General features: G+C 71.6%; 40 protein-coding genes and 2 tRNA genes. 33 read left to right on the plus strand and 9 right to left on the minus strand.

The window, feature by feature from the left end; genetic code table 11:
* The coding region (locus GWI24_RS06055; protein WP_210944873.1) for a M48 family metallopeptidase at positions 1-1,062 on the minus strand (1,062 nt) is incomplete at its 3' end.
* Positions 1,063-1,165: 103 nt separating this feature from the next.
* Here GWI24_RS06055 and GWI24_RS06060 point away from each other — a divergent pair.
* The 7 genes from GWI24_RS06060 (at position 1,166) to GWI24_RS06090 (ending at position 5,470) form a co-directional block, all read left to right on the plus strand.
* The gene (locus GWI24_RS06060; RefSeq protein WP_044575378.1) at positions 1,166-1,318 is read left to right on the plus strand and encodes a hypothetical protein; all 153 of its coding nucleotides are present in this window, start codon (positions 1,166-1,168) and stop codon (positions 1,316-1,318) included.
* 167 nt (positions 1,319-1,485) lie between these two features.
* Positions 1,486-1,653 (plus strand): hypothetical protein, encoded by a 168-nt coding sequence (locus GWI24_RS06065; protein WP_037945979.1) that lies wholly within the window; start codon positions 1,486-1,488, stop codon positions 1,651-1,653.
* Positions 1,654-1,712: 59 nt separating this feature from the next.
* The gene (nadD, locus tag GWI24_RS06070) at positions 1,713-2,324 is read left to right on the plus strand and encodes a nicotinate-nucleotide adenylyltransferase (RefSeq protein ID WP_060944022.1); all 612 of its coding nucleotides are present in this window, start codon (positions 1,713-1,715) and stop codon (positions 2,322-2,324) included.
* 10 nt (positions 2,325-2,334) lie between these two features.
* A complete protein-coding gene (locus GWI24_RS06075; RefSeq protein ID WP_210944874.1) occupies positions 2,335-4,140 on the plus strand; it encodes an LCP family protein in 1,806 nt (601 codons plus the stop codon).
* A gap of 94 nt (positions 4,141-4,234) precedes the next feature.
* Positions 4,235-4,675: a ribosome silencing factor gene (gene rsfS / locus GWI24_RS06080; protein WP_210944875.1), complete on the plus strand. Its 441-nt coding sequence runs from the start codon at positions 4,235-4,237 to the stop codon at positions 4,673-4,675.
* Entirely contained in the window at positions 4,672-5,325 is a 654-nt protein-coding gene (locus GWI24_RS06085) for a histidine phosphatase family protein (RefSeq protein WP_210944903.1), read from the plus strand. The genes rsfS and GWI24_RS06085 overlap by 4 nt, the downstream gene beginning before the upstream one ends.
* A 72-nt stretch (positions 5,326-5,397) precedes the next feature.
* Positions 5,398-5,470 (plus strand) — tRNA-Ala (locus GWI24_RS06090).
* 22 nt (positions 5,471-5,492) lie between these two features.
* Here the strand turns inward: GWI24_RS06090 and GWI24_RS06095 are convergent.
* Complete coding sequence (locus GWI24_RS06095; RefSeq protein WP_210944876.1) at positions 5,493-6,446, minus strand: helix-turn-helix transcriptional regulator; 954 nt, start codon at positions 6,444-6,446, stop codon at positions 5,493-5,495.
* 414 nt (positions 6,447-6,860) lie between these two features.
* Here GWI24_RS06095 and GWI24_RS06100 point away from each other — a divergent pair, with 414 nt between their 5' ends.
* From GWI24_RS06100 to GWI24_RS06135, 8 genes are all read left to right on the plus strand, one after another.
* Positions 6,861-8,288, plus strand: a complete 1,428-nt coding sequence (locus tag GWI24_RS06100) for an MFS transporter (RefSeq protein WP_374103273.1) — start codon at positions 6,861-6,863, stop codon at positions 8,286-8,288.
* A 242-nt stretch (positions 8,289-8,530) separates the two neighbouring features.
* A complete protein-coding gene (locus GWI24_RS06105) occupies positions 8,531-8,764 on the plus strand; it encodes a hypothetical protein (RefSeq protein WP_030835565.1) in 234 nt (77 codons plus the stop codon).
* 101 nt (positions 8,765-8,865) lie between these two features.
* Positions 8,866-8,938: transfer RNA gene (locus GWI24_RS06110), tRNA-Ala, on the plus strand.
* Positions 8,939-9,215: 277 nt separating this feature from the next.
* The gene (gene leuS, locus GWI24_RS06115) at positions 9,216-12,092 is read left to right on the plus strand and encodes a leucine--tRNA ligase (RefSeq protein WP_210944878.1); all 2,877 of its coding nucleotides are present in this window, start codon (positions 9,216-9,218) and stop codon (positions 12,090-12,092) included.
* Positions 12,093-12,208: 116 nt separating this feature from the next.
* Positions 12,209-12,943, plus strand: a complete 735-nt coding sequence (locus GWI24_RS06120; protein WP_210944879.1) for a hypothetical protein — start codon at positions 12,209-12,211, stop codon at positions 12,941-12,943.
* A 146-nt stretch (positions 12,944-13,089) separates the two neighbouring features.
* A complete protein-coding gene (locus GWI24_RS06125; RefSeq protein ID WP_210944880.1) occupies positions 13,090-13,935 on the plus strand; it encodes a DegV family protein in 846 nt (281 codons plus the stop codon).
* Between the two features lie 405 nt (positions 13,936-14,340).
* Positions 14,341-15,231: a helix-hairpin-helix domain-containing protein gene (locus tag GWI24_RS06130; protein ID WP_374103274.1), complete on the plus strand. Its 891-nt coding sequence runs from the start codon at positions 14,341-14,343 to the stop codon at positions 15,229-15,231.
* Positions 15,228-18,044, plus strand: coding sequence for a ComEC/Rec2 family competence protein (locus tag GWI24_RS06135; RefSeq protein ID WP_247615956.1), 2,817 nt, complete (start codon positions 15,228-15,230; stop codon positions 18,042-18,044). The genes GWI24_RS06130 and GWI24_RS06135 overlap by 4 nt, the downstream gene beginning before the upstream one ends.
* A 368-nt stretch (positions 18,045-18,412) precedes the next feature.
* Here GWI24_RS06135 and GWI24_RS06140 read toward each other — a convergent pair whose 3' ends face one another.
* The 3 genes from GWI24_RS06140 to GWI24_RS06150 all read right to left on the minus strand — a co-directional run bounded on the left by GWI24_RS06140 (position 18,413) and on the right by GWI24_RS06150 (position 20,193).
* Entirely contained in the window at positions 18,413-19,195 is a 783-nt protein-coding gene (locus GWI24_RS06140) for a DUF899 domain-containing protein (RefSeq protein WP_210944882.1), read from the minus strand.
* Positions 19,196-19,307: 112 nt separating this feature from the next.
* Entirely contained in the window at positions 19,308-19,850 is a 543-nt protein-coding gene (locus GWI24_RS06145) for an MOSC domain-containing protein (protein WP_210944883.1), read from the minus strand.
* A 55-nt stretch (positions 19,851-19,905) separates the two neighbouring features.
* Positions 19,906-20,193: a hypothetical protein gene (locus GWI24_RS06150; protein WP_210944884.1), complete on the minus strand. Its 288-nt coding sequence runs from the start codon at positions 20,191-20,193 to the stop codon at positions 19,906-19,908.
* 44 nt (positions 20,194-20,237) lie between these two features.
* Between GWI24_RS06150 and holA the strand changes: the two genes are divergently transcribed.
* Entirely contained in the window at positions 20,238-21,227 is a 990-nt protein-coding gene (gene holA / locus GWI24_RS06155; protein ID WP_210944885.1) for a DNA polymerase III subunit delta, read from the plus strand.
* A gap of 366 nt (positions 21,228-21,593) precedes the next feature.
* Here the strand turns inward: holA and GWI24_RS06160 are convergent, their stop codons facing one another.
* Together GWI24_RS06160 and rpsT are read right to left on the minus strand one after the other, a co-directional pair.
* A complete protein-coding gene (locus GWI24_RS06160; protein WP_247615957.1) occupies positions 21,594-22,547 on the minus strand; it encodes a hypothetical protein in 954 nt (317 codons plus the stop codon).
* A 252-nt stretch (positions 22,548-22,799) separates the two neighbouring features.
* Entirely contained in the window at positions 22,800-23,066 is a 267-nt protein-coding gene (gene rpsT, locus GWI24_RS06165) for a 30S ribosomal protein S20 (RefSeq protein ID WP_037946000.1), read from the minus strand.
* A gap of 264 nt (positions 23,067-23,330) precedes the next feature.
* Between rpsT and lepA the strand changes: the two genes are divergently transcribed.
* The 4 genes from lepA to hemW all read left to right on the plus strand — a co-directional run bounded on the left by lepA (position 23,331) and on the right by hemW (position 31,540).
* A complete protein-coding gene (gene lepA / locus GWI24_RS06170) occupies positions 23,331-25,208 on the plus strand; it encodes a translation elongation factor 4 (protein ID WP_210944886.1) in 1,878 nt (625 codons plus the stop codon).
* Between the two features lie 233 nt (positions 25,209-25,441).
* Entirely contained in the window at positions 25,442-27,331 is a 1,890-nt protein-coding gene (locus GWI24_RS06175) for a long-chain fatty acid--CoA ligase (protein WP_210944887.1), read from the plus strand.
* A 236-nt stretch (positions 27,332-27,567) separates the two neighbouring features.
* Positions 27,568-29,619, plus strand: a complete 2,052-nt coding sequence (locus GWI24_RS06180; protein WP_308343520.1) for a SpoIIE family protein phosphatase — start codon at positions 27,568-27,570, stop codon at positions 29,617-29,619.
* A 688-nt stretch (positions 29,620-30,307) separates the two neighbouring features.
* Positions 30,308-31,540: a radical SAM family heme chaperone HemW gene (hemW, locus tag GWI24_RS06185; RefSeq protein ID WP_210944889.1), complete on the plus strand. Its 1,233-nt coding sequence runs from the start codon at positions 30,308-30,310 to the stop codon at positions 31,538-31,540.
* Between the two features lie 178 nt (positions 31,541-31,718).
* Here hemW and GWI24_RS06190 read toward each other — a convergent pair whose 3' ends face one another.
* Both GWI24_RS06190 and GWI24_RS06195 read right to left on the minus strand, forming a co-directional pair.
* On the minus strand, positions 31,719-32,540 hold the full coding sequence (locus GWI24_RS06190) for a DUF3097 domain-containing protein (protein WP_210944890.1): 822 nt from the start codon (positions 32,538-32,540) through the stop codon (positions 31,719-31,721).
* Between the two features lie 84 nt (positions 32,541-32,624).
* Complete coding sequence (locus GWI24_RS06195) at positions 32,625-33,347, minus strand: MBL fold metallo-hydrolase (RefSeq protein ID WP_210944891.1); 723 nt, start codon at positions 33,345-33,347, stop codon at positions 32,625-32,627.
* Between the two features lie 164 nt (positions 33,348-33,511).
* Here GWI24_RS06195 and hrcA point away from each other — a divergent pair, with 164 nt between their 5' ends.
* From hrcA to GWI24_RS06260, 13 genes are all read left to right on the plus strand, one after another.
* Entirely contained in the window at positions 33,512-34,528 is a 1,017-nt protein-coding gene (hrcA, locus tag GWI24_RS06200) for a heat-inducible transcriptional repressor HrcA (RefSeq protein ID WP_210944892.1), read from the plus strand.
* Positions 34,529-35,662, plus strand: coding sequence for a molecular chaperone DnaJ (dnaJ, locus tag GWI24_RS06205; RefSeq protein ID WP_210944893.1), 1,134 nt, complete (start codon positions 34,529-34,531; stop codon positions 35,660-35,662). It abuts the gene before it with no gap.
* A 42-nt stretch (positions 35,663-35,704) separates the two neighbouring features.
* A complete protein-coding gene (locus GWI24_RS06210) occupies positions 35,705-36,796 on the plus strand; it encodes a nitronate monooxygenase (protein ID WP_210944894.1) in 1,092 nt (363 codons plus the stop codon).
* A complete protein-coding gene (locus tag GWI24_RS06215; protein ID WP_210944895.1) occupies positions 36,793-37,536 on the plus strand; it encodes a 16S rRNA (uracil(1498)-N(3))-methyltransferase in 744 nt (247 codons plus the stop codon). Before GWI24_RS06210 ends, GWI24_RS06215 begins: the two co-directional genes overlap by 4 nt.
* A gap of 154 nt (positions 37,537-37,690) precedes the next feature.
* Positions 37,691-38,428 carry a hypothetical protein gene (locus GWI24_RS06220; RefSeq protein ID WP_210944896.1) on the plus strand — a complete coding sequence of 246 codons (738 nt, stop codon included), beginning with the start codon at positions 37,691-37,693 and terminating at the stop codon, positions 38,426-38,428.
* Positions 38,429-38,505: 77 nt separating this feature from the next.
* Positions 38,506-38,865 (plus strand): histidine triad nucleotide-binding protein, encoded by a 360-nt coding sequence (locus GWI24_RS06225; RefSeq protein ID WP_210944897.1) that lies wholly within the window; start codon positions 38,506-38,508, stop codon positions 38,863-38,865.
* 3 nt (positions 38,866-38,868) lie between these two features.
* Positions 38,869-39,789 carry a ribonuclease Z gene (locus GWI24_RS06230; protein ID WP_210944898.1) on the plus strand — a complete coding sequence of 307 codons (921 nt, stop codon included), beginning with the start codon at positions 38,869-38,871 and terminating at the stop codon, positions 39,787-39,789.
* A 207-nt stretch (positions 39,790-39,996) separates the two neighbouring features.
* Entirely contained in the window at positions 39,997-41,082 is a 1,086-nt protein-coding gene (locus tag GWI24_RS06235; RefSeq protein WP_210944906.1) for a carbohydrate kinase family protein, read from the plus strand.
* A gap of 228 nt (positions 41,083-41,310) precedes the next feature.
* A complete protein-coding gene (locus GWI24_RS06240) occupies positions 41,311-42,315 on the plus strand; it encodes a PhoH family protein (protein WP_210944899.1) in 1,005 nt (334 codons plus the stop codon).
* Positions 42,316-42,327: 12 nt separating this feature from the next.
* Positions 42,328-42,825 carry an rRNA maturation RNase YbeY gene (ybeY, locus tag GWI24_RS06245; protein ID WP_020871394.1) on the plus strand — a complete coding sequence of 166 codons (498 nt, stop codon included), beginning with the start codon at positions 42,328-42,330 and terminating at the stop codon, positions 42,823-42,825.
* Positions 42,822-44,132 carry a hemolysin family protein gene (locus GWI24_RS06250; RefSeq protein ID WP_210944900.1) on the plus strand — a complete coding sequence of 437 codons (1,311 nt, stop codon included), beginning with the start codon at positions 42,822-42,824 and terminating at the stop codon, positions 44,130-44,132. Before ybeY ends, GWI24_RS06250 begins: the two co-directional genes overlap by 4 nt.
* Before the next feature lie 410 nt (positions 44,133-44,542).
* Positions 44,543-47,233 (plus strand): Ig-like domain-containing protein, encoded by a 2,691-nt coding sequence (locus GWI24_RS06255; RefSeq protein WP_210944901.1) that lies wholly within the window; start codon positions 44,543-44,545, stop codon positions 47,231-47,233.
* 149 nt (positions 47,234-47,382) lie between these two features.
* A partial coding sequence (locus tag GWI24_RS06260; RefSeq protein WP_210944902.1) for a cytidine deaminase occupies positions 47,383-47,681 on the plus strand: 299 nt, incomplete at its 3' end.

Here is a 47,681-nt window from a genome sequence, read left to right on the forward strand (position 1 = left end):
TTTGCCCGCGCCGCCCGTGAACCGGTCGCGCAGCTTGCTGCCCAGGTCCCCGGCGCCACCCGCCACGTCCCTGACGAAGGCGAACAGCGGGTCCTTGCTGTTGCGGACCGACTCCGCGTAGTGGCTCGCGGACTCCCCGAACGAGTCGCTGACCGAGGTGTCCCTGTCCTCGTCGCGGCGCGGGTAGTGGCCGTCCATGAGCCGCTGGTAGTCGCGGGTCGCGGCCCACTTCTTGAGCTCGGCGGCGCGCACGGTGGTGAACGGATGGCTGCGCGGCAGCATGTTCATGATCTTGAGGACGGAGTCCCGCAGATCGCCGCTCGACTCGTACTCCTCCGCCTGTTCCAGGAAGGCGTCCACGTTCATCTCATGGAGGTGATGGCCGCCCGCGAGCTTCATCAGCCCGCGCATCGACGCCCGCAGATCCTGCCCGACCAGCAGCCCCGCCCGGTCCGCCGACAGCTCCGACTTGCGGAACCACTCCCGCAGCGCCGTGACCAGCGCCAGCACCGCCACATTGCCGAGCGGAATCCAGGCGACCTTCATGGCGAGGCTGGTGAGGAAGAGCAGTATCGTCCGGTAGACCGAGTGTCCCGACAGCGCATGGCCCACCTCATGGCCGATGACCGCCCGCATCTCCTCCTCGTCGAGCAGTTCGACCAGACCGGTGGAGATCACGATGATCGGTGCGTCCATGCCGATGCACATCGCGGTCGGCTGCGGGTTCTGGGTGACGTACATGGCCGGGACCCGCTCCAGGTCCAGGATGTAGCAGGCATCCCGCAGCATGTCGTGGAGATGGGTGAACTGCCGCTCGCTGACCCGCACCGAATCGGAGAGGTAGAGCAGCCGCAGGCTCCGCTCGGGCAGCAGACCGCTCATCGCCTTGAAGACGGTGTCGAAACCGGTCAGCTTGCGCAGCGCGACCAGCGCGGAGCGGTCCGCCGGATGTTCGTACGCCCGTGAGGAGATCCCGGGGAACCGCCGCCGCTCCCGGCTGGGCACATGCTCCCGGGCGTCTCCCGTCCCGTTTCCACCACCGGTCTCGTGGCTGTCGCTCATGTCGCCCCCTTGTTGATGGCCCGCTCGACGGGGCGCCCGGTCCGGGCCCTCGTCCGGCGGCCCCCAGCCTAGGCCCTGAGCGCCTGGGGGTTAGCGTGGAGACATGCCCGAAATGACTGGCCTCACCGAAGCCCTCGCCGCCACCTCACACAGCAACGACGGCCCGGGAGCGCTGCTGCGCATCGTCATCGTGGTCGGCGTGGTGGGCGCCGCCCTGCTCGCCTGGTTCCTGCTGCGTGGTTACAAGCAGGACTGAGCGGATACGAGCAGGACTGAGCGGATGCGAGCAGGACTGAGCGGATACGAGCAGGACTGATACGAGCGGGGCTGCCACCGGCAGGACGGACATCGGGACCGAAAACCGCCTCGCATACGATGTGGCCGACGTGTTGTGACGCCTAGACCCGGATAGGTACTGCCGCGATGACCGCTTTCAGCACCGCACATGCCGCCCTGACCACGCTCGCGTCCGAGGGCGGTGAGCACACCGACACCCACCCGAGCATCAGCCCCTTCATGACCGGCGGTGCGGCCCTGGTGATCCTCTTCCTGCTGCTGTGGATCACCACGCGCTTCAACCGGGACCGCTGACCTGGGCGATTGCCCCTATGGGCCCCGGCTCCGGGCCGGGCCCAGTAGGGTCTGCACGCATGGAAGAGCAGAAAGGGTCCGGCAAGCGGCGACTGGGTGTGATGGGCGGGACGTTCGACCCGATCCACCACGGCCACCTGGTCGCGGCGAGCGAGGTGGCCTCGCAGTTCCACCTCGACGAGGTGGTGTTCGTGCCGACCGGGCAGCCCTGGCAGAAGAGTCACAAGAAGGTCTCCCCGGCCGAGGACCGCTACCTGATGACGGTCATCGCGACCGCCTCGAACCCGCAATTCTCGGTCAGCCGTATCGACATCGACCGCGGCGGGCCCACCTACACCACCGATACGCTCCGGGAACTGCGCGCGCTCAACGGTGACGCCGATCTGTTCTTCATCACCGGGGCCGACGCACTCGCCCAGATCCTCACCTGGCGCGACGCCGAAGAGCTCTTCTCGCTGGCCCACTTCATCGGGGTGACCAGACCGGGGCACATACTGGCCGACCCGGGGCTTCCGGAGGGCGGGGTGTCGCTGGTGGAGGTCCCGGCTCTGGCGATCTCGTCATCGGACTGCCGGGCGCGGGTCGCTCATGGCGACCCCGTCTGGTACCTGGTGCCGGACGGCGTGGTGCGCTACATCGACAAGCGCGAGCTGTACCGGCACGACTGCTGAAGGGGTACCGGTGAACGACCGGCAGGATCCGTACGACCCGTACGCACAGGACCCGTATGGCCAGGAGCCGCAGATCTATGGCTATGACGCCTATGGGCGTCCGGTTTACCAGCCGCAGGCGGAACAGCAGCAGAGTTACGACCCGTACGCGCAGCAGCAGGCGCAGTACGGGGAGCAACAGCAGCAACACGACGGGTACGGGTACGACCCTTACGGCCAGCCGCAGCATCACCAGCCCCAGCAGCCCCAGCAGCAGCACACCCAGACGCAGAACTACGAGCCGTACGTTCAGCAGCAACAGCAACAGCAGCAGTACCAACAACAGCAGCAGTACCAACAACAGCCACCGCAGGGTTACGGCTACGGCTACCCACAGGCGGCCGCCGCCCCGACCGTCCCCCCGCAGCGCGAGGAGTCCAGCCCCGAGCCCAACCCCTACGAGGAGCTGAGCCCGGAGCAGCTGCGCCCCGGGGCCGAGGCGCCTCCGGCGGAGGAGCCCCGTTCTGCCGGGCCCCGGTCCCCGGAGCGGAAGCGCCCCGGGGGTGCCGATCAGGAGGAGTACCACACCGAGCAGTTCTCCTTCGTCGAGGAGCAGGACGAGGAATCCGACGACGTCATCGACTGGCTGAAGTTCGCCGAGACCCGTTCCGAGCGCCGTGACGAACGCCGCCGTAAGGGCCGCAACCGGCTTATCGCGCTCGTGGTGGTCCTGGTTCTCGCCGCGGCGGGCGGGGTCGGTTACCTCTGGTACGCGGGCAAGCTGCCGGGGCTGTCCGACGACGCCCAGGACCAGGCGGCCGCGGGCGGTCTGCAGAAGCGCGATGTGATCGTCGTCCATCTGCGCGAGACCAAGGGCGGCCGCACCTCCACGGCCCTGCTGGTGGACAACGAGACCACCAAGAAGGGCACCACCGTCCTGCTGCCGAACTCGCTGGCCGTCTCCACCGAGGACGGCGCCTCCACCACGCTCGGCAAGTCCGTGACCGACGAGGGTTCGGACTCCACCCGGGACTCCCTGAGCACCCTGCTGGGGTCGAGGATCCAGGGCACCTGGCGGCTGGACACGCCGTATCTGGAGAACCTCGTCGAGCTGGTCGGCGGGATCAGCCTCGACACCGACGCGACCGTCCCCAGCCCCGAGAAGGGCGAGGACCCCCTGGTCAAGCGGGGCAAGGACCAGATCGTGAGCGGCCAGGCGGCCGTGGCCTACGCCACCTACCGCGCGCCCGGCGAGGCACAGTCCAAGCAGCTCGCGCGGTTCGGGCAGGTCATGCACGCGGCGTTGAAGAAGCTCTCAAGCGACGAGAAGGGCGCCACCAGCACCGTGGAGTCGCTGGCCCAGATCCCCGACCCGTCGCTGTCCGAGCAGCAGCTGGGCGCGTCGCTGGCGAAGCTGGCCGGGCAGGCCAAGAGCGGTGCGTACGACACCGCGATGCTGCCGGTCCAGCCGGACGGGACGCTCAGCAGCCAGGCGACCGACCATGTGGTCAAGGACATCCTGGGCGGCACGGTCAAGAACTCCGACAAGAGCACCGCGCCCCGGGTCAGCGTGACCAACGCCGGAGGCCCCAAGGCCGCGTCGAGTGCCGCGCGGGTTGCCCTGGTCAACGGCGGCTTTACGGTCGTCACGGCCACCGAGGGCGGCGATGCGCAGCCGGCCTCGCGGGTGACCTATGCGGACGCCGCCCAGGCGGGCCAGGCCAAGGAGGTCGCCAAGACGCTCGGGCTGCCGGAGACGGCGGTGCGGAAGGGCAAGGGCGCGGCGAACGCGGACATCACGGTCCTCCTCGGCCCGGACTACGACGCCACGGGCTGAGTCGGCCCGGACTACGGCCGCCCGGCGTGACGGTGGGGCGTGAGACCCTGGGGGAGCCAGACCTTCGAGGTACCACCGACCGAAAGCCTTGCCTGTGACCGCCACGGACCGCTCCCTCGAGCTCATCAACGCCGCCGCCCAGGCGGCCGCCGACAAGCTCGCGCACGACATCATCGCGTACGACGTCAGCGACGTGCTCTCCATCACCGACGCCTTCCTGCTGGCCTCGGCGCCCAACGACCGCCAGGTCAAGTCGATCGTCGACGAGATCGAGGAGCGGCTGAACAAGGACCTGGGCGCCAAGCCGGTGCGTCGCGAGGGCGACCGCGAGGCCCGCTGGGTGCTGCTGGACTACGTGGACATCGTGGTGCACGTCCAGCACAGCGAGGAGCGGGTGTTCTATGCCCTGGAGCGGCTCTGGAAGGACTGCCCGCAGATGGAGCTCCCGGCCGACGCCGAGGCCACCCGCGGCAAGGCGCAGGAGTACGCGCAGGCGCAAGGCCCGGACGGCGGCGCGGGCGGTGAGCTGAGCTGAACGGCACCCAAGGCGCCCGTGGCCGCCGCATCGTCCTGTGGCGCCACGGCCAGACGGCCTGGAACATAGAACGCCGCTTCCAGGGCTCCCTGGACATCGAGCTCACCGACACCGGTGTCGCACAGGCCCACCGCGCGGCCCGGCTGCTGGCCGCCCTGAAGCCGGACGCGATCATCGCCTCCGATCTGAAGCGGGCGGCGGCCACGGCCGCCGAGCTGTCCGCCGTCACGGGTCTGTCGATCGCGCATGACCCGGGCCTGCGGGAGACCTATGCGGGCAAGTGGCAGGGGCTGACCCACGAGGAGATCATCGAGCGCTTCGGCGAGGAGTACGCGGCGTGGAAGCGCGGGGAGCCGATCCGGCGCGGCGGCGGTGAGCTGGAGACCGAGGTCGCCGACCGGGCAGCGCCGGTGGTGCTCGAGAGCGCCGACAAGCTGCCGGACGACGGCACGCTCGTGGTGGTCAGCCACGGCGGCACGATCCGCACCACCATCGGCCGGCTGCTCGGCCTGGAGCCCCGCACCTGGGAGGCGCTGGGCGGCCTGTCCAACTGCTGCTGGTCCGTTCTGGGCGAGGGTGCGCGGGGCTGGCGGCTCCTGGAGCACAACGCCGGATCGCTGCCCGAGCCGGTGCTCGGCGACGACGACTGAGCGGATTTCCTTTTCCGGCAGGTCACCGGCTATGCTCCTTCTCGTTCGAAGCGCTCAGGCGCGGAGAAGAGCGGGGCTATAGCTCAGTTGGTAGAGCGCCTGCATGGCATGCAGGAGGTCAGGAGTTCAATTCTCCTTAGCTCCACAGCACCAGGATCCCGTCTCCCTCACAGGGAGGCGGGATCGCTGCTTTCCGCACCGCTTCCGGCCCGTGTCTCCGCCGCGGCTCTTTCCTCCAGTAGTACGGAGAGTGGCTTGGCGTGCATCGTGCAGCCGATCAGCGGGTCGTGGAGGAGGCGCACCCGCCGCACATGGTCGCGGCTCTCCTCGTCGCAGGGCGTGTAGACCACGATCCGGGTCTCCGGTGCCCCGCTGACCTGCATCGAGGTCGAGGTCAGCCGGATCTCGCCGACCGAGGCGTGCCGCACCACCTTGATCCGGGAGCCCGGCGGCGCCACGTCCCCGCTCTGCCACAGCCGGGCGAAGTCGTCGCTGGCCTCCAGCAGCCGGGCGATGAAGTCCTCCCAGGCGGGCTCGCCCACATGGCGTCCGTACCCGCCGCGCAGCGTGGCCACCAGGAGCGGCAGCTCCTCGTCGAGGTTCACATAGGGGGCACAGCAGCGGCGGGCCACGAACAGCTGCCACAGGGCGTTCCGCTCGGAGGCGGCGGAGAGCAGCATCTCCGGGAACAGGCCGCCGTACGCGGCATTGGCGGCCAGGACGTCGTAGCGGGCGTTGTAGACCACCGCGGGGAGCGGGTCGAGCGCGTCGATGATGCCCTGCACCTCCGGGCTCACGCTGCGTGGATCGCGCTCCCGGCCGGGCACATACGGCACCTCGGCCAGGTGGTAGAGGTGCTCACGCTCGGTCTGGTCGAGCCGCAGCGTGCGCGCGACCGCGTCCAGCACCTGCACGCTGGCGTTGATCGGGCGGCCCTGCTCCAGCCAGGTGTACCAGGTCACGCCGACGCCGGAGAGCTGGGCGACCTCCTCGCGGCGCAGCCCCGGGGTGCGGCGCCGCAGGCCGGGCGCCATGCCCACGTCGGCGGGGGTCACCCGGGCACGGCGGCTGCGCAGGAAGGCGGCCAGCTCGGGCCTTCTGCGCCGAGTGTTCGCGGTCATCGTCGCTCTCCCCATCCCCCGTGCCGTCGGGCCGCACGGTCGGTCCCCCCTTGAGCCGTACGGTCCCCCCGCCGAGCCGTACGGTCCCATGCTCCCGGGGGTGGCGGGCGGCTGCCAGGTGCTGCCACTACCAGCATCGGCGGGCTCTCGTTACCCGTATCCGCCCGGCCACAGGCTCGGCCCATGAAACACACCACCCCGACCACCCTTCCTCCGACGGGGGACCTCGGTGGATCCAGTAAAGGCGAGGCCACTGACAACGGGGTCAATGGCCGCTCGGCCGCCGGCCACCGGGCCGCGCGGCGCCCTGCCTCCCGGCGCCCTGCCTCCCGACGCCCTGCCTCCCGACGCCCTGCCTCCCGACGCCCTCCGCGCCCCGGCTGGCTGCTCGCGATCGTCCTCACCGGCCAGCTGATGGCCGTCCTCGACGTCTTCATCGTCAACATCGCCGCCCCGACCGTCCGCGCCGATCTGCACGCCTCCGGCGCCGGGCTGCAGCTCGTCATCGCGGGCTACACCATCTCCTACGCCGTGCTGCTGATCACCGGGGCGCGGCTGGGCGCCCTGATCGGCCACCGGCGGATGTTCCTGACCGGGCTCGCGGTCTTCACCGGCGCCTCGCTGGCCTGCGGCCTCGCCGCCACCACCGGACAGCTGATCGCCTTCCGGTTCGTCCAGGGCGCGGGTGCCGCGCTGATGCTGCCGCAGGTGCTGAGCCTGATCCAGCGGACGTTCACGGGCGGTTCGCGGGCACGGGCGCTGGGCGCGTACTCCGCGGTGCTGGCCTCCGGCGCCGCCGGAGGCCAGATCCTGGGCGGGGTGCTCGTCGAGGCGGATCTGCTCGGCTCCGGCTGGCGCCCGGTCTTCCTGGTGAACGTGCCGATCGGGCTCGCGCTGCTGGCCCTCGGCCCGCGGCTGCTGCACGACCCGGCCGATCCGCCGCGCCTTGCCGGGGCCCCGCGCCCTGCCGAGGCCCCGCGCCCTGCCGATGCTCCGCGCCCTCGCGGGGAGGGCACGGCCGTCCGCCGGAGCGGCCTGGACCTGCCCGGTCTGGTGCTGCTCGCGGCGGCCGTGCTGCTGTTCACGGTGCCTCTGGTGCTCGGGCAGGAGCGGGGCTGGCCGCTGTGGTGCTGGATCACGCTGGGGCTGAGCGCGGCCCTGGTGGCGCTCTTCGCCGCGTACGAGGCCCGGCTGGCCCGGCGCGGCGGTACGCCGCTGATCTCCCCCAGGGTGGCGCGGGCGCCGGGGATACCGCTCGCGGTGATCCGTATCGCACTGGGGATGGCGGCCAACGCGGGGTTCCTGTTCGCCCTGACCCTGCATGTGCAGGGCGGGCTCGGCTACGGCCCGCTGCGGGCGGGGCTGACGTTCGTCCCCACGGCGGTCGCGTTCGGCGTCGTGGGCCTCAACTGGCAGCGGCTGCCCGCTCGCTGGCACGCCGCCACCGTCCCGGGCGGATTCCTGCTGGCGGCCGTCTCGTTCGCCGGGGCGGGTCTGGCCCTGCGCGACGGCACGGACGGCGGCCCATGGCTCCTCGTCGCCCTTACGGCATCCGGCGCGGGGCTCTCGTTCGCCTACAGTCCCCTGCTCACGCGGACGTTGGCGACCGTAAGGCAGCAGGACGCGGCGGACGCCAGCGGGGTGCTGGTGACAGCGGCTCAACTCGGCCTGCTCACCGGCGTCGCGGTCTTCGGGGCGGTGTTCCTGGGCGCGGCGGACGATACGGTGCCCAGTGCGGGTGCCTCCGCGGACGCCCTGTGGGTGACCTGCGTCGCCTTGGCCGGGGCCGCGCTGTGCGGAGCGCTGATGAGTCTGGTGAGACGAGTGGGGCATCTCCGCTGACCTGCGCGTCGTCCCGTGGCAGAATCGGACGGCCGGAGGGGGATGGGGCCGACACGTCCGATGGGGAGGGCAGGTGGGATGCGGACCAGCATCCTCGATGCGATCGAGGACCCGTCCCGCAGGGCACGAGCGGGCATCGTGTGCCCGTCCTGCGGCTCCGGACACGTGGCACAGGTTCTCGGTGACAACGGCGGTGTTTCCTACGTGTGTACGGCCTGCGGCCATAGCTGGAGCTGAGTGAGATGGGAGCCCACAGCCGGAAGTGCGACTGGTGCGGCACCGGTACACCGATCGTCCGCGACATGGAGCCGCTCAACTCCGACTACCAGTACTGGTGTGCGGAGTGCGCGCGGGCGCTGATCATCAGGGGCGATCCCATCGAGACCTACCGCGAGCTCGAAGGGGAGCCGATCTACGGTCGGCTCCTCGATGAGCACTGCACGCTGAAGCGTTTCTATTCGTTCGCGACGGCGTAACGGGGATCTGCTCCGGCCTCCGGCTCATCGATTTGGCGGAAGGCCGGGGCGTCCGTGTAATGTAGGCGTCGCCGCCGGGGAAACCGGGCGGGGCAAGACCTGGGGCTATAGCTCAGTTGGTAGAGCGCCTGCATGGCATGCAGGAGGTCAGGAGTTCAATTCTCCTTAGCTCCACATCAAGGAGGCGGGTCGTCCGTAAGGGCGGCCCGCCTTTCGTGTCGCGTGAGGAGGGTCACCACCTCCGTGCGGTCCGTCTGCCCCCTGCGGTAACCTGGCCCCATGCGTGCCGTACGCCTTCTGCTTAGCGGGCCGCGCTGATCAGTGCCGACCGAGTACAGCTCCGGTCGACATCAGCGCGGCGTCCCCTCCTGTGCGAGGGGTCTTTTTGTTTCGGAAGCAGGGATCCGCTGCGTTGCCGCAGGCAGAGACGACCGATGGAGCTTTGAGGACCATGAGCGAGACCAACGCCGCGGCCGAGGTGGCCGCGCCGCACCGCTACACGGCCGCCCTGGCGGCCGACATCGAAGCCCGCTGGCAGGACTTCTGGGACGCGCACGGCACGTATGAGGCGCCCAACCCGAGCGGCGACCTGGCCGGTGACGCCGAGGCCGCCGCCCGGCCCAAGAAGTTCGTCATGGACATGTTCCCGTACCCCTCGGGTGCGGGGCTGCATGTGGGCCATCCGCTGGGCTACATCGCCACCGATGTGTACGCCCGCTACCACCGCATGACGGGCCACAACGTCCTGCACACCCTGGGCTTCGACGCCTTCGGCCTGCCCGCCGAGCAGTACGCGGTGCAGACCGGCACCCACCCGCGGGTCAGCACCGAGGCCAACATCGAGAACATGCGGCGGCAGCTGCGCCGGCTGGGCCTGGGCCACGACCAGCGCCGCTCGTTCGCGACGATCGACCCGGACTACTACAAGTGGACCCAGTGGATCTTCCTGCAGATCTTCAACTCCTGGTACGACCCGGAGGCGAAGACGGCGCGCCCCATCGACACCCTGGTCCAGCAGTTCGCCTCCGGTGAGCGCCCGACCCCCGACGGCCGCCCCTGGGCCGAGCTGACCGAGTCCGAGCGCGCCGACATCCTGGGCGACTACCGCCTGGCCTACGCCTCGGACGCGCCCGTCAACTGGTGCCCCGGCCTGGGCACCGTGCTGGCCAACGAGGAGGTCACCGCGGACGGCCGCTCCGAGCGCGGCAACTTCCCGGTCTTCAAGGCCAAGCTGCGCCAGTGGAACATGCGCATCACCGCCTACGCCGACCGGCTGCTGGACGACCTGGACGAGCTGGACTGGCCCGAGGCCATCAAGCTGCAGCAGCGCAACTGGATCGGCCGCAGCGAGGGCGCCCGGGTCGACTTCCCGGTGGCCGAGCACCCCGACGCCAAGATCACGATCTTCACCACCCGCCAGGACACCCTGTTCGGCGCCACCTACATGGTCCTGGCGCCCGAGCACGGCCTGGTGGACGAGATCGTTCCGGCCGCCTGGCCCGAGGGCACCCACGACGTCTGGACCGGCGGCCACGCCACCCCGGCCCAGGCCGTCGACGCCTACCGCAAGCAGGCCGCGGCCAAGTCCGACGTCGAGCGGCAGGCCGAGGTCAAGGAGAAGACCGGCGTCTTCACCGGCGCGTACGCCGTAAACCCGGTCAGCGGTGAGCGGGTGCCGGTCTTCATCGCCGACTACGTCCTGACGGGCTACGGCACCGGCGCGATCATGGCCGTCCCGGCGCACGACAGCCGTGACTTCGCCTTCGCCCGCGCCTTCGAGCTGCCCATGCGCTGTGTCGTCGAGCCCTCGGACGATCGCGGCACCGACCCGTCCACCTGGGACGACGCCTTCGCATCGTACGACGCGAAGATCGTCAACTCGACGGGGGAGTCGGTATCGCTGGACGGGCTGGGCGTCGTCGAGGCCAAGGCGCGTATCACCGAGTGGCTGGAGTCCCGCTCCATCGGCCAGGGCACCGTCAACTACCGGCTGCGTGACTGGCTGTTCAGCCGCCAGCGCTACTGGGGCGAGCCCTTCCCGATCGTCTACGACGAGGAGGGTGTGGCCCACTCGCTGCCCGAGTCGATGCTGCCCCTGGAGCTGCCCGAGGTCGAGGACTACTCGCCGCGCACCTTCGACCCGGACGACTCCGACACCTCCCCGGAGACCCCGCTGTCCCGGAACGAGGAGTGGGTCAACGTGGTGCTGGACCTGGGCGACGGGCGTGGGCCGCGGCCGTTCCGCCGCGAGACCAACACCATGCCCAACTGGGCCGGCTCCTGCTGGTACGAGCTGCGCTACCTGGACCCGCACAACAGCGAGCGGCTGGTCGCCCCCGAGGCCGAGCGCTACTGGATGGGGCCGCGCGAGGGGCAGCCGCACGGCGGTGTCGACCTGTACGTGGGCGGCGCCGAGCACGCGGTGCTGCATCTGCTGTACGCCCGGTTCTGGTCCAAGGTACTGTTCGACCTGGGGCATGTCTCCTCGGTCGAGCCGTTCCACAAGCTGTACAACCAGGGCATGATCCAGGCGTATGTCTACCGGGACAGCCGCGGTATCGCCGTCCCGGCGGCCGAGGTCGAGGAGCGGGACGGGGCCTACTGGTACAACGGCGAGAAGGTCTCCCGACTGCTGGGCAAGATGGGCAAGTCCCTGAAGAACGCCGTCACGCCGGACGAGATCTGCGCCGAGTACGGGGCCGACACGCTGCGGCTGTACGAGATGGCCATGGGCCCGCTGGACGTCTCGCGGCCCTGGGACACCCGTGCGGTCGTCGGCCAGTACCGGCTGCTGCAGCGGCTGTGGCGCAATGTCGTCGACGAGGGCACCGGAGAGGTCACCGTCGTCGACACCGAGCCCGACGAGGCGACGCTGCGCGCCCTGCACAAGGCGATCGACGGCGTCCGGCAGGACATGGAGGGCCTGCGCTTCAACACCGCCATCGCCAAGATCACCGAGCTGAACAACCACGTCACCAAGGTGCGCGAGGTGCCCCGCTCGGTGGCCGAGGGGCTGGTGCTGCTGATCTCGCCGCTGGCCCCGCATGTCGCCGAGGAGCTGTGGCGCAGGCTGGGCCACTCCGGGTCGGTCGTTCACGAGTCCTTCCCGGTCGCCGATCCGGAGTACGTCGTGGACGAGACCGTCACCTGTGTGGTGCAGGTCAAGGGCAAGGTCAAGGCCCGGCTGGAGGTCGCGCCCTCGGTCTCGGACGAGGAGCTGGAGGCGCTGGCGGTGGGCGACCCGGCGGTCGTGGCGGCGCTGAACGGCGCCGGCATCCGTAAGGTCATCGTGCGGGCGCCGAAGCTGGTGAACATCGTTCCGGCCTGACCTGGGTCGTCTGTGCGGGCGGGTTGGGGGTTCGTCAGGAACCTCTGATCCGCCCGACGCGTTTACGCTGAGAGGACGACCGCCACCGTGCCGTGACCGCCGCCCCAAGGAGCGCCATGGAAGCCATCTGGATCCTGTTGACGCTTTTCGTCCTGATCATGCTGGCGGGGGTCTATGGGGCCGTTCGCGCGGTCAGGGCGGCCAAGCGCGGTATCGACCGTACGGTGCACCAGGCCCGCGTCACGGTGGAGGAGACCAGACTCCGGGCCCGGCAGCTCGCCCAGCCGGGCGCGGCCGGTGAGCTCGCCCAGCTGCGGCTCTCCCTGCGCGGGTCGATGCGCGCCACCGGGCAGGCGCTACAGGCGGCCGCCCCGCAAGACCGCTCACTGTCGGAGTCGTTGGGCCTGTTCCAGCGGCTGAGCGCCCATGCGCTGGACCTGGAAGCGGATCTGAAGCGGCTGGAGCAGGAGCCCGACAGGTCCCGGCTCGCCGCCCTGCTGCCCGAGATGCGGGAGCGTACGCAGCGGATCACCCACTCGGCCGATTCGCTGCGCTGGGCGGTGCAGGAGCGGACGCATCGGCTGGCGCACGACGATCTGGACTCGCTGGGCCGCGAGATCGAGATGGAGGCGGGGGCGCTGCGGCACTGGACGGCGGTGGAGCCCGACGAGCCGCTGGCGGCGCCCGAGGCGGGTTCACGACCTGGACCCGACGTGGGGGTGCGACCTGGGCCCGAGGCGGGGCAGAAGCCGGAGCCGCCCCGGCCGTCGCTCGGGGCGAGGCCGAATACGGAGCCTCAGGCGTGGCAGAAGCCCTGGCAGCAGTCTCCCCGTCCCGAGAACACGGCCTGAGACCCCGGAACCCCGAAACCCCGGAACGAACCCGGTCTGAGAACAGGATCTGAGTCACGTCTGAACAGGGCATGATCGGCAAGGCAATTGATCACCCGGTGGGGTCGCGCTGTCGGCAGGCGCCATCCCCCGATAACCTCCCAGTCATGTCCCGCCATGTCGCGATCGTGACCGATTCCACGGCTTACTTGCCGCAGGATGCGATGGAGCGGCACCGCATCACCGCCGTGCCGCTGACGGTGGTGCTCGGAGACCGGGCCCTGGAGGAGGGCACCGAGATCTCGGCCCGGTCCCTCGCGCAGGCGTTGCAGAAGCGGAAGCCGGTGACGACGTCCCGGCCCAGCCCGGAGATGTTCGCGGCCGCCTATCGGGCCGCCGCCGAGGAGGGTGCGAGGGGCATCGTCTCCCTGCATCTGTCGGCCGAGTTCTCCGGCACCTACGACGCGGCGGTGCTCGCGGCACAGGACGCGCCCGTTCCGGTGCGGGTGGTGGACAGCGGAATGGTCGCGATGGCGCTCGGCTTCTGCGCGCTGGCGGCGGCCGAGACGGCGGAGGGCGGCGGCACGCTGGACGAGGCCGTGGCGGCGGCGGAGAAGCGGGCCGACAGCACGGCGGCGTACTTCTACGTCGATACCCTCGACTATCTCCGGCGCGGCGGCCGCATCGGCGCGGCCCAGGCCCTGCTCGGCTCGGCGCTCGCGGTCAAACCGCTGCTCCAGCTCGACGAGGGGCGGATCGAGCTGCGGGAGAAGGTCCGCACCGCCTCGAAGGCCATCGCCCGGCTCGAGGAGATCGTGGTGGAGCGGGCCGGCCGGAGCCCGGTGGACATCGCGGTGCAGCACCTGGCGGCGGGCGAACGGGCGGCGGCGCTCGCGGAACGGCTGCGGGAGCGGGTGCCGGGGCTGGCGGAGCTGTATGTGAGCGAGGTGGGCGCGGTGATCGGGGCGCACACCGGGCCGGGGCTGCTGGGGGCGGTGGTCTCTCCGCGATAGCGGAGGGTGGGGGAGGCTCTTCACCCGGCGGGGTGACGGAGTTGTCCACAACGCGGGGGTTATCCCCGGAATTTGAGGCGGATCGGCGCGATCGGCCGTGTGTGTCTACCGTCAGGTGGCATGAGGTCACGATCACGCACAGTAACCACGGGTCCCGGGCGCGGCCGCCATCGCGACGGCGGGGCGGGCCGCCGTCCACGCCCGCCGTCGGGGGCGGGTCTGGTTGGTGCCGGAAGCCGCCACCGCAGCGCCCACCGCCAGACGTACCCCGCCGCGTCTTCACGCGCGAGCCGCGCGGCGGCGCTCTTCGCCACGGCCTCGTCGGCGCCCCCGGCGTCCCCGGTCGCGGTCGGGTCCACCGCCCTGGGCAGCAGGGACGGACCGAAGGGCATCGCGGGGTCGGCTGTGGCGGCGAAGGAGGTACGGCACGAGGAGCCGCCCGAGGACGGGCACGAGGAGCCCGAGGACGGGCACGAGGAGGGGTCCGAGGACGGGCACGAGGAGGGGCCTGAGAACGGGCACGAGGAGGGGCCTGAGAACGCGTCCGAGAACGCTCCGCTGCGCAGACGCGACCGGGCAGGGCTGGCCCTGCGCGAGCGGCTGCCGTTGTGGCTTCAGCTGCGCTGCGGTATGGAACTGAAGACGGTCGCCGCCCTGGCGGTCGCCCTGCTCACCGCGGCGGCCTTCGCGGCCTACCACTTCTGGACCGGCCGTCCCCAGACCGTGCGCGCCCCGGACCCGGAGCCCCCGCGCGCCGCGCCCTCCGAACCCGGCCCGACGCCGGGCGGGCAGCTGACCCCGTCCGGCGGCGGCCGGAAGGTCGTGGTGGATGTGACGGGCAAGGTCCGCCGCCCCGGCCTGCGGAAGCTGCCGCCCGGGTCGAGGGTCGCCGACGCACTGGAAGCGGCGGGCGGGGTACGGCCGGGCGCCGACCTGAGCGGGCTGAACCGCGCCCGCCCGCTGGTGGACGGGGAACAGATCGTGGTCGGCGCCCCCGCAGCAGGACCACCGGCGCCGGGCGCGGCGGTCAGTGGCTCGAACGCACCCAACGCACCCAACGCACCCAACGGGCCAAACGCACCGGCCGGACCGGGGGCGCCCGGTGGCTCGGTCAGCCTGAACTCCGCGACCGCCGAACAGCTCGACACCCTCCCGGGAGTCGGCCCCGTCCTGGCCCGGCACATCATCGACTACCGCACCCAGCACGGAGGTTTCCGCTCCATCGATGAACTCCGCGAGGTGAACGGCATCGGCGAGCGCCGGTTCGCCGACCTGCGCCCGCTGGTCCAGCCATGACGTCCGAGCGGCCCCCGCGCACCCGCGCCCCGGTCCATGCCGCGGCCGCTTCCCCACGCGGTGCGTCACACCCACGACAGGAGGGCCCACCCGACCTCCGCCTAGTACCCCCGGCCCTGGCCGCCTGGGCAGCCGCAGCGCTAGCCCTGGACGCACCACCCCTAGCGGTGGCCCTCGCCTGCACAGCAGCCACCCTCTTAGCGGCGACCCTGCTCATCCGGACCCGCCGACGAGCCCCGACATCGGACGGCCGGCGCCACGGCCCACCCCGCCCCCGACACGGACCGGACGCGCCCTCGCCGGCACCGCCTTGCGATGGCGGGGGCACGCCCGAGCCCCGCGAGGAAGGCAACAACGTGCCGGGGGAGCAAGCCGCTTCGCCGCCGCGCACCGTAGCGCGGCGTGGAGGGCGTGCGGCAGGGGCGGTCGCCGGACGTTCGCCCGGTGCCGTACCCGCGGCCCGCAGGCGGCTGGGCCCAGGCGACAGCCGCAACCTGCCGAGGCAGCAAGCCACTTCACCGCCACGCGCTGTCGCCTGGCGTGGGCGCCGTATGGCAGGAGCGATCGCCGCATTGCTGTTGTGCGGGGCCGCCGCGGGGGCTGTTGCCGGGCTGCACGGGGCGGACGTACGCCGTGGCCCCGTCCCCGCCCTTGCCCGGGAGTACGCCGAGGCCACCGCCGAGGTGACGGTCACGGGGGACCCACGGCTCACCCGGCCACGGGTGCGGGGCGCGGCGCTCGCGCCCGCGTCCGTGGTCCTGGAGGCGGAGGCCGATCGGGTCACCGGCCCCGACGGCACCACGACCACCGCCCGCACCCCCGTCCTGGTCACGGTCCACCCGAGGTCCGGCAAGGAGCGGACGGCCTGGCTCGGGCTGCTGCCGTCCACACGTCTGCGCGTCCACGGCCGCTTGGCGCCGCCGCTGCGCGACGGGGACCGCATCGCGGCCGTAGTGCGGGCAAGCGGCGGGCCCCCGAAGGTCACGGGCCCGCCCAGCGCGGTCCAGCGGCTGGCCGGGCGGCTGCGCGCCGGGCTGCGCACCGCGACCGACGGGCTCTCCCCGGACGCACGGGCGCTGCTCCCGGCGCTGGTCGTGGGGGACACCTCACGGGTGCCGCCCGAGCTGGACGAGGCGTTCCGGGCCACGGACATGCTGCACCTCATGGCCGTCTCCGGCAGCAATCTGACGCTGGTGCTCGCACTGCTCACGGGCCCGCCCCAGCTGGCCGGGCGGGCCGAGCGGCGCGGTCTCGCGGGCGCGCTCGGCATCCGGCTGCGCACCACCGCCCTCCTCGGTGGCGGGCTCACGCTCGCCTTCGTCATCGTCTGCAGACCCGAGCCCAGTGTGCTGCGCGCCGCCGCCTGCGGGCTGATCACCCTGCTCGCCCTCGGCACCGGCCGCCGCCGCTCCCTGCTCCCGGCCCTGGCCGCCGCCGTCCTCGCGCTGGTGCTCTACGACCCCTGGCTGGCCCGGAGCTACGGCTTCCTGCTGTCCGTACTGGCCACCGGCGCCCTGCTCACCATCGCGCCGGGATGGAGCGCGGCCCTCCAGCGCCGTGGCGTACCGCCCCGGGCGGCCGAGGCGCTGGCGGCCGCCGCCGCGGCCCAGGCGGTCTGCGCACCGGTCGTCGTGGTGATGGCCGCGCGAGTGAGCCTGGTGGCGATCCCCTGCAACCTCATCGCCGAGGTGGCGGTAGCCCCCGCCACCGCCCTCGGCTTCGCCGCGCTCGCGGCAGCCGCCGTCGCACCGCCGCTCGCCCAGTGGATCGCCTGGCCGGCGGGCTGGCCCGCCGAGTGGATCGCCCAGGTGGCCCGCACCGGCGCGGCGCTGCCCGGGGCCGAGGCGGACTGGCCGGACGGCTGGACCGGCGCGCTCCTGCTCGCCGCCGTGACCCTGGCCGTGGTCCTCGCGGGCCGCCGACTGCTGCGCCACCGCCTGCTGTGCGCCGTATGCGCGCTGCTGGTGCTGCTGGCCGTCGTACGTCCGGCACCTCTGGCCCGGGTCATCACCGGCTGGCCACCGCCCGGTTGGCGGATGGTGGCGTGCGATGTCGGACAAGGCGACGCCCTGGTCCTGGCCGCGGGCCCCGGCACGGCCGTCGTCGTGGACACCGGCCCCGAGCCACGAGCCGTCGACCGCTGCCTGCGCTCCCTGGGCATCGTCCGGATCCCGCTCCTGATCCTGACCCACTTCCACGCCGACCATGTGGCCGGGCTGACCGGTGCGTTACGCGGCCGTGCGGTCGGCGCGATCGAGACCACCGCCCTGGAAGAACCACCAGGTCAGGCCGAGTCCGTACGCCGCACAGCCCGGTCGGCGCATATCCCGGTCATCCCGGCGCGGCCAGGGGAACGACGACGCTTCGGCCCGCTGTCCTGGCAGGTCCTCTGGCCCGCCCAGCCACCCGCCCCGGCCGCGACCGAGGGCCCGAACGACGCAAGCGTCACCCTCCTCGTCCGCACGGCAGGGCTGACCCTGCTCCTCCTGGGCGACCTCGAACCCCCCGCCCAGCAAGCCCTGCTGACGACACACCCGGCCCTCTCCGAGATCGACGTTCTCAAGGTCGCCCACCATGGCTCGGCCTACCAAGATCCACAGCTGCTCCGACACCTCAGCCCCCGCCTGGCCCTGATCTCCTGCGGCGCCGACAACCCCTACGGCCACCCCTCGCCCCGCACCATCGCCTCCCTACGCGCCCAGGGCGCCGCCGTACTGCGAACCGACATCGACGGCCCCATCGCGGTCACGCGCGACCGGGGCCTGCGCGCGGTCCTCGGAGGCCCCGGCGGGGCTGCGCAGCGGTCCGCCTGAAACACCCCAACTACCGATCAATGCAGGCGGGTTGTACCTTTGAGCCTGTCACCACGGACAGGGCGTGGTTCCTCACCGCCGCCAGGTTGGCCTGCCTCGAAGGGGGAGGGACGGGCCTACCGCAGAGGGCGGTGGGTTGAACCCCTTGGAGGTGGTGATGGTGGTCGGCTTCTTCAGGTCGTCCGTCACAAAAGAAAAGAGGTGGCGCGGCAGTCTCGTGGAGCGCTTCGCGGTGTCCCTGGTGGCGCGAGCCGTCTGGGCAGCGATCGTTGAGGCTCTACGTCACGACTAGGCGGTTTCGGCCGCGAGTAGGGCGCCAGAGGTCTTCCCTTCGACCCTGGCGCCTCACTCATGCTCCCTGGCGCGCGTCAGTGGTGGTGGCCGTGTCGGCCGAGGGTCTCCACGGGGGTCGCGCCCGGGCGGGTCCACTGCGGTACGGGGCGGCTGGTCGGGCCCCAGGTGGCGTTCCCGTCCGCGTCCGAGCGCCAGGACCAGCACGGGCCGCGCCCCTCGGGCCAGCCCTCGGGGTTGTCCTCCCACGCCTCGCCGCGGCCGTAGGGCGTCATGTCGAGCAGGCCGAGGGACCCGTTGACCCGCTCATTGCCACGGCCCGTCGTGGAGTAGGTGAGGAACACGCGGTCGCCGTCGCGCAGGTAGCAGGTGAGATAACCCATGCTGCCGCCGGCCGGCCCGTCCACGCCGCGCACCGAGTACCAGGGCTGGGTGTAGCCCATGAACTCGACGTAGGAGGCCACCTCGTCCCAGCGGCCCGTGGTCAGGACGGCGAACGAGACACCGCGCGCGTTGAGGTAGTCCGCTTCCTTCAGGTGCCAGGCCGTTGTGGTGCAGCCCTCGCACTGCCCCTGGTGCGGCGCGCCGTCGTACCACATGTGCTTGTAGACCACGAGCTCGTCGCGGCCCTGGAACAGGTCCAGGAACGGAACCGGGCCGTCGGGGCCGACGACCTCGACCGTTCCGTCGAACTCCACCATCGGCAGCCGGCGGCGGGCCGCCGCGATGGCGTCGCCCTCGCGGGTGTGGGCCTTCTCGCGGACCAGCAGCTCATCACGGGCGGCCTGCCAGGTGGCCAGGTCGACCACGGGCGGGCGGCCGGGCAGTGCGGTGGTCGGGTCGTCCGGTGTGGCCGTCATGGTGTCCTCCGTGGTGTCTCGTACCGGGCAGCGTCGTACGGCGTGCTACGACGGTCACCAGAAGAGACTCCCGGCCCGGCCGGAACTCATCGCGGCAGGGAGCGCCCCGCCCTCAGACCCGGTCCAGGGGGCGGTGGGGTTCGGCGGGGAGCTCGGCTTGGATCAGGTCGCCCGGGTGGACGGTGCCGCCCTCCCGCACGATGCTCATGATGCCGGCCTTGCGGATGATGTTTCCGGCCTCGTCGCGGCCGACGACCTGCTTCAGGAGGCCGTTCTGGAAGCGGTCGATCTGCAGGCAGGGATTGCGGAGGCCGGTGACCTCCAGCACTGCCTCGTCGCCGATGCGCAGCAGGGTGCCGGCCGGGAGGGCGAGGAGGTCGATGCCGCGGGTGGTGATGTTTTCGCCCAGGTCGCCGGGGAGGACCTGGAAGCCCTCCGCACCGACCTCCGCGAAGAGTTCTTCGTGGATGAGGTGGACCTGGCGCAGGTTCGGCTGGGTGGGGTCCTGGGCGACGCGGGAGCGGTGTTTGACGGTTACGCCGGCGTGGACGTCGCCCTCGACGCCGAGGCCGGTGAGCAGGGTGATGCTGTCCCGGTTCGGCTTGGTGAACGAGTAGTCGCCATTGCTGCTGACTGCCGTCACAGTCCCGCTCATCCTCGGAGTCCCCCTCTTCCGTGACCACGGTTGGTCATGAGCCTAGTCTCGGACGCTATTCGGCCTCCAGCCAGCCGTCGTACTCATCCGCGAGCGCGTCCAGCGCCGTCGGGTCCAGCCCGCCGGGCGGGTCCTCGATCACCACCAGCCACTGGGCGTCCTCGGCGTCGTCCTCGCCCGCCAGGGCGTCCCGCACCAGCTGGGGCTCCTGGGCGATGCCGAAGCGCTCGGGGAGGGCCTCGGCCACCTCCTCCGCCGCGTCGCGGTCGGGGAGCACCAGGATGTGCCGGGCGTGCCGGGCACCGGTCGGTCCTTCATCGATCACCGGAACATTGTCGGACATCCGGACGGCGGGACTGTCGGTGGTCCGTGGGATGCTGGACCGCGATGGCCAGGAAGACGACGACCGACGATCCACTCGCCCCGGTGACCCTCGCCGTGGGCCAGGAGGAGTTGCTGCTCGACCGCGCCGTGCAGCAGGTGGTGGCGGCCGCGCGCGCGGCCGATCCCGACACCGATGTGCGCGACCTCATGCCCGACGCGCTCCAGCCCGGCACCCTCGCCGAGCTGACCAGCCCCTCGCTCTTCGCGGAGCGCAAGGTCGTGGTGGTGCGCAACGCACAGGATCTGTCGGCCGACACGGTCAAGGACGTGAAGGGCTACCTCGGCACCCCCGCCGAGGAGATCACCCTGGTGCTGCTGCACGCGGGCGGGGCCAAGGGCAAGGGGCTGCTCGACGCCGCCCGTAAGGCCGGGGCGCGCGAGGTCGCCTGCCCCAAGATGACCAAGCCCGCCGACCGGCTGGCGTTCGTACGGTCGGAGTTCCGCGCCACCGGCCGGTCCGCCACACCCGAGGCATGCCAGGCCCTGGTCGACGCCATCGGGAGCGATCTGCGGGAGCTGGCCAGCGCGGTCTCCCAGCTCGTGGCCGATGTCGAGAGCACGATCGACGAGGCCGTCGTCGCCCGCTACTACACCGGCCGTGCCGAGGCGTCCAGCTTCACCGTCGCCGACCGCGCCGTCGAGGGCCGCGCGGCTGAGGCGCTGGAGGCCCTGCGCTGGGCCGTCTCCACCGGGGTGCCGCCGGTGCTGATCACCAGCGCCCTGGCCCAGGGCGTCCGCTCCATCGGCAAGCTGGCCTCCGCGCCGCGCGGCGCCCGCCCCGGCGACCTCGCCCGTGAGCTGGGCATGCCGCCGTGGAAGATCGACCGGGTGCGGCAGCAGATGCGCGGCTGGTCGGCGGACGGAGTGGCGATCGCGCTGCGCGCCGTCGCCGAGGCCGACGCGGGGGTCAAGGGCGGCGGAGACGATCCGGAGTACGCCCTGGAGAAGGCCGTCGTCACGATCGCCCGCGCCGCCCGGGCGGGCCGCCGCTAGGTCCTGTCCGGCGGATCTTCGTGGATCAGCCCGCGGCGTCTGGTGCAGGGGGCACCTCCCAGCGGTAGCTGGGGGCGGCCGTGCCAGGGCGGCGAGCGGGGCAAACCTTGGCTGACGCGGCACTAGCCGCCAGCCGGGCCCCGGGGTAGGGGCACGTTTCGTTCCGAGCACGTTTCGTTCGCCGCCCCGCCTCGCCCTCACTGGGGCTGCGCCCCGGGCCCCGTTGGGGCTGCGCCCTCCGAGCCGGAAACGCGGGGCTCGGCCCCGCGCGTCGGCTGGGCGTCCGGTCCGTTGCGCGTCCGGCCTGGCGTGGGTTGGCTCCGTGTGTGTCCGGCCCGAGCGGTGGCCCGCGGCCCGGGCCCGTGATTACTCCTTCATCTTCTCCAGCGTCGCCTTCGCGCTCTTCTTGAGCATCTCGGTGGCCTCTTCCGGGGTCTTGGCCGAGGCGCTGGACGAGGTCGACACATACTCCGACCAGGTCGACTGATACGTCATCCAGCCGTCCCGCACGGCGAGGATCACATAGGCGCCGGTGTTGGAGGTGCTGCTCTTGCTCTCCTGCCTCACCACATACGCCTCTTCGCCCAGCCCCCTGACCGGGCTCACCTCATAGCTGTAGGTGGACGTCTTCTGGTCCTCGTACGACCGGTACTGGGCCTCGAACTCGGGGCCGGGGTCGGTCTTCTTGTGCAGCGACGCCGTTGTGTAGAGCCACACCGAGGAGTAGTCGCTGGTGCTCGCGCCGCTCGGCTCGAAGTCGATGTTGCAGGTCATCGAGTCCAGCGCGGGGCTCTCGGAGCTGCTGTGCCGGGGGTTCGACGACGAGCCGCTCTTCTGCTCGTACCCGGAGTCCTCGAAGGCCTGGGAGTCCGTCGAGCCGCACAGATTGGTCATATAGCGGTAGCCCGCGAGATCGGCCTCCGCCTCGTTCCCGTCGAAGCCTCCCGTGGCGAACAGCACCCCGGCCCAGACCGCCGAGGCGACGACGGCCCCGCTAAGACCCCACAGCCAGCCCTTGCCGCCGCCCCCGGCCCCGGGGCCCATGGGAGGCATCCCGGGAGGCGTGCCCGGCGTGCCCATCGGGCCGTAGCCGCCGCCCAGGGGGACGGACGGCATCGTCGGCTGGGCGTACGGATTGTGCTGGGGCGGCTGGGCCTGGGGCGGCACCTGCCCGTACGGGCCGGGCGGCGTGCTCTGCGGCAGGCTCGGCGCCGGGCTTTGCCCCGGCCCCTGAGGCGCGCTCTGCGCCGGGCTCTGCTGAGGCGGTTGGGGCGGCTGTGGCGGCCCGTACGGATTGGGTGTTTCCCCCGGTATCGACATGACGTGAACATACCCGAATTAAGCGCGAAAACCCCGCGCTGTCCTGGGGAAAGGACAGGCGCGGGGCCTTCGTATCCATCAAGTGCGCCGCACCCGCGTGGCGAACGCAGGCCGCGTGCGGCGCGGTGCCGCTGAAGGGGCTGAAGAGGCTCTCGGCTGCCGGTCGGAGCGGGTGAGAGGGACCGCTGTGCCCAAACCGGCTGGAGACCAGCCCCGGAAGGCGTCAGCCTTCGAGGTCAGCCCCGGAAGGCGTCAGCCCTGGAGGCTGGAGACCTGCTGGGCGAGCGCCGACTTCTTGTTGGCGGCGTTGTTCTTGTGCAGAACGCCCTTGCTGACGGCCTTGTCGAGCTTGCGCGCGGCGATGCGGATGGCTTCGGTGGCCTTCTCGGCGTCACCGGCGGCCACGGCCTCGCGGGTGCGGCGGATGGCGGTCTTCAGCTCGGACTTGACCGCCTTGTTGCGCAGGCGCGCCTTCTCGTTCGTCTTGTTCCGCTTGATCTGGGACTTGATGTTCGCCACGTAAAAGCCTTCGCAGGTTCGTTGGGTTTCACTTGCTTCGTGGTGCGTCCGTGCCCATCGTGGCGTCCGTGAAGACGTCCACGGCGTCCCCCGCGGAGATGTCCTTGGAGATCTCCGTGAAAGAGGGGGCACGAGACACAGTTGGCCAGGCTACCAGCAGGGTCCATGGCGTCCCAAACCCGGAAGAGGTCGCCATTCATGGGACCATGGACGGGACTGACCCATACCGATAACACCGAGTCCCGCCTAGACACAGGACCCTGCGTGCCCGCGACCCCTACCAATGTGCCGGAGCCGAGCCGTACCGACCCGGCTCTGATCCGTAACTTCTGCATCATCGCGCACATCGACCACGGCAAGTCGACGCTCGCCGACCGCATGCTCCAGCTGACCGGTGTGGTCGAGCAACGGCAGATGCGCGCGCAGTATCTCGACCGCATGGACATCGAGCGCGAGCGCGGCATCACGATCAAGTCCCAGGCGGTCCGGCTGCCCTGGGCGCCGACGAAGGACGAGGGCGGCGAGCCCGCCACCCACATCCTCAACATGATCGACACCCCCGGCCACGTGGACTTCACCTATGAGGTCTCGCGCTCCCTCGCCGCGTGCGAGGGCTGCATCCTGCTGGTCGACGCGGCCCAGGGCATCGAGGCCCAGACCCTCGCCAACCTCTATCTGGCGATGGAGCACGACCTCACGATCATCCCGGTCCTCAACAAGATCGACCTGCCCGCCGCCCAGCCCGAGAAGTACGCCGCCGAGCTGGCCCACCTCATCGGCTGTGACCCCTCCGACGTACTGAAGGTCTCCGCCAAGACCGGCGAGGGCGTGGCCGAGCTGCTGGACCGGGTCGTTCAGCTGGTGCCGGCCCCGGTGGGCGTCCACGACGCCCCCGCCCGCGCGATGATCTTCGACTCCGTCTATGACGCCTACCGGGGCGTCGTGACCTATGTGAAGGTCGTCGACGGCACGCTCAGCAAGCGCGAGCGGATCAGGATGATGTCCACCGGCGCCGCGCATGAGCTGCTGGAGATCGGCACCAACTCGCCGGAGATGACCCCCGCCGACGGGCTGTCCGTGGGCGAGGTGGGCTATCTGATCACCGGTGTGAAGGATGTCCGCCAGTCCAAGGTCGGTGACACGATCACCCAGGTCAGCGGCGGTGCACAGGAGCCGCTGGGCGGCTACAAGGACCCCAAGCCGATGGTGTTCTCTGGGCTGTATCCGCTGGACGGCTCGGACTACCCCGAGCTGCGCGAGGCCCTGGACAAGCTGCAGCTCAACGATGCCGCGCTGGTCTACGAGCCGGAGACCTCGGCCGCGCTCGGCTTCGGCTTCCGCGTCGGCTTCCTCGGGCTTCTGCACCTGGAGGTCATCCGTGAGCGCCTGGAGCGCGAATTCAATCTCGACCTGATCGCCACCGCGCCCAATGTGGTCTATCGGGTGGAGATGGAGGACGGCACCGAGCACACGGTGACCAACCCCAGCGAGTTCCCGGTGGGCAAGATCGCCACGGTGCATGAGCCGGTCGTCCGGGGCACCATCCTCGCCCCGAGCGAGTTCATCGGCGCGATCATGGAGCTGTGCCAGAACCGCCGCGGGGTGCTGCTCGGCATGGACTACCTCTCCGAGGACCGGGTCGAGATCCGCTACACCCTGCCGCTCGCCGAGGTCGTCTTCGACTTCTTCGACCAGCTGAAGTCCAAGACCCGCGGCTATGCCTCGCTCGACTACGAGCCCACCGGTGAGCAGACCTCCGAGCTGGTCAAGGTCGACATCCTGCTGCACGGTGACAAGGTGGACGCGTTCTCCGCGATCACCCACAAGGACAAGGCGTACGCGTACGGCGTCCGGCTGGTCGCCAAGCTGCGCGAGCTCATCCCGCGGCAGAACTTCGAGGTGCCCATCCAGGCCGCCATCGGCTCCCGGGTCATCGCCCGTGAGACGGTCCGTGCCATCCGTAAGGACGTTCTCGCCAAGTGCTACGGCGGTGACATCTCCCGTAAGCGGAAGCTGCTGGAGAAGCAGAAGGAAGGCAAGAAGCGGATGAAGATGGTCGGCAGCGTGGAGGTGCCCCAGGAGGCCTTCATCGCGGTGCTGTCCTCCGACTCCGACGGTAAGGACTCCAAGGCGAAGAAGTAGGCCCCCGCCCCGGGAGAAATGGCCCCAAGGCCGGAGCACCAGGGAAGTGTGGTCAGCGGGCCTGGCGTGATGGATGCGCCGGGCCCGCCGCCTTCCCGGGCTTCTCTTGGGCATCTCGTGAGAACAACGTGACCCGGCCCCCTTACGCCGTAAGGATTCGGCCCCTACCCTGATCACCTACTCGAAGGTTACTCGCGAGTCACCAAGCAATGATGCGGGCCCCGGAGGATGCCGTGACCGACACACAGAACTTGCTCGAGAACCGGCCGCCGTCCCTGGCGACGCACTTCCTCCAGCGCGTCGAGGCGACACCGGACAAGGAGGCGTACCGGTATCCGGTGCCTCCCGCCTCGGGCACCGGCCCCGACGAGTGGCGGCCGCTGACCTGGCGGGAAAGCGCGGATCGGGTCTTCGCCATCGCCGCCGGGCTGATCGATCTGGGCATCCGGCCCGAGGAGCGGGTGGCGCTGGCCTCCTCGACCCGGGTGGAGTGGATCCTGGCCGACCTCGGCGTGCTGTGCGCGGGCGCGGCCACCACCACGGTCTACCCGACCACCAACGCCGACGAGACGTCCTTCATCCTCTCCGACTCCGGCAGCCGGGTGCTGATCGCCGAGGACGCGGCGCAGCTCGCCAAGGTGCGGGCGCAGCGCGAGGAACTTCCCGAGCTGGCCCATGTGGTGGTGATCCAGGCCGACGACGCGGTCCCCGCCGCGGACGACCCCGAGGGCTGGGTGCTCTCGCTCACCGAGCTGGAGAAGCGGGGCGCGGCCCTGCTGGAGCGCCGGCCGGATGCCGTACGGGAGCGGATGGACGCCCTGCGCAGCGATCAGCTGGCGACGCTCATCTACACCTCCGGTACCACCGGGCGTCCCAAGGGCGTACGCCTGGCGCATGACTCCTGGTCGTACATGGCCATTGTGATCGGCAATCAGGACGGACTGCTCTTCCCCGACGATGTGCAGTACCTGTGGCTGCCGCTCGCGCATGTCTTCGGCAAGGTGCTGACGGCGGGACAGATCTACGTCGGCCACACCACGGCGGTGGACGGCCGGGTCGACAAGATCATCGACAATCTGCCGGTGGTCCGCCCGACCTATATGTGTGCCGTGCCGCGGATCTTCGAGAAGGTCTACAACGGGGTGGCCCAGCGGGCGCGTGAGGGCGGGGCGGCCCAGTACAAGATCTTCCAGTGGGCGGCCGAAGTCGCCCGGGACTACGCCAGGGTCTCTCAGGACAACTTCCGCCGCACCGGTACCGCCTCCGTGCCCTTCGGCCTCCGGGCCCAGCACGCGGTGGCCGACAAGCTGGTCTACGGCAAGCTGCGCGAGGCGTTCGGCGGCCGGCTGCGGGCCGCGGTGTCCGGCTCCGCCGCGCTCGCGCCCGACATCGGCTACTTCTTCGCGGGCGCCGGGATCAACATCCTGGAGGGCTACGGCCTGACCGAGTCCAGCGCCGCCAGCTTCCTCAACCCGGCGGACTACCGCACCGGCACGGTCGGCAAGGCGTTCCCCGGCCTGGAGGTGCGGTTCGCCGAGGACGGCGAGGTGCTGCTGCGCGGCCCCGGCATCATGCAGGGCTACCACGGGCTGCCGGAGCTGACCGCGCAGGTGCTGGAGTCCGACGGCTGGTTCCACACCGGGGACATCGGCGAACTGTCCCCCGACGGCTATCTGCGGATCACCGACCGCAAGAAGGACCTGATCAAGACCTCGGGCGGCAAGTACGTGGCCCCGGCGGAGGTGGAGGGCCAGTTCAAGGCGGTGTGCCCGTTCGTCTCCAACATCCTGGTGCACGGCGCCGACCGCAATTACTGCACCGCGCTGATCGCCCTCGACGAGCCCACGATCATGAAGTGGGCGGGCGACCACGGCCTCGGCGGCAAAACCTACGCGGAGGTCGTGGACACCGATGAGGTGCGGGAGCTGATCGGCGGACATGTGCAGCGGCTCAACGACGGGCTGCAGCGCTGGCAGACGATCAAGAAATTCCGGCTGCTGCCCCGCGATCTGGACGTGGAGCACGGGGAGTTGACGCCCAGCCTGAAGCTCAAGCGCCCGGTCGTCGAGCGTGAGTACAAGGACCTGATCGAGGACATGTACGCGGGCGCGCGGGAGGTTTAACGGGCAAGGATACGACCCCGCACCGGATTTCAGGTTGACCGGCCCGCCGGACACATGAATTTTCCCCTTATCGCGGTTCACTTGCGTAACCCGGTGCATATGAGGGCGGTCCGTCTGCCACTCTGTCCGTGCCGGATACGGTTACGGATACGGCGTTATGACGGAGCTTCTTCAGGAGCCGCACAGTGGGGACGTCATCTTCTGCCACTTCTGGTGGGTCGGTTGAGGGCGGTGGGGTGGTTCTACCGGTCGGGGGTGCGGTCGGCCCCGTCCGTACCAGCGCATCGGCACGCGTCAGCCTGCCCTGCAGTCCGCTCGCGGCCTCGGCCGCGCGCCGGTTCGTCCGTGCCGCCCTCGCCGACTGGGCCGCGCTCGAGGTCCCGGCCGCCGACCGGGTCACCGACCAGGTGGCGGACGAGGCCGTACTGCTGGTGAGCGAGCTGGTCACCAACGCGGTGGTGCACGCCGGCACCGCCGTCGAGGTGAGCTGTGCGCTGGATGTGTCGGACCGCGAGGGCGAGCCGCCGTCCCTGGTGGTGGAGGTGACCGATCACCATCCCACCAGGGTGGTGCGCGGCGATCCGCCGGATGCGGACGAGCCGCCGGAGTACGCCGGGGGCCACGGGCTGCGGCTGGTGGCCGAGATCGCCGAGTCCTGGGGGACGACCTACCGCCGGGCTACCAAGTCGGTGTGGTTCCAGATGGCGGTGGCGCCCACTGGCCCGGCCGCCGCGGGCGGCATGGGCTCGGCCTTCATGGACGCCGCGGCCGCCGTGGACGCCGTGGACGCCGTGGACGCGGCGAACGCGACCGCGGCCGGGCCGGACGGCGGCTTCGGGACGGGGGTCGTCCCTGAGGGCCTGGGGCCCGTCGGTGACGGCCGTAAGGAGGCCGTCGAGGCCGTCGAGATCGTCGCGCCCGCGCAGGGCATCGTCCCGGTCCGCCGCGACCCCGAGTGGATCCAGCGCGGCGCGCTCTCCTTCCTCGCCGAGGCGTCCGATCTGCTGGCCGGGCAGTTCGACGAGGACATGGTGACCTCGCTCGCCGGACAGCTGCTGGTGCCCCGGCTCGCCGACTGGTGCGCGATCTGGCTCGACTCCACGAGCGGCCCGCCGCGGCTGGCCCGGGTCTGGCACGCCAGCGAGGGGCGCATCGAGGGCCTGCGGCAGGTGCTGGAGAAGGAGCCGCCCCATGTGCCCGCCGCCGTCCGCGGCGGCGCCATGGAGTGGCCCTGGCCGGCCGACCCCGCCGCGTACGGGCCCGGCGGCGCGGCCCTCGCGTGCCGGCTGGTGGCGGGCGGCCGCGCCCTCGGCACGCTGCTGCTGGGGCGGGCCGGGCTGGTGCGGATGCCGCCCGAAGTGGTCGGCCTGATCGAGGACTTCGCCCGCCGCGTGGCCCTGGCGCTCGCCTCCGCCCGCCGCTACACCCGGCAGGCGACCATCAGCCGGGTGCTCCAGCGCGGGCTGCTGCCGTCCGTGATCCCGAGGATCCCCGGGGTCGAGTCGGCGGTGGTGTACGAGCCGACCGGCGAGATCTCGGCCGGGGGCGACTTCTACGACGTCTTCCCGGCCGGTGACGGCCGCTGGTGCTTCGTCCTGGGCGACGTCTGCGGAAACGGCCCGGAGGCGGCCGTGGTGACCGGCCTCGTCCGGCCCTGGCTGCGGCTGCTCGCCCGCGAGGGGTACGGCGTGGGAGAGGTCCTGGACCGGCTCAACCAGCTGCTGGGCGAGGAGGCGGTGGAGCAGGCCGTCGAGGGCGCCGCGGAGGCCGTGGTGGCCGGTGTGGAGGCCGTGGGAGGCCCCGCCGGGGTCGTGGAGCTGGTGGACGGCGGCCTGGTCGGAGGCGCGGGGCTGCCGGCCGGCGGCGGGGTCGCGCGGTTCCTGTCGCTGCTGTACGGGGAGCTGGAGCCGCTGGGCGACGGCCTGGGGGTGCGCTGCACGCTGGCCAGCGCGGGGCATCCGCTGCCGCTGGTGCTGCGGCCCGACGGCGAGGTGCGGACGGTCGCGGCGCCGCAGATATTGCTGGGCGTCGTGGACGATGTGTCGTACGAGAGTGAATCGTTCGATCTGACGCCCGGGGAAACGCTGCTCTGTGTGACGGACGGGGTGACGGAGCACCGATCGGGCGACCGGCAGTTCGACGACGAGGACGGTCTGGCGGCGGCGTTCGCGCTGTGCGCGGGGCTCAGCGCGCGGCAGGTCGCGGAGCGGGTGCGCCGGGCGGTGGACGAGTTCGCGGCGGATCCGCCGGACGACGACCTGGCGATGCTGGTCCTGAAGGTGCTCTAGGGATGCTCTAGGGAGTGTCCGGCGGGTCGTAACGCCTGCGGCGGGCCGCTCCGCTCCCCGCCCCTTCCCGCGGCACCGATATGCGGCTCCGCCCCGTGGCGGGGCTCCGCCCCATACCCCGGACCGGGGCTCCGCCCCAGGCCTCGGACCGGGTTTCGCCCCTTTCCGCGGCATCGATATGCGGCTCCGCTGTGTGGCGGGGCTCTGCCCCAGATGCCGGACCGGGGCTTCGGCCCCAGGCCTCGGATCGGGTTTCGCCTCTTCCCGCGGCATCGATATGCGGCTCCGCTGTGTGGCGGGGCTCTGCCCCAGGCTCCGGACCCGGGCTTCGCCTCAGACCTCGGATCGGGTTTCGCCTCTTCCCGCGGCATCGATATGCGGCTCCGCTGTGTGGCGGGGCTCTGCCCCAGGCTCCGGACCGGGGGTCCGCCCCAGGCTCCGGATCGGGTTTCGCCCCTTTCCGCGGCATCGATATGCGGCTCCGCTGTGTGGCGGGGCTCTGCCCCAGGCTCCGGACCGGGGCTCCGCCCCAGGCCCCGGACCGGGGCTCCGCCCTTTCCGCGGCATCGATACGCGGCTCCGTCGCGTGGTCCGCCGGACACCCCGTAGGCCCGGTCGCCGGGGGCCGTGGCGTCCGGGCACCGCATCGCGGTCCCGGGTGGCGTCGGTCGTGCCGGACAATGGGGGCATGCCTTCCGTATTGCCTGATGGTGAGCCCATGCCCGAGGACGGCGCACTGCCCGCGACCGCTTTGGCGGGGGCGGAGCGGCGGCCGCTGGGGTTCTATCTGCATGTGCCGTACTGCGCCACCCGCTGCGGCTACTGCGACTTCAACACCTACACCGCCAGTGAGCTGCGCGGCTCCGGCGGTGTGCTCGCCTCGCGGGACAACTACGCCGAGCAGGTCGTCGAGGAGGTGCGGCTGGCGCGGAAGGTGCTGGGGGACGACCCGCGGACCGTGGAGACCGTGTTCGTCGGCGGCGGGACCCCGACCCTGCTCGCGGCGGCGGACCTCGGGCGGATGCTGGGGGCGATCCGGGACGAGTTCGGGCTGGCCGAGGGGGCCGAGGTCACGACCGAGGCCAATCCGGAGTCGGTCGATCCGCGGTACCTGGCGGAGCTGCGGGAGGCGGGCTTCAACCGGATCTCCTTCGGGATGCAGAGCGCCCGGCAGCACGTCCTGAAGGTGCTGGACCGTACGCACACCCCGGGGCGCCCGGAGGCGTGTGTGGCCGAGGCACGGGCGGCCGGATTCGGCCATGTGAACCTGGACCTGATCTACGGGACGCCGGGGGAGAGCGACGCGGACTGGCGGGCCTCCCTGGAGGCGGCGCTCGGGGCGGGCCCGGACCATGTGTCGGCGTATGCGCTGATCGTGGAGGAGGGCACCCAGCTGGCGCGGCGGATCCGGCGCGGCGAGGTGCCGATGACCGACGACGATGTGCACGCGGACCGCTATCTGATCGCCGAGGAGACCCTGTCGGCCGCCGGGTTCGCCTGGTACGAGGTCTCCAACTGGGCCACCTCGCCCGCCGGGCGCTGCCGCCACAACGAGCTGTACTGGCGCGGCGCCGACTGGTGGGGCGCGGGCCCCGGCGCGCACAGCCATGTGGGCGGTGTGCGGTGGTGGAACGTGAAGCACCCCGGGGCGTACGCACAGGCCCTGGGCGAGGGCCGGTCGCCCGGCGCGGGCCGGGAGCTGCTGTCCGCCGAGGAGCGCCGGGTGGAGCGGATCCTGCTGGAGCTGCGGCTGGCCGAGGGCTGCCCGCTGGAGCTGCTGCGCCCGGCCGGGGCGGCGGCCGCGGCACGGGCCCTGGAGGACGGCCTGCTGGAGCCGGAGCCGTACGGGCGCGGGCAGGCCGTGCTCACGCTCCGGGGACGGCTGCTGGCGGACGCGGTGGTGCGGGACCTGGTGGACTGAGGCGGGGCCGTCAGCCCGTACGGGAGCCCTTACGGCGGCCGTTAGCCCTTACGGGAGCCCATTAGCCCGTACGGAGGCCGTCAGCCCGTAAGGAGGCCGTCAGCCCCGTACGGAGGCCGTCAGGCCGACACACACGGTCAGGGTGCCGTCGAAGCCGGTCAGCCCCGTACGGAGGCCGTCAGCCCTGTGATGCCGTCACGAAGTCGATCAATTCCTCGACCCGCCCCAGCAGCTCCGGCTGGAGGTCCTTGTAGGAGTGGACCGAGGACAGGATCCGCTGCCAGGCGGCCCCGGTGTTCTCCGGCCAGCCCAGGGCGCGGCAGACGCCCTTCTTCCAGTCCTGGCCGTGCGGCACCGTCGGCCAGACCGGGATGGAGAGGGAGGACGGCTTCACGGCCTCCCAGATGTCGATGTAGGGGTGACCGAGGACCAGCACATGCTCGCCGGTGACCTGCGCGGCGATACGGGACTCCTTGGAGCCCGTCACCAGATGGTCGACGAGGACGCCGAGCCGGGCGTCCGGGCCGGGGGAGAAGTCGTCGACGATGGCGGGCAGGTCGTCGACGCCCTCCAGGTACTCCACGACGACGCCCTCGATGCGCAGATCGTCGCCCCAGACCCGCTCGACCAGCTCCGCGTCATGGCGCCCCTCGACATAGATGCGCCCCGCGCGGGCGACCCTCGCACGGGCTCCCGGAACGGCGATCGACCCCGAGGCCGTGTGCCGCGGCGCGCTGGGGGCCGCCGCGCGCGGGCGTACGAGGGTGACGACACGCCCCTCGAGCAGAAAACCGCGCGGCTCCATGGGGAAGACGCGATGTTTGCCGAAGCGGTCCTCCAGAGTGACCGTCGGACCCTGGGCGCTCTTCTCGCAGCGGATCACGGCACCACAGAATCCGGTGGTGACCTCCTCCACGACGAGGTCCGGTTCGGCGGGGACCTCGGGGGCGGGCCGCTGCCGCTTCCAGGGCGGGGTCAGGTCCGGGTCGTACTGTCGCATCCGGATGACGATAGCGCGCGACGGCCACCCGCTCCCACAGGCGCACAACCGGGCGAACCACTAGGCGAACGACTAGAGCGACGGTCAGCCGGACACGCCGAAGCGGGCGGCCAGTTCGTCGCGTTGGGCCCGTACGAACGCGGCGTCCACCACGGAGCCGTGCCCCGGGACGTACCTCGCGTCCGCGCCGCCGAGGGCGAGCAGCCGGTCAAGGGCGGCGGGCCAGTGGCCGGGGATCGCGTCGGGCCCGGCCTGGGGTGTGCCGGACTCCTCCACCAGATCGCCGCAGAAGACCACCTCGGGCCGGCCGGGCACCAGGACGGCCAGGTCATGGGCGGTGTGGCCGGGCCCCACATTGGCCAGCAGCACCGTACGGCCGCCGAGGTCGAGGCTGAGCTCCCCGCAGACCAGGTGGTGCGGGGAGGCCAGATGGTCCACGGCCTCGGTGGCGGCGTCCCGGTCCACCCCGTGGCGGATCGCGTCCTCGCGCAGCGTCTCCCGCTCACGGCGCAGCAGCTCGTCCAGGCCCGTGGCCCCGTAGACCTCGCAGCCCGCGAAGGCGGCCGAGCCCAGGACATGGTCGAAGTGCGGATGGGTGAGCGCGATCCGGGTGGGGCGGCGGCCGGTCAGCCGGGTGATCCCGGAGCGCAGCTCGGCCCCGGCGCGCAGGGTCGCGCCGGTGTCCACGACGAGGATGTCGGTCCGGCCGACGACCACGCCGACCGTCTCGTCCCACTCCGGCATCCGACGGCGGGCCACACCGGGCGCGAGTCGCTCCCAGCCCGCCTCTTCCCAACACGTCTCCATACCGCGACGCTAGCTCAACGGGGATGGGGGAGAGTTGCTGCCGACGGCGGCTCTTGCCCATGCCACCGCACCCCGCCGTACACTGGCGGAGGGGCTCTGGCAGTCGTGCCCGGTGAGTGCCAGACGGACGACCTGATGAGACCGCTGGACTGGAGGTGCGCGGGGTGCTCAGCGAACGCAGACTCGAGGTGCTGCGTGCCATTGTCCAGGACTATGTGGGGACGGAGGAGCCGGTCGGCTCCAAGGCGCTCACCGAGCGGCACCGGCTGGGGGTCTCCCCGGCCACGGTGCGTAATGACATGGCCGCTCTTGAGGACGAGGGCTTCATCGCCCAGCCGCATACGAGCGCCGGGCGGATCCCCACGGACAAGGGCTATCGCCTCTTCGTGGACAAGCTGGCCGGAGTCAAGCCGCTGTCCAGCCCGGAGCGGCGGGCCATTCAGAACTTCCTGGACGGTGCGGTCGACCTCGACGACGTGGTGGGGCGCACGGTCCGGCTGCTGGCGCAGCTGACCCGGCAGGTGGCGGTGGTGCAGTATCCGTCGCTGACCCGCTCGACGGTGCGCCATGTGGAACTGCTCCCGCTGGCCCCGGCCCGGGTGATGCTGGTGCTGATCACCGACACCGGCCGGGTGGAGCAGCGCATGGTCGACTGCCCCACCCCGGTCACCGAGGATTCGCTCGCCGATCTGCGCGCCCGGCTCAACAGCCGGGTCGTGGGGCGGCGTTTCGCGGATGTGCCGCAGTTGGTGCAGGATCTTCCGGAGTCCTTCGAACAGGAGGACCGGGGGACCGTCTCGACCGTGCTGGCGACCTTGCTCGAGACGCTCGTGGAGGAGACCGAGGAGCGGCTGATGATCGGCGGCACCGCGAACCTCACGCGTTTCGTGCATGATTTCCCCCTGACGATCCGGCCCGTTCTGGAGGCACTCGAGGAGCAGGTCGTCCTCCTCAAGCTGCTGGGCGAGGCCAAGGACTCGGGTATGACCGTGCGGATCGGGCATGAGAATGCTCACGAGGGGCTCACTGCCACCTCGGTCGTCGCGGTCGGCTACGGTTCCGGCGACGAGGCGGTCGCCAAACTCGGCGTGGTCGGACCGACCCGCATGGACTACCCCGGAACGATGGGAGCGGTACGCGCAGTGGCACGTTACGTCGGACAGATCCTGGCGGAGTCGTAAGTGGCGACGGACTACTACGCAGTCCTGGGCGTGCCTCGTGATGCCTCGCAGGACCAGATCAAGAAGGCATTCCGGCGGCTCGCCCGCGAGCTGCATCCGGATGTGAACCCGGATCCGAAGACCCAGGAGCGGTTCAAGGAGATCAACGCCGCTTACGAGGTCTTGTCGGACCCGCAGAAGAAGCAGGTCTACGACCTGGGCGGGGACCCGAACGCCGGGCCGGGCGGCGGTGGCGCCGGCGGCTTCGGCGCGGGTTTCGGCAACTTCTCCGACATCATGGACGCGTTCTTCGGCACCGCCTCGCAGCGCGGTCCGCGTTCCAGGACCCGGCGCGGTCAGGACGCGATGATCCGGCTGGACGTGGAGCTCAGCGAGGCCGCGTTCGGGACCACCAAGGACATCCAGGTCGACACCGCGGTCGTCTGCACGACGTGCAGCGGCGAGGGCGCGGCGCCGGGCACCTCGGCGCAGACCTGTGACATGTGCCGTGGCCGTGGCGAGGTCTCCCAGGTGACGCGGTCCTTCCTGGGCCAGGTCATGACCTCGCGGCCGTGCCCCCAGTGCCAGGGCTTCGGCACCGTGGTGCCGACCCCGTGCCCGGAGTGCGCGGGCGACGGCCGGATCCGCTCGCGGCGCACCCTTACGGTGAAGATCCCCGCCGGTGTGGACAACGGCACCAGGATCCAGCTGGCCGGTGAGGGCGAGGTCGGCCCGGGCGGCGGCCCGGCGGGCGACCTGTACGTGGAGATTCACGAGCTCCCGCACCCGGTCTTCCAGCGGCGCGGCGACGACATGCACTGCACGGTGACCATCCCGATGACGGCGGCGGCGCTGGGCACCAAGGTGCCGCTGGAGACGCTGGACGGCCTGGAGGAGATCGACATCCGGCCCGGCACCCAGTCCGGCCAGTCGGTCCCGCTGCACCAGCGCGGCGTCACCCATCTGCGCGGCGGCGGCCGGGGCGACCTGATCGTGCACGTCGAGGTGACCACCCCGACCAAGCTGGACCCGGAGCAGGAGGAGCTGCTGCGGCGGCTGTCCAAGCTGCGTGGCGAGGAGCGCCCGACCGGCGAGTTCAAGCCGGGGCAGCAGGGGCTGTTCTCGCGGCTGAAGGACTCGTTCAACGGGCGGTGATCCGGTGGTGAGCCGGTGCGGAGGGCATGACACGATGTGGCCATGTCCTCCGCGCTGACCGATCTTTACCGGTACCCGATCGTGCAGGCGCCGATGGCGGGTGGAGCCTCCTGCCCGCAGCTCGCCGCCACTGTCTCCGAGGCCGGTGGCCTCGGTTTCCTCGCCGCCGGCTACAAGACGCCGGAGGCGATGTATGAGGAGATCAAACAGCTGCGGGGGCTGACCGCCCGGCCCTTCGGCATGAATCTGTTCATGCCGCAGCCGCCCAACCCCGACCCGGCAGCCGTCGCGGCCTACGGCGAGCGGCTCACGGGCGAGGCGGCCTGGTACGAGACCTCGCTGGGCGACCCGGAGTCGGGCTCGGACGACGCGTACGACGCCAAGCTGGCCGTGCTCCTCGACAACCCCGTTCCGGTCGTCTCGTTCACCTTCGGCTGCCCGACCCGCGCCGTCCTCGACGCCCTCGCCAAGGTCGGCACCCGTACGGTCGTGACCGTGACCTCGCCCGTCGAGGCGCAGACCGCCCAGTGGGCGGGCGCCGACGCCGTCTGTGTGCAGGGCGTGGAGGCCGGCGGCCACCAGGGCACGTACAGCAATGACCCGGCCGCGGACGGGATGGGTGTCGGGCTCGGGCTGCTGTCGTTGATCACGCTGGTCCGTGAGTACGTCCAGATCCCGATCATCGCGGCGGGCGGAATCATGCGCGGTTCGCAGATCGCCGCCGCGCTGTCCGCGGGCGCGGCCGCGGCCCAGCTGGGGACCGCGTTCCTGGTGTGCCCCGAGTCCGGGGCGAACGCCCTGCACAAGCAGGCGATGACGGATCCGCTGTTCGGCCGCACCGAGCTGACCCGCGCCTTCTCCGGGCGCCCGGCCCGGGGTCTGGTCAACCGCTTCATGCGCGAGCACGGCCCGTACGCGCCCGCCGCCTACCCCCAGCTGCACCACATGACCTCCGGCCTCCGTAAGGCGGCCGCCAAGGCGGGCGACCCCCAGGGGATGGCGCTGTGGGCCGGGCAGGGCCACCGGCTGGTGCGTGACCTGCCCGCCGCGCGGCTGGTGGAGACACTCGCGGTGGAACTCGACGCGGCGCGGGCCGCGTTGGGCCTTCAGCCCCAGCGGGGTGCGGTGTCGTGACCGCCCCGGTGTTCGTGGCCGACTCCCTGGCGGGGGCGGCCGCGGGGGCCCGGGTCTGGCTGGAGGGCCCGGAGGGGCGCCACGCGGTGTCCGTAAGGCGGCTGCGCGTCGGTGAGCCGGTGGTGCTGACGGACGGCCACGGTACGGGCGTCCAGGGCACCGTGGCGGCCGTCGAGGGCAAGGACCGGCTGGAGATCGCGGTGGACGAGGTGCGCCGGGAGACGGCCCCGGACCCGAGGATCACCGTCGTCCAGGCGCTGCCCAAGGGCGACCGGGGCGAGCTGGCGGTGGAGACCATGACGGAGACCGGCGTGGACGCCGTCGTGCCGTGGTCGGCCGCCCGCTGCATCACCCAGTGGAAGGGCGAGCGCGGCCTCAAGGCGCTCGGCAAGTGGCGGTCGACCGCGCGCGAGGCGGGCAAGCAGTCCCGTCGGCTGACCTTCCCCGAGGTCACGGACGCGATGACGACCCGGCAGGTTGCCCGGCTTCTCGCCGAAGCCCGATTCGCTGCCGTGCTCCACGAGGAGGGCGGGGAACCGCTCGCGACGGCCCAACTGCCCGCGAGTGGCGAGATCGTGCTGGTGGTCGGGCCCGAAGGGGGCGTGTCCCCCGAGGAGTTGGCGGCCTTCGCCGAGGCGGGCGCGCGGCCGTACCGGCTGGGCCCGAGCGTGCTGCGCACCTCCACGGCCGGAACGGCGGCCGCCGCGCTGCTGCTCGGCCGCACCGGCCGCTGGGGGTGACAGGCCCCCTCCGGGGCCCCTCGCCGGGTACGCCCGCACCTGGCCGAGGACGGCCTTCCGGTTCGCGCCGGCCGATGGGAACCTATCCCCTATGGGGGTATTGAGCCAGGCAAGGCAGGTACGACGGGCACGGCAGGCAAGCGGGGGACGGACGTTGTTCGCCGTCGCGGCGGTCGGTGCGGCGGTGGCCGCGGTGACGGCATGTGAGCCGACGGGCGGCGGCATCAGCTCCGTGACGGTCGCGATCACCACGGACCAGGTCGCCACCGAGGCGCTGGAGCGGGGCGGTGTCGGCGTCCGCTGGATGAGCTGCAACGCCGAGTTCAGGCACGGCCGTACGGCGGGTGCCGCTTCGCCCTCGCAGAGCGAGCGGGCCGGGGAGACCGACGCACGGGTGGACTGCCACGGCAGGACCGACAACGACAAGGACGTCAGGATCAGGGGCCGGGTCACCTACGTCCGGGAGGACCACTGCGTCCGGGGCGACTTGACCGGTCAGGTGGACGGCCGGAAGGTCTTCGAGGCGAATGTGATCGGGGAGTGCCAGGGCGGCGGCTCGGACACCGAGAGCCCCCGGCCGACCCGCAGTCGCCCCTGGGCGCACCGGACCACGGAGGCCCCTGAGTCGACCCGTAGCCACCCTTGGGAGCACCGGACGACCGAGGCCCCTGAGCCGACCCGTAGCCACCCTTGGGAGCACCGGACGACCGAGGCCCCTGAGCCGACCCGTAGCCACCCTTGGGAGCACCGGACCACGGAGGCTCCCGAGCCGACCCGCAGCCACCCCTGGGAGCATCCGACCACCGAGGGCGGCGCCGGCCAGGTCGGTGCCGACGACGGCGCCGGTAAGGACGGTAAGGGCGGCACCGGGGGCGGCGGTCAGAGCGAATAGCCCGCGATCGCTTCCGTCGGCAGGCCCTCCCGGTACCATCCGGACCGTACGTGCCGACGATCCGTGAGGAGCCACCGGTGGCGGGAGAACCGCAGGCCGACTGCCTGTTCTGCAAGATTGTGTCGGGGGAGGTGCCGGCCACCGTCGTCCGCGAGACGGACACCACCGTCGCCTTCCGCGACATAAACCCCCAGGCGCCCACGCACGTCCTGGTGATCCCCAAGGTGCACCACCCGGACGCGGCCTCCCTCGCGGCGGCCGAGCCGCAGATCACCGCGGATGTGCTGCGCGAGGCGGGCGCGGTCGCCGCGGATGAGAAGCTCGACGAGACGGGCTACCGCGTGGTGTTCAACACCGGCTCCGGCGCCGGTCAGACCGTCTTCCACGCGCATGCCCACGTCCTGGGCGGCCGCGGGCTCAACTGGCCCCCCGGATAACCCTTGTCCGCGCGGGAACTGATCGTCCTCGGCACCGCCAGCCAGGTGCCGACCCGGCACCGCAACCACAACGGCTATCTGCTGCGCTGGGACGGCGAGGGCTTGCTGTTCGACCCCGGCGAGGGCACCCAGCGCCAGATGCTGAGGGCCGGGGTCGCCGCCCATGACATCGACCGGATCTGCGTCACCCATTTCCACGGGGACCACTCCCTGGGCCTGGCCGGGGTGATCCAGCGGATCAATCTCGACCGGGTGCCGCACCGGGTGACCGCCCACTACCCGGCGAGCGGACAGCGGTTCTTCGAGCGGCTGCGCTACGCGACCGCCTACCGCGAGACGGTCGCGCTGACCGAGGAGCCGGTCGCCGGTGACGGCGCGGTGCTGGCCCGCACCCCCGCGTACACGCTGGAGGCCGCCCGGCTCTCGCACCCCGTCGAGTCCTACGGCTATCGCCTGAGCGAACCGGACGGCCGCAGGATGCTGCCCGAGCGGCTCGCCGCGCTCGGCGTCCGCGGCCCGGAGATCGGCCGGCTCCAGCGGGAGCGGGTGCTGGAGATCGAGGGGCGCACGGTGGCGATCGAGGAGGTCAGCGAGGTGCGCCGGGGGCAGCGCTTCGCGTTCATCATGGACACCCGGCTGTGCGACGGTGCCGACGCGCTGGCGCAGGGGTGCGATCTGCTGGTCATCGAGTCGACCTTCCTGGACGAGGACGAGGCCCTGGCCGTCGAGTACGGGCATCTGACCGCCGGGCAGGCCGCCCGGCTCGCCGCCGGGGCGGGGGTGCGGCATCTGGTGCTGACGCACTTCTCGCAGCGCTACGGCGACCCCTGCGAATTCGAGCGCCAGGCGCGGGACGCGGGGTTCGACGGAGAGCTCACGGTCGCCCAGGACCTGATGACGGTGGCGCTGCCCAAACGGCGCTGAGGGCGCCCCGGCGGGGACGTGGGGACCGATGACCGCCGCGCCCCGGCGGGGGCGCCGGGACCGATTGACCGCCGAGGGTGACGGTGGGCCGGACCCCGGCCCGTTGTCGGCGCCATCGTGCACACTGGCCGCACCCGCATCCGACGGCGGAGGCGGACCGGCAAGACCTGGGAGAGCGCGGTGACGACACACGACGGCGACAAGCTCATGGCGGGCTACCACCTGCTCGACCCGCTCGCGGACGTGCGCCGCCCCGGCGACGCGGACTGCGACGTCTATCTCACCGGCACGGTCTTCCTGGACATCATCTTCACCGGTCTGGACAGCGCTCCCGTCCGCGGCACCGAGTCCTGGGCCCGCGGCATGGGCTCGAGCCCCGGCGGCGTCGCCAATATGGCCACCGCTCTGGCCCGGCTCGGCCTGCGCACCTCGCTCGCCGCCGCCTTCGGCGACGACCACTACGGGGACTACTGCCGGGACGCCCTGGACCACGGCGAGGGCATCGATCTCTCACTCTCCCGCACGATCCCCGGCTGGCACTCCCCGGTGACCGTCTCCATGGCCTACGAGGGCGAGCGGACCATGGTCTCCCACGGCCATGAGGCCCCGCCGCCCGAGGAGCCCGCGCCCAGCTGCCCGCCCCCGGCCCGCGCCGCCGTGGCCTCCCTGGTGCCCGGCCGCGGCCAGGAGTGGGTCGCCGAGGCCGCCCGCCGCGGCAGCAGGGTCTTCGCGGACGTCGGCTGGGACGACACCGGGCGCTGGGACCCGGCCGACCTCGCCGAGCTGGAGCACTGCGAGGCGTTCCTGCCCAACGCCGAGGAGGCGATGCGCTACACCCGCACCGACTGCCCGCGCGCCGCCGCCCGGGCCCTGTCCGACCTGGTCCCGCTGGCCGTCGTCACGCTCGGCTCCGAGGGGGCGTACGCGGTCGACGGCCGCACCGGCGAGACCGCCGAGGTGCCCGCGATCTCCGTGGAGGCCCTGGACCCGACCGGTGCCGGGGACGTGTTCGTCGCCGGTTTCGTCACCGGAACGCTCGCCGGGTGGCCCCTCGCCGACCGGCTGGCCTTCGCGGGGCTGACCGCCGCACTGTCGGTGCAGGAGTTCGGCGGCTCGCTGTCGGCGCCCGGCTGGGTCGAGATCGCCGCCTGGTGGCAGCACGCCCGCGCCTACGACGACCAGCCCGCCCGCGCGCTGCGCCGCTACGCCTTCCTCGACCGGCTGCTCCCGGCCGCCGCCCGCCCGTGGCCACTGCGCCGGGCCGTCCCGACGATCGGTTTCCGCCAGGCGTAGCGCGGGACGCGGGCCGGGCGTAGCGCGGGGCGCGGGCCGGGCCTGGCGCCGGGGCCCCGGCCCCTGGATCATCAGGGGGCGCGGGAGGCCCCAGATGAGTGGGGTGATGAGCGGATAGGAGTAAAAGGGCTCGGGTGTTGTCGGTGCTCCGTCGTACCCTGGAACCCAAGGTTGTCGAGCGGCGAGAACCCTGTATCGGGAGGTAGAAGCAGGCCAGAGAGCCGGCCCATGACGCAACCAACCACAGCACCGCAGGCGCATGCGCAGTTCACGGTCCCGAGCAAGCACCCCATGGTCATGGTCCTGGGATCCGGCGACGCGCTGCTCCGTGTGATCGAGAACGCGTTCCCGGCGACCGATATTCATGTACGAGGCAACGAAGTCAGCGCCACCGGGGACCCGAAGGAAGTCGCCCTGGTCCAGCGTCTGTTCGATGAGATGATGCTGGTGCTCCGCACCGGTCAACCGATGACGGAGGATGCGGTGGAGCGCTCGATCTCCATGCTGCGCGCGGCTGAGAACGGCGGAAGCGAGGTGCAGGAGACGCCCGCCGAGGTGCTCACCCAGAACATCCTCTCCAACCGCGGCCGCACCATCCGTCCCAAGACGCTCAACCAGAAGCGCTATGTCGACGCCATCGACAAGCACACGGTCGTCTTCGGTATCGGCCCCGCAGGGACCGGCAAGACCTATCTCGCCATGGCCAAGGCGGTCCAGGCGCTGCAGTCCAAGCAGGTCAACCGGATCATCCTCACCCGGCCCGCGGTCGAGGCGGGGGAGCGGCTCGGCTTCCTGCCCGGCACCCTCTACGAGAAGATCGACCCGTATCTGCGGCCGCTCTACGACGCGCTGCACGACATGCTCGACCCCGACTCCATCCCGCGCCTGATGGCCGCGGGCACGATCGAGGTCGCGCCGCTGGCGTACATGCGTGGCCGTACGCTCAATGACGCGTTCATCATCCTCGACGAGGCCCAGAACACGAACCCCGAGCAGATGAAGATGTTCCTCACCAGGCTCGGCTTCGACTCCAAGATAGTGATCACGGGCGACATCACCCAGATCGACCTCCCCGGCGGGACCAAGAGCGGTCTGCGCCAGGTGCGGGAGATCCTGGACGGCGTCGAGGACGTTCACTTCTCCATGCTCACCAGCACCGACGTGGTCCGTCACAAGCTGGTCGGCCGGATCGTCGACGCATACGACCAGTACGACAGCCGCAACGGAAAGTAACCACGAACCCCCATGGCGATCGACGTCAACAACGAATCCGGTACCGATATCGACGAGCGGGCGGTGCTGGACATCGCCCGCTACGCGCTCGCCCGGATGCGTATCCACCCGCTCTCCGAGCTCTCGGTGATCGTCGTCGACGCCGACGCCATGGAGCAGCTGCACATCCAGTGGATGGATCTGCCGGGTCCGACCGATGTCATGTCCTTCCCGATGGACGAGCTGCGCCCGCCGGCCAAGGACGACGAGGAGCCCCCGCAGGGCCTCCTCGGGGACATCGTGCTCTGCCCCGAAGTGGCCAAGAAGCAGGGGGAGGAGGCGCCGACCGGGCACTCCATGGACGAGGAGCTCCAGCTGCTCACCGTCCACGGCGTCCTCCACCTCCTCGGCTATGACCACGAGGAGGCGGACGAGCGCGCCGAGATGTTCGGCCTCCAGGCCGCCATCGTCGACGGCTGGCGCGCGGAGCAGGGCGTCACCGGCCCCTCCCCGGCCCCCACCGTCCGATGAGCGCGCAGCTCGTCACCGCGGCCGTCCTGCTGGTCGTGGTGGCCTGGCTGGCGGCCTGCGCGGAGGCCGGTCTCGCCCGCACCACCCGATTCCGGGCCGAGGAGGCCGTGCGCTCCGGGCGCCGGGGCAGCGCCAAGCTGATGCTCGTCGCCGAGGACCCCACCCGCTATCTCAACGTGGCCTTGCTGGTCCGGGTCGCCTGCGAGGTCGCGGCGGGCGCGGTCGTCACGTTCGCGAGCCTGCGCGAGTTCCCCGAGACCTGGAAGGCGCTGACCGTCGCGATCGGCGTGATGGTCCTGGTCTCGTACGTGGCCGTCGGCGTCTCCCCGCGCACCATCGGCGCCCAGCATCCGCTCAACACCGCGACCGTCGCCGCATACGTGCTGATCCCGCTGGCCCGGGTCATGGGCCCCATCCCGCCGCTGCTGATCCTCCTCGGTAACGCGCTCACGCCCGGCAAGGGCTTCCGTAAGGGCCCGTTCGCCTCCGAGGCCGAGCTGCGCGCCCTGGTGGACCTCGCCGAGCAGGAGTCGCTGATCGAGGACGACGAGCGGCGCATGGTCCACTCCGTCTTCGAGCTCGGTGACACCCTGGTGCGCGAGGTGATGGTGCCGCGCACCGACCTCGTGGTCATCGAGCGCTTCAAGACCATCCGCCAGGCCCTCACCCTCGCGCTGCGCTCCGGCTTCTCCCGGATCCCGGTCACCGGGGAGAACGAGGACGACATCGTCGGGATCGTCTACCTCAAGGACCTGGTCCGCAAGACGCACATCAACCGCGAGGCCGAGGCGGAGCTGGTCTCCACCGCGATGCGGCCCGCCGCCTTCGTCCCGGACACCAAGAACGCGGGCGATCTGCTGCGCGAGATGCAGCAGGAGCGCAACCACGTGGCCGTGGTGATCGACGAGTACGGCGGCACTGCGGGCATCGTCACCATCGAGGACATCCTCGAGGAGATCGTCGGCGAGATCACCGACGAGTACGACCGCGAGCTGCCGCCCGTCGAGGACCTCGGCGACGGCACCCACCGGGTGACCGCCAGGCTCGCCCTGGGCGACCTCGGCGAGCTGTACGGCACGGATCTGGAGGACGAGGACGTCGAGACGGTGGGCGGGCTGCTCGCCAAGGCGCTGGGCCGGGTGCCGATCGCGGGCGCCAAGGCCGAGGTGGACGTCCCCGAGGGCGGTGTGGACCCCGCGCTCAAGGCGCTGCGGCTGACCGCCGAGTCCCCGGCGGGCCGCCGCAACCGCATCGTCACGGTGCTGGTCGAGCCGGTCCGCGAAACCGCCGCGGCCGAGCCGGAGTAGCCCGCGCGCAAGCCGTGACGCGGCCCCGTCCACACCCCGTGGGCGGGGCCGCACTGCGCTCCGGCCCGGCCCGCCTCCCGCGCTCCCGCCGTACGCGCCGGGGCGCGGCACCCGCCCGCACGACAGCCGGCCGTCGCGCCGGCGCATCGGTAACGCGCGGCCCGCGCTGCGCCATCCGGGTGGAATAGCCGTCCGCTCCCTGGCCCATCTGGCGTAGGCGCGCGCTTACTTGCAGATACCGACTGGTGGGTCGCCCATACCTCTGTCGGGGGATAGTCGGCCTCTCTGCTTTGACGTAGACAGGTCGGCCGTATGGGCACCCCCGCACAGAGGCCAAGGCTCCGCGCGGCATGCGCCGCGCGGAGCCGGGCGGCTCATCCCCCTGAGATCAGGAAAGGGCGGCCGCTTCCATGTCCATCACCACGGTGACCTCCACGCCGAATCCCTCCGTCTTCGGCGAATCCGTCACGTACACCGCCACCGTCACCGGCATCACCGCCGGAACCCCTCCGTGGGGCGACGTGACCTTCGTCATCGCCGGAGGCCCGACCATCGGCCCCGTGACGCTCACCCAGACCGGGATCGACTCCGGCACGGCCAGCGTGACCGACTCCACGCTCGCCGTCGGCTCCCATCTGGTCACGGCGAACTTCGTCAACTCGAGTGATCCTCTGGACAATTCGTCCGGCACGACCATCCAGCTGGTCAACCAGGCGGCGACCGCCACCACCGTCACCTTCGTCCCGCCCGCGCCCGTCTGCGGCGAGACCGTGACCCTGACCGCCAACGTGGCGGCGGTGCCCCCGGGCAGCGGCATCCCCACCGGTACGGTCACCTTCATCGTCAGCGCTGACGGGCCCACGGTGAACGGGACCCTCGACGGATCCGGGAACGCCTCCGTGACCGTCCCCGCCCTGAGCGTGGGCACGCATCAGGTCGCCGCGTTCTACAACGGCGACGCCAACTTCGCCGCCTCCAACTCGCCCTTGACTCCGCTCACCATCAGCCCGGCGGCCTCGACCACGACGCTCACCATCTCCCCCGCATCCCCGGTCTGCGGTGAGACGGTGACCCTGTGCGCCCAGGTGGCGGTCGTCCCGCCCGGCACCTGCACCCCGACGGGCACCGTGACGTTCACGGTCGCCGGTGGTCCGACATTGATCGGTACGTTGAACGCGAGTGGTCAGGTGTGCGTGACGACTGGCGCCATCCCGGTGGGGACTCACGCCGTGACGGCCACCTACGGCGGCAACGGGAACGTCTCGGGCTCGACCGACACCGGATCGGTCACGGTCGGTCAGGGGGCCTCGACCACGACCCTCAGCGTGTCCCCCGCCTCGCCGGTCTGCGGTGAGCCGGTGACCCTGTGCGCCCAGGTGACGGTGTCGACGCCGAGCACCTGTACGCCCACGGGCACGGTGACGTTCGCGGTCGCGGGTGGTCCGACGTTGATCGGTACGTTGAACGCGAGTGGTCAGGCGTGTGTGACGACCGGTGCGATTCCGGTGGGTACGCACGCGGTGGCGGCCACCTATGCGGGTGATACCGGTGTGGCGGGCTCGTCGGGTTCCGGTTCCGTCACCGTCGGCCAGGCCGCGTCCACGACCGCGGTGACCGTCACGCCCGCCTCTCCGGCATGCGGTCAGTCGGTCACCCTGTGCGCGCAGGTCACCACGACGCTGCCGGGGACCTGTGCTCCGACCGGGACGGTGACGTTCGCGGTCGCGGGTGGTCCGACGTTGATCGGTACGTTGAACGCGAGTGGTCAGGCGTGTGTGACGACCGGTGCGATTCCGGTGGGTACGCACGCGGTGACGGCCACCTACTCCGGTGACACCGGCGTCGCCGGCTCGACCGCTTCTGGGTCCGTCACGGTCAACCAGGGCGTCTCCACCACGACGCTGAGCTTCCTGCCCACCTCTCCGGTGTGCGGCCAGCCGGTGACCCTGTGCGCCCAGGTGACGGTCGCGTCGCCCAGCACCTGCACCCCGACCGGAACGGTGACGTTCACGATCGCGGGCGGACCGACTCTGACCGGGACGCTCGACGCGAGCGGCCAGGCGTGTGTGACGACCATCGCCATCCCGGTCGGCACCCACGCGGTGACGGCCACCTACTCCGGTGACACCGGCGTCGCGGGCTCGTCGGCCTCCGGCTCCATCACCGTCGGCCAGGCCGCGTCCACGACCGCGCTGACCATCACGCCCGCATCCCCGGTGTGCGGCCAGCCGGTGACCCTGTGCGCGCAGGTCACCACGACATCGCCAGGCACCTGCGCCCCGACCGGGACGGTGACGTTCACGATCGCGGGCGGTCCGACGTTGATCGGTACGCTGAACGCCAGCGGTCAGGCGTGTGTGACGACCAGCGCCATTCCGGTGGGCACGCACGGCGTGACGGCCTCGTACGGGGGCAACACGGGCGTGGCGGGCTCCTCGGCGTCCAGCTCCGTCACCGTCGGCCAGGCGAACACCACGACCACGCTCACCTCCTCGCCGAACCCGTCCACTCCCGGCCAGAACGTGACCTTCACCGCCACCGTGACCGCGGTGCCGCCGGCGACGGGCACCCCGACCGGGAACGTCACCTTCGTGATCAGCGGCGGGCCCACCCTCATCGGCACGCTCAACGCCTTCGGACAGGCCACCGTCAGCACCAACACCCTCACCACCGGCGCGCACACGGTCACCGCCACCTACGGCGGCGACACCTGCTTCGCCGGTTCCACCTCGCCGACCATCACCCAGAACGTGGTCGCGGCGCCGACCGGGACCACCGTGACCGCCACCCCGGCCACCATCCGGCTGCGGATCAACGGCACGCTGATCATCCCGACGCTGAGCGCGACGCTGAGGGACGCGTCCAACAACCCGATCCCCGGCCAGCCCCTCACCTTCGTCGCCAACTCCGCACTGGGCCCGATCGCGCTGGGCAGCGCGGTCACCAACGCCAGCGGCACGGCGACGCTCAGCAATGTCACCGTTTCGTCGACCGTGCTCACCGCCTCGACGTACACCGCCTCCTTCGCGGGCGCACCGGGTCTGAGCCCGTCGTCGGGTTCGGCTTCGCTGACCTTCCAGCCGACGCCGATCCTCCCGTAGGGCGTCTGAGGCCGTGAGGCCCTGAGGCCCTGAGCACAACCGCACAACCGCGTATCGCCCGCGCCGGGCCGCCGCACCGCGACCCGGCGCGGGCCGTCGTGTGCCCACCGGCGTCACCGCCGGTCAACGCCCCGCATATGCTCATCCGCATGAGCGAAGCAGCGCAGTTGGACCCCGAAGACCGCAAGATCATCACGCTGGCCCGCTCCGTGCGGGCCCGCAACTCCGTGCCGGAGGGCGCCGCCGTCCGCGACGAGACGGGGCGTACGTATGTCGCCGGGACCGTGGCCCTCGACTCGCTGAAGCTGAGCGCCCTCCAGACCGCCGTCGCCATGGCCGTGGCGAGCGGCGCCACGTCTCTGGAGGCCGCGGCCGTGGTGACCGACGCGGAGAGCGCCTCGGAGGAGGACCGCGCGGCCGTCCGGGACCTCGGCGGGGCCGGGACCCC

The organism is Streptomyces sp. MK37H (genome assembly GCF_018035285.1).
Classification (GTDB): domain Bacteria; phylum Actinomycetota; class Actinomycetes; order Streptomycetales; family Streptomycetaceae; genus Streptomyces; species Streptomyces endocoffeicus.

What these genes read in the sequence shown, in the direction of transcription:
- GWI24_RS06060 (WP_044575378.1), top strand. Translation starts at nt 1,166, where the DNA reads ATGCCCGAAATGACTGGCCTCACCGAAGCCCTCGCCGCCACCTCACAC.
- GWI24_RS06065 (WP_037945979.1), top strand. Translation starts at nt 1,486, where the DNA reads ATGACCGCTTTCAGCACCGCACATGCCGCCCTGACCACGCTCGCGTCC.
- nadD (WP_060944022.1), top strand. Translation starts at nt 1,713, where the DNA reads ATGGAAGAGCAGAAAGGGTCCGGCAAGCGGCGACTGGGTGTGATGGGC.
- GWI24_RS06095 (WP_210944876.1), bottom strand. Translation starts at nt 6,446, where the DNA reads ATGACCGCGAACACTCGGCGCAGAAGGCCCGAGCTGGCCGCCTTCCTG.
- GWI24_RS06100 (WP_374103273.1), top strand. Translation starts at nt 6,861, where the DNA reads ATGGCCGTCCTCGACGTCTTCATCGTCAACATCGCCGCCCCGACCGTC.
- GWI24_RS06105 (WP_030835565.1), top strand. Translation starts at nt 8,531, where the DNA reads ATGGGAGCCCACAGCCGGAAGTGCGACTGGTGCGGCACCGGTACACCG.
- leuS (WP_210944878.1), top strand. Translation starts at nt 9,216, where the DNA reads ATGAGCGAGACCAACGCCGCGGCCGAGGTGGCCGCGCCGCACCGCTAC.
- GWI24_RS06120 (WP_210944879.1), top strand. Translation starts at nt 12,209, where the DNA reads ATGGAAGCCATCTGGATCCTGTTGACGCTTTTCGTCCTGATCATGCTG.
- GWI24_RS06125 (WP_210944880.1), top strand. Translation starts at nt 13,090, where the DNA reads ATGTCCCGCCATGTCGCGATCGTGACCGATTCCACGGCTTACTTGCCG.
- GWI24_RS06135 (WP_247615956.1), top strand. Translation starts at nt 15,228, where the DNA reads ATGACGTCCGAGCGGCCCCCGCGCACCCGCGCCCCGGTCCATGCCGCG.
- GWI24_RS06140 (WP_210944882.1), bottom strand. Translation starts at nt 19,195, where the DNA reads ATGACGGCCACACCGGACGACCCGACCACCGCACTGCCCGGCCGCCCG.
- GWI24_RS06145 (WP_210944883.1), bottom strand. Translation starts at nt 19,850, where the DNA reads ATGAGCGGGACTGTGACGGCAGTCAGCAGCAATGGCGACTACTCGTTC.
- GWI24_RS06150 (WP_210944884.1), bottom strand. Translation starts at nt 20,193, where the DNA reads ATGTCCGACAATGTTCCGGTGATCGATGAAGGACCGACCGGTGCCCGG.
- holA (WP_210944885.1), top strand. Translation starts at nt 20,238, where the DNA reads ATGGCCAGGAAGACGACGACCGACGATCCACTCGCCCCGGTGACCCTC.
- GWI24_RS06160 (WP_247615957.1), bottom strand. Translation starts at nt 22,547, where the DNA reads ATGTCGATACCGGGGGAAACACCCAATCCGTACGGGCCGCCACAGCCG.
- hemW (WP_210944889.1), top strand. Translation starts at nt 30,308, where the DNA reads ATGCCTTCCGTATTGCCTGATGGTGAGCCCATGCCCGAGGACGGCGCA.
- GWI24_RS06190 (WP_210944890.1), bottom strand. Translation starts at nt 32,540, where the DNA reads ATGCGACAGTACGACCCGGACCTGACCCCGCCCTGGAAGCGGCAGCGG.
- GWI24_RS06195 (WP_210944891.1), bottom strand. Translation starts at nt 33,347, where the DNA reads ATGGAGACGTGTTGGGAAGAGGCGGGCTGGGAGCGACTCGCGCCCGGT.
- GWI24_RS06210 (WP_210944894.1), top strand. Translation starts at nt 35,705, where the DNA reads ATGTCCTCCGCGCTGACCGATCTTTACCGGTACCCGATCGTGCAGGCG.
- GWI24_RS06235 (WP_210944906.1), top strand. Translation starts at nt 39,997, where the DNA reads ATGGCGGGCTACCACCTGCTCGACCCGCTCGCGGACGTGCGCCGCCCC.
- GWI24_RS06240 (WP_210944899.1), top strand. Translation starts at nt 41,311, where the DNA reads ATGACGCAACCAACCACAGCACCGCAGGCGCATGCGCAGTTCACGGTC.
- ybeY (WP_020871394.1), top strand. Translation starts at nt 42,328, where the DNA reads ATGGCGATCGACGTCAACAACGAATCCGGTACCGATATCGACGAGCGG.
- GWI24_RS06250 (WP_210944900.1), top strand. Translation starts at nt 42,822, where the DNA reads ATGAGCGCGCAGCTCGTCACCGCGGCCGTCCTGCTGGTCGTGGTGGCC.
- GWI24_RS06255 (WP_210944901.1), top strand. Translation starts at nt 44,543, where the DNA reads ATGTCCATCACCACGGTGACCTCCACGCCGAATCCCTCCGTCTTCGGC.